This window comes from Lysinibacillus sp. TE18511, from assembly GCF_054062295.1.
Genome location: NZ_JBSSFD010000025.1, coordinates 1 through 52,371, shown reverse-complemented (window position 1 = coordinate 52,371; position 52,371 = coordinate 1). Strand labels below are relative to the sequence as shown.

The 52,371-nt window shown below is 43.1% G+C and carries 77 protein-coding genes and 1 pseudogene (1 of these 78 only partly in view); 14 read left to right on the top strand and 64 right to left on the bottom strand.

Translation table 11 applies throughout. The annotated features are described in order from the left end of the window. From ACVWXS_RS17050 to terL, 7 genes are all read right to left on the bottom strand, one after another. Positions 1–51: the start of a hypothetical protein gene (locus ACVWXS_RS17050; protein WP_456959272.1), read on the bottom strand. Its footprint begins 165 nt before the window's first position; the window shows 51 of its 216 coding nt (coding positions 1–51); its start codon is at positions 49–51; its stop codon lies off the left edge, out of view. Positions 52–110: 59 nt separating this feature from the next. Next, positions 111–1,196: an SU10 major capsid protein gene (locus tag ACVWXS_RS17045; RefSeq protein ID WP_456959271.1), complete on the bottom strand. Its 1,086-nt coding sequence runs from the start codon at positions 1,194–1,196 to the stop codon at positions 111–113. Positions 1,197–1,279: 83 nt separating this feature from the next. Beyond that, complete coding sequence (locus ACVWXS_RS17040; RefSeq protein ID WP_456959269.1) at positions 1,280–2,002, bottom strand: phage scaffolding protein; 723 nt, start codon at positions 2,000–2,002, stop codon at positions 1,280–1,282. A 71-nt stretch (positions 2,003–2,073) separates the two neighbouring features. After that, complete coding sequence (locus ACVWXS_RS17035; protein ID WP_456959267.1) at positions 2,074–2,898, bottom strand: phage minor capsid protein; 825 nt, start codon at positions 2,896–2,898, stop codon at positions 2,074–2,076. After that, positions 2,898–4,493, bottom strand: a complete 1,596-nt coding sequence (locus ACVWXS_RS17030) for a portal protein (RefSeq protein WP_456959265.1) — start codon at positions 4,491–4,493, stop codon at positions 2,898–2,900. The genes ACVWXS_RS17035 and ACVWXS_RS17030 overlap by 1 nt, the downstream gene beginning before the upstream one ends. A 16-nt stretch (positions 4,494–4,509) precedes the next feature. Next, complete coding sequence (locus tag ACVWXS_RS17025; protein WP_456959264.1) at positions 4,510–4,953, bottom strand: phBC6A51 family helix-turn-helix protein; 444 nt, start codon at positions 4,951–4,953, stop codon at positions 4,510–4,512. 20 nt (positions 4,954–4,973) lie between these two features. Continuing rightward, positions 4,974–6,728 (bottom strand): phage terminase large subunit, encoded by a 1,755-nt coding sequence (gene terL, locus ACVWXS_RS17020; protein WP_456959263.1) that lies wholly within the window; start codon positions 6,726–6,728, stop codon positions 4,974–4,976. 124 nt (positions 6,729–6,852) lie between these two features. On the opposite strand from terL, the gene ACVWXS_RS17015 reads away from it, so the two are divergent. Then, complete coding sequence (locus tag ACVWXS_RS17015; protein WP_456959262.1) at positions 6,853–7,377, top strand: tyrosine-type recombinase/integrase; 525 nt, start codon at positions 6,853–6,855, stop codon at positions 7,375–7,377. Between the two features lie 1,211 nt (positions 7,378–8,588). Here the strand turns inward: ACVWXS_RS17015 and ACVWXS_RS17010 are convergent. The 4 genes from ACVWXS_RS17010 to ACVWXS_RS16995 form a co-directional block, all read right to left on the bottom strand. Continuing rightward, positions 8,589–9,476 carry a hypothetical protein gene (locus tag ACVWXS_RS17010; protein WP_456959260.1) on the bottom strand — a complete coding sequence of 296 codons (888 nt, stop codon included), beginning with the start codon at positions 9,474–9,476 and terminating at the stop codon, positions 8,589–8,591. Then, positions 9,473–9,847, bottom strand: a complete 375-nt coding sequence (locus ACVWXS_RS17005) for a hypothetical protein (RefSeq protein WP_456959259.1) — start codon at positions 9,845–9,847, stop codon at positions 9,473–9,475. Before ACVWXS_RS17005 ends, ACVWXS_RS17010 begins: the two co-directional genes overlap by 4 nt. Before the next feature lie 201 nt (positions 9,848–10,048). Further along, complete coding sequence (locus tag ACVWXS_RS17000; RefSeq protein ID WP_456959257.1) at positions 10,049–10,588, bottom strand: hypothetical protein; 540 nt, start codon at positions 10,586–10,588, stop codon at positions 10,049–10,051. Beyond that, a complete protein-coding gene (locus tag ACVWXS_RS16995; protein ID WP_456959255.1) occupies positions 10,579–10,956 on the bottom strand; it encodes a sigma factor-like helix-turn-helix DNA-binding protein in 378 nt (125 codons plus the stop codon). Before ACVWXS_RS16995 ends, ACVWXS_RS17000 begins: the two co-directional genes overlap by 10 nt. A gap of 113 nt (positions 10,957–11,069) precedes the next feature. Between ACVWXS_RS16995 and ACVWXS_RS16990 the strand changes: the two genes are divergently transcribed. Then, positions 11,070–12,011, top strand: coding sequence for a hypothetical protein (locus ACVWXS_RS16990; protein ID WP_456959254.1), 942 nt, complete (start codon positions 11,070–11,072; stop codon positions 12,009–12,011). Between the two features lie 124 nt (positions 12,012–12,135). Here ACVWXS_RS16990 and dcm read toward each other — a convergent pair whose 3' ends face one another. The 24 genes from dcm to ACVWXS_RS16870 form a co-directional block, all read right to left on the bottom strand. Next, entirely contained in the window at positions 12,136–13,440 is a 1,305-nt protein-coding gene (gene dcm, locus ACVWXS_RS16985; protein WP_456959253.1) for a DNA (cytosine-5-)-methyltransferase, read from the bottom strand. Between the two features lie 93 nt (positions 13,441–13,533). Then, positions 13,534–13,983, bottom strand: a complete 450-nt coding sequence (locus ACVWXS_RS16980) for a DUF3310 domain-containing protein (RefSeq protein WP_456959252.1) — start codon at positions 13,981–13,983, stop codon at positions 13,534–13,536. Positions 13,984–14,010: 27 nt separating this feature from the next. Next, the gene (locus ACVWXS_RS16975) at positions 14,011–14,712 is read right to left on the bottom strand and encodes a 3D domain-containing protein (protein ID WP_456959251.1); all 702 of its coding nucleotides are present in this window, start codon (positions 14,710–14,712) and stop codon (positions 14,011–14,013) included. Further along, positions 14,709–15,437 carry an FAD-dependent thymidylate synthase gene (gene thyX, locus ACVWXS_RS16970; protein WP_456959250.1) on the bottom strand — a complete coding sequence of 243 codons (729 nt, stop codon included), beginning with the start codon at positions 15,435–15,437 and terminating at the stop codon, positions 14,709–14,711. Before thyX ends, ACVWXS_RS16975 begins: the two co-directional genes overlap by 4 nt. Further along, the gene (locus ACVWXS_RS16965; RefSeq protein WP_456959248.1) at positions 15,434–15,922 is read right to left on the bottom strand and encodes an HNH endonuclease; all 489 of its coding nucleotides are present in this window, start codon (positions 15,920–15,922) and stop codon (positions 15,434–15,436) included. Before ACVWXS_RS16965 ends, thyX begins: the two co-directional genes overlap by 4 nt. Then, on the bottom strand, positions 15,919–16,464 hold the full coding sequence (locus tag ACVWXS_RS16960) for a dUTP diphosphatase (RefSeq protein WP_456959246.1): 546 nt from the start codon (positions 16,462–16,464) through the stop codon (positions 15,919–15,921). Before ACVWXS_RS16960 ends, ACVWXS_RS16965 begins: the two co-directional genes overlap by 4 nt. After that, a complete protein-coding gene (locus tag ACVWXS_RS16955; protein ID WP_456959245.1) occupies positions 16,461–16,697 on the bottom strand; it encodes a hypothetical protein in 237 nt (78 codons plus the stop codon). The genes ACVWXS_RS16960 and ACVWXS_RS16955 overlap by 4 nt, the downstream gene beginning before the upstream one ends. Positions 16,698–16,794: 97 nt before the next feature. After that, the gene (locus ACVWXS_RS16950; RefSeq protein ID WP_456959243.1) at positions 16,795–17,004 is read right to left on the bottom strand and encodes a hypothetical protein; all 210 of its coding nucleotides are present in this window, start codon (positions 17,002–17,004) and stop codon (positions 16,795–16,797) included. A gap of 13 nt (positions 17,005–17,017) precedes the next feature. Continuing rightward, positions 17,018–17,740 (bottom strand): PhoH family protein, encoded by a 723-nt coding sequence (locus tag ACVWXS_RS16945; protein WP_456959241.1) that lies wholly within the window; start codon positions 17,738–17,740, stop codon positions 17,018–17,020. A gap of 14 nt (positions 17,741–17,754) precedes the next feature. Next, complete coding sequence (locus ACVWXS_RS16940; protein WP_456959240.1) at positions 17,755–18,006, bottom strand: YqaI family protein; 252 nt, start codon at positions 18,004–18,006, stop codon at positions 17,755–17,757. A gap of 261 nt (positions 18,007–18,267) precedes the next feature. Next, complete coding sequence (locus ACVWXS_RS16935) at positions 18,268–18,762, bottom strand: AP2 domain-containing protein (protein WP_456959238.1); 495 nt, start codon at positions 18,760–18,762, stop codon at positions 18,268–18,270. Continuing rightward, positions 18,732–21,038, bottom strand: a complete 2,307-nt coding sequence (gene nrdJ, locus ACVWXS_RS16930; protein ID WP_456959236.1) for a ribonucleoside-triphosphate reductase, adenosylcobalamin-dependent — start codon at positions 21,036–21,038, stop codon at positions 18,732–18,734. The genes ACVWXS_RS16935 and nrdJ overlap by 31 nt, the downstream gene beginning before the upstream one ends. 11 nt (positions 21,039–21,049) lie before the next feature. Continuing rightward, positions 21,050–21,208, bottom strand: coding sequence for a DUF3797 domain-containing protein (locus ACVWXS_RS16925; RefSeq protein ID WP_456959295.1), 159 nt, complete (start codon positions 21,206–21,208; stop codon positions 21,050–21,052). A 57-nt stretch (positions 21,209–21,265) separates the two neighbouring features. Next, positions 21,266–21,568, bottom strand: a complete 303-nt coding sequence (locus tag ACVWXS_RS16920) for a hypothetical protein (protein WP_456959235.1) — start codon at positions 21,566–21,568, stop codon at positions 21,266–21,268. Next, entirely contained in the window at positions 21,565–21,741 is a 177-nt protein-coding gene (locus ACVWXS_RS16915) for a hypothetical protein (RefSeq protein ID WP_456959233.1), read from the bottom strand. Before ACVWXS_RS16915 ends, ACVWXS_RS16920 begins: the two co-directional genes overlap by 4 nt. Beyond that, a complete protein-coding gene (locus ACVWXS_RS16910; RefSeq protein ID WP_456959232.1) occupies positions 21,741–22,271 on the bottom strand; it encodes a crossover junction endodeoxyribonuclease RuvC in 531 nt (176 codons plus the stop codon). The genes ACVWXS_RS16915 and ACVWXS_RS16910 overlap by 1 nt, the downstream gene beginning before the upstream one ends. Continuing rightward, entirely contained in the window at positions 22,271–23,389 is a 1,119-nt protein-coding gene (locus tag ACVWXS_RS16905; protein ID WP_456959230.1) for a hypothetical protein, read from the bottom strand. Before ACVWXS_RS16905 ends, ACVWXS_RS16910 begins: the two co-directional genes overlap by 1 nt. Before the next feature lie 81 nt (positions 23,390–23,470). Then, a complete protein-coding gene (locus ACVWXS_RS16900) occupies positions 23,471–24,547 on the bottom strand; it encodes a hypothetical protein (protein ID WP_456959228.1) in 1,077 nt (358 codons plus the stop codon). Positions 24,548–24,568: 21 nt separating this feature from the next. Then, complete coding sequence (locus tag ACVWXS_RS16895; protein WP_456959226.1) at positions 24,569–24,850, bottom strand: thioredoxin family protein; 282 nt, start codon at positions 24,848–24,850, stop codon at positions 24,569–24,571. 14 nt (positions 24,851–24,864) lie between these two features. After that, the gene (locus ACVWXS_RS16890; protein ID WP_456959225.1) at positions 24,865–25,584 is read right to left on the bottom strand and encodes a hypothetical protein; all 720 of its coding nucleotides are present in this window, start codon (positions 25,582–25,584) and stop codon (positions 24,865–24,867) included. Beyond that, on the bottom strand, positions 25,571–27,748 hold the full coding sequence (locus ACVWXS_RS16885; RefSeq protein WP_456959224.1) for a DNA polymerase: 2,178 nt from the start codon (positions 27,746–27,748) through the stop codon (positions 25,571–25,573). The genes ACVWXS_RS16890 and ACVWXS_RS16885 overlap by 14 nt, the downstream gene beginning before the upstream one ends. 51 nt (positions 27,749–27,799) lie before the next feature. Continuing rightward, entirely contained in the window at positions 27,800–28,204 is a 405-nt protein-coding gene (locus ACVWXS_RS16880; RefSeq protein WP_456959222.1) for a hypothetical protein, read from the bottom strand. A 1-nt stretch (position 28,205) separates the two neighbouring features. Further along, positions 28,206–28,604, bottom strand: a complete 399-nt coding sequence (locus ACVWXS_RS16875) for a group I intron-associated PD-(D/E)XK endonuclease (protein WP_456959221.1) — start codon at positions 28,602–28,604, stop codon at positions 28,206–28,208. Positions 28,605–28,624: 20 nt separating this feature from the next. Next, entirely contained in the window at positions 28,625–29,380 is a 756-nt protein-coding gene (locus tag ACVWXS_RS16870; RefSeq protein WP_456959219.1) for a hypothetical protein, read from the bottom strand. An 809-nt stretch (positions 29,381–30,189) separates the two neighbouring features. Here ACVWXS_RS16870 and ACVWXS_RS16865 point away from each other — a divergent pair. Continuing rightward, complete coding sequence (locus tag ACVWXS_RS16865; RefSeq protein ID WP_456959217.1) at positions 30,190–30,525, top strand: hypothetical protein; 336 nt, start codon at positions 30,190–30,192, stop codon at positions 30,523–30,525. An 18-nt stretch (positions 30,526–30,543) separates the two neighbouring features. Beyond that, on the top strand, positions 30,544–30,882 hold the full coding sequence (locus ACVWXS_RS16860; protein ID WP_456959216.1) for a hypothetical protein: 339 nt from the start codon (positions 30,544–30,546) through the stop codon (positions 30,880–30,882). Here the strand turns inward: ACVWXS_RS16860 and ACVWXS_RS16855 are convergent. The 5 genes from ACVWXS_RS16855 to ACVWXS_RS16835 all read right to left on the bottom strand — a co-directional run bounded on the left by ACVWXS_RS16855 (position 30,879) and on the right by ACVWXS_RS16835 (position 33,472). Then, complete coding sequence (locus ACVWXS_RS16855) at positions 30,879–31,646, bottom strand: hypothetical protein (protein ID WP_456959215.1); 768 nt, start codon at positions 31,644–31,646, stop codon at positions 30,879–30,881. The two genes, ACVWXS_RS16860 and ACVWXS_RS16855, sit on opposite strands and share 4 nt — an antisense overlap. A 63-nt stretch (positions 31,647–31,709) precedes the next feature. Beyond that, positions 31,710–31,904, bottom strand: a complete 195-nt coding sequence (locus ACVWXS_RS16850; protein ID WP_456959214.1) for a hypothetical protein — start codon at positions 31,902–31,904, stop codon at positions 31,710–31,712. Next, positions 31,901–32,464, bottom strand: coding sequence for a hypothetical protein (locus tag ACVWXS_RS16845; protein WP_456959212.1), 564 nt, complete (start codon positions 32,462–32,464; stop codon positions 31,901–31,903). The genes ACVWXS_RS16850 and ACVWXS_RS16845 overlap by 4 nt, the downstream gene beginning before the upstream one ends. A 14-nt stretch (positions 32,465–32,478) precedes the next feature. Next, complete coding sequence (locus ACVWXS_RS16840) at positions 32,479–32,652, bottom strand: hypothetical protein (protein ID WP_456959211.1); 174 nt, start codon at positions 32,650–32,652, stop codon at positions 32,479–32,481. Between the two features lie 256 nt (positions 32,653–32,908). Next, positions 32,909–33,472, bottom strand: coding sequence for a hypothetical protein (locus ACVWXS_RS16835; RefSeq protein ID WP_456959209.1), 564 nt, complete (start codon positions 33,470–33,472; stop codon positions 32,909–32,911). Positions 33,473–33,732: 260 nt separating this feature from the next. Here ACVWXS_RS16835 and ACVWXS_RS16830 point away from each other — a divergent pair, with 260 nt between their 5' ends. After that, positions 33,733–33,957, top strand: coding sequence for a helix-turn-helix domain-containing protein (locus ACVWXS_RS16830; protein ID WP_456959207.1), 225 nt, complete (start codon positions 33,733–33,735; stop codon positions 33,955–33,957). Here ACVWXS_RS16830 and ACVWXS_RS16825 read toward each other — a convergent pair. The 17 genes from ACVWXS_RS16825 to ACVWXS_RS16745 form a co-directional block, all read right to left on the bottom strand. After that, on the bottom strand, positions 33,917–34,915 hold the full coding sequence (locus ACVWXS_RS16825; protein WP_456959206.1) for a toprim domain-containing protein: 999 nt from the start codon (positions 34,913–34,915) through the stop codon (positions 33,917–33,919). The genes ACVWXS_RS16830 and ACVWXS_RS16825 overlap by 41 nt on opposite strands. Before the next feature lie 88 nt (positions 34,916–35,003). Then, on the bottom strand, positions 35,004–36,344 hold the full coding sequence (locus ACVWXS_RS16820; protein ID WP_456959205.1) for a DnaB-like helicase C-terminal domain-containing protein: 1,341 nt from the start codon (positions 36,342–36,344) through the stop codon (positions 35,004–35,006). Then, entirely contained in the window at positions 36,337–36,693 is a 357-nt protein-coding gene (locus ACVWXS_RS16815) for a hypothetical protein (RefSeq protein ID WP_456959203.1), read from the bottom strand. Before ACVWXS_RS16815 ends, ACVWXS_RS16820 begins: the two co-directional genes overlap by 8 nt. Positions 36,694–36,789: 96 nt before the next feature. Continuing rightward, positions 36,790–37,065 (bottom strand): hypothetical protein, encoded by a 276-nt coding sequence (locus ACVWXS_RS16810; RefSeq protein WP_456959202.1) that lies wholly within the window; start codon positions 37,063–37,065, stop codon positions 36,790–36,792. Beyond that, positions 37,062–37,253 carry a hypothetical protein gene (locus ACVWXS_RS16805; protein ID WP_456959200.1) on the bottom strand — a complete coding sequence of 64 codons (192 nt, stop codon included), beginning with the start codon at positions 37,251–37,253 and terminating at the stop codon, positions 37,062–37,064. Before ACVWXS_RS16805 ends, ACVWXS_RS16810 begins: the two co-directional genes overlap by 4 nt. Next, the gene (locus ACVWXS_RS16800; protein ID WP_456959199.1) at positions 37,253–38,017 is read right to left on the bottom strand and encodes a DNA replication protein; all 765 of its coding nucleotides are present in this window, start codon (positions 38,015–38,017) and stop codon (positions 37,253–37,255) included. Before ACVWXS_RS16800 ends, ACVWXS_RS16805 begins: the two co-directional genes overlap by 1 nt. Next, the gene (locus ACVWXS_RS16795) at positions 38,014–38,190 is read right to left on the bottom strand and encodes a hypothetical protein (RefSeq protein WP_456959198.1); all 177 of its coding nucleotides are present in this window, start codon (positions 38,188–38,190) and stop codon (positions 38,014–38,016) included. The genes ACVWXS_RS16800 and ACVWXS_RS16795 overlap by 4 nt, the downstream gene beginning before the upstream one ends. A 7-nt stretch (positions 38,191–38,197) precedes the next feature. After that, positions 38,198–38,347 (bottom strand): hypothetical protein, encoded by a 150-nt coding sequence (locus ACVWXS_RS16790; RefSeq protein ID WP_456959196.1) that lies wholly within the window; start codon positions 38,345–38,347, stop codon positions 38,198–38,200. Further along, positions 38,344–38,871, bottom strand: a complete 528-nt coding sequence (locus ACVWXS_RS16785) for a SprT-like domain-containing protein (RefSeq protein WP_456959294.1) — start codon at positions 38,869–38,871, stop codon at positions 38,344–38,346. The genes ACVWXS_RS16790 and ACVWXS_RS16785 overlap by 4 nt, the downstream gene beginning before the upstream one ends. After that, positions 38,868–39,254, bottom strand: coding sequence for a hypothetical protein (locus ACVWXS_RS16780; protein ID WP_456959195.1), 387 nt, complete (start codon positions 39,252–39,254; stop codon positions 38,868–38,870). Before ACVWXS_RS16780 ends, ACVWXS_RS16785 begins: the two co-directional genes overlap by 4 nt. A gap of 59 nt (positions 39,255–39,313) precedes the next feature. Continuing rightward, positions 39,314–39,649 (bottom strand): hypothetical protein, encoded by a 336-nt coding sequence (locus ACVWXS_RS16775; protein ID WP_456959194.1) that lies wholly within the window; start codon positions 39,647–39,649, stop codon positions 39,314–39,316. Next, positions 39,646–40,026, bottom strand: coding sequence for a hypothetical protein (locus ACVWXS_RS16770; protein ID WP_456959193.1), 381 nt, complete (start codon positions 40,024–40,026; stop codon positions 39,646–39,648). Before ACVWXS_RS16770 ends, ACVWXS_RS16775 begins: the two co-directional genes overlap by 4 nt. Further along, positions 40,023–40,238, bottom strand: coding sequence for a hypothetical protein (locus ACVWXS_RS16765; RefSeq protein ID WP_456959191.1), 216 nt, complete (start codon positions 40,236–40,238; stop codon positions 40,023–40,025). The genes ACVWXS_RS16770 and ACVWXS_RS16765 overlap by 4 nt, the downstream gene beginning before the upstream one ends. Before the next feature lie 182 nt (positions 40,239–40,420). Next, complete coding sequence (locus tag ACVWXS_RS16760; RefSeq protein WP_456959189.1) at positions 40,421–40,723, bottom strand: hypothetical protein; 303 nt, start codon at positions 40,721–40,723, stop codon at positions 40,421–40,423. Further along, on the bottom strand, positions 40,720–41,055 hold the full coding sequence (locus ACVWXS_RS16755; protein WP_456959188.1) for a hypothetical protein: 336 nt from the start codon (positions 41,053–41,055) through the stop codon (positions 40,720–40,722). Before ACVWXS_RS16755 ends, ACVWXS_RS16760 begins: the two co-directional genes overlap by 4 nt. A gap of 111 nt (positions 41,056–41,166) precedes the next feature. After that, on the bottom strand, positions 41,167–41,331 hold the full coding sequence (locus tag ACVWXS_RS16750; RefSeq protein ID WP_456959187.1) for a hypothetical protein: 165 nt from the start codon (positions 41,329–41,331) through the stop codon (positions 41,167–41,169). 222 nt (positions 41,332–41,553) lie between these two features. Beyond that, on the bottom strand, positions 41,554–41,853 hold the full coding sequence (locus tag ACVWXS_RS16745) for a helix-turn-helix domain-containing protein (RefSeq protein WP_456959186.1): 300 nt from the start codon (positions 41,851–41,853) through the stop codon (positions 41,554–41,556). Between the two features lie 235 nt (positions 41,854–42,088). Here ACVWXS_RS16745 and ACVWXS_RS16740 point away from each other — a divergent pair, with 235 nt between their 5' ends. Together ACVWXS_RS16740 and ACVWXS_RS16735 are read left to right on the top strand one after the other, a co-directional pair. Then, positions 42,089–42,331, top strand: coding sequence for a helix-turn-helix domain-containing protein (locus ACVWXS_RS16740; RefSeq protein ID WP_456959185.1), 243 nt, complete (start codon positions 42,089–42,091; stop codon positions 42,329–42,331). A 14-nt stretch (positions 42,332–42,345) separates the two neighbouring features. After that, entirely contained in the window at positions 42,346–43,032 is a 687-nt protein-coding gene (locus ACVWXS_RS16735; RefSeq protein ID WP_456959183.1) for a hypothetical protein, read from the top strand. Between the two features lie 28 nt (positions 43,033–43,060). Here ACVWXS_RS16735 and ACVWXS_RS16730 read toward each other — a convergent pair whose 3' ends face one another. Then, on the bottom strand, positions 43,061–43,765 hold the full coding sequence (locus ACVWXS_RS16730; protein WP_456959181.1) for a hypothetical protein: 705 nt from the start codon (positions 43,763–43,765) through the stop codon (positions 43,061–43,063). 675 nt (positions 43,766–44,440) lie between these two features. Between ACVWXS_RS16730 and ACVWXS_RS16725 the strand changes: the two genes are divergently transcribed. From ACVWXS_RS16725 to ACVWXS_RS16695, 7 genes are all read left to right on the top strand, one after another. Next, the gene (locus tag ACVWXS_RS16725) at positions 44,441–45,652 is read left to right on the top strand and encodes an Alp7A family actin-like protein (RefSeq protein WP_456959180.1); all 1,212 of its coding nucleotides are present in this window, start codon (positions 44,441–44,443) and stop codon (positions 45,650–45,652) included. Between the two features lie 14 nt (positions 45,653–45,666). Next, entirely contained in the window at positions 45,667–46,017 is a 351-nt protein-coding gene (locus tag ACVWXS_RS16720) for a hypothetical protein (protein WP_456959179.1), read from the top strand. 50 nt (positions 46,018–46,067) lie between these two features. Further along, positions 46,068–46,283, top strand: a complete 216-nt coding sequence (locus tag ACVWXS_RS16715; RefSeq protein WP_456959177.1) for a hypothetical protein — start codon at positions 46,068–46,070, stop codon at positions 46,281–46,283. 201 nt (positions 46,284–46,484) lie between these two features. Continuing rightward, positions 46,485–46,754, top strand: a complete 270-nt coding sequence (locus ACVWXS_RS16710) for a hypothetical protein (RefSeq protein WP_456959175.1) — start codon at positions 46,485–46,487, stop codon at positions 46,752–46,754. Between the two features lie 92 nt (positions 46,755–46,846). Beyond that, a complete protein-coding gene (locus ACVWXS_RS16705; RefSeq protein WP_456959174.1) occupies positions 46,847–47,212 on the top strand; it encodes a glycosyltransferase in 366 nt (121 codons plus the stop codon). A gap of 11 nt (positions 47,213–47,223) precedes the next feature. Continuing rightward, positions 47,224–47,439, top strand: a complete 216-nt coding sequence (locus ACVWXS_RS16700) for a hypothetical protein (protein ID WP_456959173.1) — start codon at positions 47,224–47,226, stop codon at positions 47,437–47,439. After that, complete coding sequence (locus tag ACVWXS_RS16695; RefSeq protein ID WP_456959171.1) at positions 47,440–49,896, top strand: ATP-binding protein; 2,457 nt, start codon at positions 47,440–47,442, stop codon at positions 49,894–49,896. 55 nt (positions 49,897–49,951) lie between these two features. Here the strand turns inward: ACVWXS_RS16695 and ACVWXS_RS16690 are convergent, their stop codons facing one another. The 6 genes and pseudogenes from ACVWXS_RS16690 to ACVWXS_RS16665 form a co-directional block, all read right to left on the bottom strand. Further along, a complete protein-coding gene (locus ACVWXS_RS16690; RefSeq protein ID WP_456959169.1) occupies positions 49,952–50,671 on the bottom strand; it encodes an N-acetylmuramoyl-L-alanine amidase in 720 nt (239 codons plus the stop codon). A gap of 13 nt (positions 50,672–50,684) precedes the next feature. Further along, entirely contained in the window at positions 50,685–50,954 is a 270-nt protein-coding gene (locus tag ACVWXS_RS16685; RefSeq protein WP_456959167.1) for a phage holin family protein, read from the bottom strand. A 32-nt stretch (positions 50,955–50,986) separates the two neighbouring features. Then, a complete protein-coding gene (locus ACVWXS_RS16680; protein WP_456959166.1) occupies positions 50,987–51,262 on the bottom strand; it encodes a hypothetical protein in 276 nt (91 codons plus the stop codon). A 19-nt stretch (positions 51,263–51,281) separates the two neighbouring features. Continuing rightward, complete coding sequence (locus ACVWXS_RS16675) at positions 51,282–51,443, bottom strand: hypothetical protein (RefSeq protein ID WP_456959165.1); 162 nt, start codon at positions 51,441–51,443, stop codon at positions 51,282–51,284. Positions 51,444–51,458: 15 nt separating this feature from the next. Further along, complete coding sequence (locus tag ACVWXS_RS16670; RefSeq protein WP_456959163.1) at positions 51,459–51,731, bottom strand: hypothetical protein; 273 nt, start codon at positions 51,729–51,731, stop codon at positions 51,459–51,461. Between the two features lie 4 nt (positions 51,732–51,735). Then, positions 51,736–52,371: pseudogene (locus ACVWXS_RS16665) on the bottom strand (hypothetical protein); the annotation flags it as partial.

Genomic DNA, 52,371 nt, shown 5'->3' with positions numbered 1-52,371 from the left:
GCCTTTGGCGTAAAAACCTAGCGACTTATAACGTGATTCGTATTTCGTCATGATTGCGCTCCTTTCGTTAATAATGCGTTAAAGGCGGTGCGAGACCGCCGATTTCGCTATTATTTTAAACCTTTAATACGAGCGTGCGCTTTCTCTTGCTTGAACTCTAGTAAAAATTCGCCTACGATTTGGCCTTCAACGTAGTCGCCTTTTGCGCCCAGGTACGTATGAGAGAAGTCGCGACCTTTTAACGGCTTGATTTCCGTACGGTTAGCGTCGATAATGAATACCTCGTCTGGGCCAACGTTAGGGTTTAGTAAGATTTCCGCTGAACCGAAGTCAGATAAGAAGTGGTCTACAACTTGACCGCGTCCGTTATCTTGGCGAGTGATATTGATTTTATCAACGTCAGCAGCAGAGATAGCACGTTTCTGTTTAGCGCCTACGATAATTTTGTAGTTACCACCAGTAGCAAATCCGCCTGCTTCGTAAATAGCCTGGAATGCGTCGCCTAACATATTAAGCGTCAATGCTGCGTTATTAGCGTCAGTTACGTTTGTCTTAACAAAGTTACGGATACCGCCAGTTTGGCGCACTTTACCGTCTTGTGATTCGTATTTCACTCCGTTGATTACTGCTTTTTCAAGTTGTAACGCAAGCTCTAATAATTTCTTTTGTTTCTCGTACTCGTATAAATCGTCGATACCGTACTCAGACGTCGCAGCAGCAGTACCAGAGATAGATACCGTTTCATCGAAAATTTGCGTTAAGTTAGATACGCGTTTACGTGATTTGTAGCGTGCTTTACGAGCATCAGCGCCTTCTACGCCTTCAACGAATTGGAATTCAACTTTAGCTCCTTCTGTTACGGCTGCCGCTGTAGTGCCAGCATACCCACGCGTTACTGTTAACACGTTCGCATTAACTGCCGTGATTAATAAAAGCTCCTCACCGATTTTCACAACGTGTTTAGGTTCAAAAATAGAACCGTCTGCCACTGTGATCGATGTCGCATCTACTGTCGCTACTGTTGCAGTCGTTTCATCTGCGTACATTTCATCTTCAAACCATTGATGCTCAACTTGAGTTACAGCGTCACCAAAGCCGACTAAGTTAATCATTGGCGTTTGGTGCGGGTTTAAAAGTAATAACTCATCTGTTACCGATTCTTTTTTACCTACGATTTGATTCTGTAAAATTGTCATTTATACATTCCTCCGAGTTTCGTGTTTTAGTTAATAGCGCTAAATTTGCGCAATATAAAAAGCCGTCAACGTTTAGTTAACGACTATTTACCAAGTTGTTTTTTAAGTTGTGCGTACGCGGCCTTATCTTTTAGCGTGCCAGACTTGTGCGCTTTCTCCCAAGCGTCCGCTAATAGTTGTTCTGCAGTCTTTTCGGATTGTCCGCCAGAACCGCCGTTTGTAGCTGCTCCGATTGGTTGCGTCTGCTTCTTCGCTACCAGGTACGGTTTATTTTCAACAAGCGTCTTAATAACGTCATCGACTCCATTGACTTTGCCATCTTCGCCGATTTCTACCGCGGATAGATCGGACAATGCCATAGCCGCGTCAATGTCGATGATGTTTGCGCTTGATGCTACCTTAATAAATTCGTTCTTAATCGCTTGTTGGCGTGTGTTGGCGCGTTCAGTTTCGAGCTGTGCCGTTAATGTCGCTAATTGATCCTCAAATTGTTTCGCTTGCTCTTGCGCCTTTTGTACATCGGATAATTCAGCTTGACGTTGTTCTTCCGCCTTCGATTCATATTCCGATAACTTCGATTTCAAATCGTCAAAGCCCTCGTATTTCTTCTCGACGCGAGCGATACGTTTTGCGATTAATTCGTCTAATTGCGATTGCGTGAATGTCTTTTCTGCGCTCTCAGGCGCTTCGACCTGCGTTTCTGCGAACGATTGTCCGTCTGGATTCGTCTCAGGCGCTTCATGTTCGCTACCTTCTGCGAAATATTGAAGATTAAGCGTCAATAATGCGTTAAATTGTGTAATCATCGTATTACCTCCGTGTTTTAAGTCCTCGTCGACTATTCCGAAAGTTTAATGCCATTTCGTAAGGCGTGTTTTTATTCGTTATACTTCGATGGATCGCGTAATGGCGTTACTAGGTGCTTGCAATTCGGATGAAATATCTCGTTACGAGGTAAATCTCCGATATACGGATAATCTCCTGGTGCATCAGCGACTAACTTAACGATTTTACCTTCGTATTTACGACAAGCATCCGTGGCTCCATGGTGACTAATACGCCCGTACAGCGATCCTTCCGAAAGCGCCTCGTTAATTGACGCCTCTTTGTGCGCTTCCATCATTTTCGTTCTGGCTAGCATGTCGGAATAATTACCGACTTTCCACCGATTGCCTCGCGCATCGATAATCGCTACATCCGTCGCCTGGACGATACGCTGACGTATTTCCCTTGATATATCTTGTGTTGCGTTAATTCCACGTGTAAGTTTATAGCGCATAGCTTCCGCAGTGGCTTTACGAATAGCTAGTTTCGCTTGCCTCTCGATATTCTGAGTAACTGCGAGCAGATCGGCTTGTGTATCGGCTATTGCTGCGTCGATTAATCGTTTGTTAGCTGTATTAAATTTGACTATTTTAATCGCAGATTCATACGTACTTGCCAAGCCTAACGTATACAGAGTCGAGGCAATACCGTTCGTTGCCGCATCAGTCATCGCGACGGACGCCCATTCATCGCCATATTTTGTCATGTCGGATAATATGTTACGAATTACTTTTTCGACAGCGATAATCTGCGCTCGCTCAAAGTCCGTTAGGAATAACGCATTAAGTTCTCGCTGCACATCTTTCAACGCTTGCTCATAGGCTTTGACTAGACGTTTAACGTCGTAATCGTAATTCGGTTGAGGTACTTCTAACATTAAACGTCAGCCTCCTCCGCCGATACCTCCGTTTTATCATTAAATATCGATGAATTTACAGTACCTACTTCGCGTTCTGTATCACCGTCAATCCGCGTCAGAATTTCGGCAGCTTGAATATCATCTACTCCGTCCATGCGTTTAATTGCTGTAGCAACGTCAATAGTAGGTTTGTTACCTGTACGAATCGCCATGATTTCTGCTTGCTCTTTTTCTGAGCGAGGTAATCCGTCTTGCCAGTGGATCACCGGATATACAGCCTCGAAATCAGCGTCTCCGTGAGCGATATCAAGTAATTGACAGTTATATAGCGCATCGCGCAAAGCTCGGTCGTAATGCGTTCGAATCCTCGCAACTTTCGATAATATCGGAAGGAATCTCGCTCTAATCGCGGCTACGTCTGTGTGTGACGTGCCTGTACCGCCTGCGTTTTGGTCGCCTAGTACAGTTCCGAATAGCCATTGCGGAGTTTCTGCGATTTGGAATGCGAAGCCGATTAGCGTTTCTAGCTCTTTAAATGCGCCGGTAATCTCGCTATCCCAAGTCATGTAACCAGGCGTTGCGTCGTCCTTAGTTATCTCGATGTAAGTGCCTGCTAGGCGAGCGCTACTACCTCCAACTTTCGGTCCATATGCAGTAGGATCAACGTGTTTCCATAAAACGTAATCAATCTGTGCAAGGCGGTCATTAATTGCGATTAAATTAGTCTCAAGCGCTTCTAACGTTCCTTTTCCTTCCCATTGATCGTCGGTCGATTTATATGGAATATGATGAACGAGTAAATACGGAACACCTGTCGGAATAATTTCGCTTTCTCCAACCTTTTCAGCGATGTTAAATACTTGTACAGGGTAGCCGTAGCTAGAGTCGACTCCACCTTCATATTGCGTTAATTTATAGCGCTCGTTGATGATGTAGCCTGGTAAATGGTGCTCAACGTTTAGGTAAGGCGTTTCATCGTTTCGTGAAACTACCCATTCGACACTTGCGATGACTACCGACTTAAATTGTTTTATGTTACCGTCGCTTGTTATTGGAAATACGCAGTCTGCAGCAACGTGTTCGATAATAGGCTCCATCTCCGCATCTTCTGAAATTGGTAAGCCTCGCGACGTTAAAGCGCTGTAGTCTTGACGATAGCCCCAACGTTCTTTAATCCATGAATCGCCTCGGTACCCGTTAGCGAGCGCAGATTCGTGAATCAACTTTACTAAGTCGTTTTCTTCGACGTAAGAGTTTATCGCACTTTGTTGCGGCGTATCATCGGCAACTCCGGAGTCGAACACGGGTGACTCACCAACAAGTAAGTCGCTTGGTTTCGTACAAATTATGTCCGCCAAATTCACTGCGATATATAACTTCTGTAGTTGTGCTGCGTGTGGTGTGTCTTTTAGTAACGCTGTAGCACGTTCGTAAACTTCTGCCTGCTTACCGTCATACAACTTTTTCATACGTCGATATTTCGAAATACGCTCAATTGCGTTTGCTGGCGGAAATTGTTCGCCTGGCTTAAATGCGTCATATGTGTAAGTGACGGATCCTGTTTCGTTTAACTCTGCGTCGGATTTGCGTCCGATTTTACTCAAAATTCCCACTCGTTATCACCTCGTTTCAATCATCGTCCTTTAATAATTCGTCTAGTTCGCCTAATTCTCGCTCTAAATCAGCGTCTGTACGAGCGCCTTCGCCTGAATCTTGCTCAATAACCGTTTTATCTGTTAATAAGCCGTGACGGCGTAGATATAAGTCAATTGCTTTTACACTCGGCTGTGCTCCATCGATTAATTTAAGTAACTGTCCGTAGACTAGTGCGCGTTTATCAGCAAGAAAATCGTCAGCGATCAAGTTTTTATAATCGATAAAGTTGCGATTCTTAGTGCGCCACTCCCAAATCGTCTTATAAGTAACGCCAACTTCTTCCGCAATTTGCTGATATTCGAGTTTAGTTCCGTCTTTATTGTCTTTCAGCTCGTTTTCTACGATTAAGTACGCAGCTTTGCGTTGCTGTGCTGTTATTTTAGCTTCTAGCGCTTTTTGTCGAGTTGATTTCGCCATGATATCGTTCTCCTTTCCGTCTATAAATACGCTGGTTTAGCCACAATACGCGCCATCGGTCGTGATATGTTATCTACAGCCATTTGACAGGCGTCCAACGCGTCGTCATGATCTCCAAACGGGTATTGCGCCATTTGGTCGATTAGTATTACGTGTCTATCGTTTAATACTAGTGTTTTATTGTGTAACATCGGCTCCATCGATTCGATACGCTGCTCTTTCGATGATTTGTGACTCTTAATGTCGTTAATGGAGCAGTAGTTCAAGCCGAGTCGTCGAGCTTTTTCTTGTAGTTGACGATAAAATTCGTGATAAGCGTTGATAGTCTCTACGTTAAATACTTTGATGTACCACTGCGTTATCTTATCGATGACAACTTCTAAAAACTTATGCGCCGGTTCCTTCGTCGAGTATTCATCGAGTACGAAAATGTGACCTGTTTTCTCGTATCTACCAATAACGACTATAGAGTTATAGTCCGAGCGCTTTGTCTTACCCATCGATATGTCCCACGCACCAACGATTAATAGTTCGCGTACGTCTATTTTCATTCCTTCGTAATTAACGTAAGTAAATCCGTTTTCGTATGAATAGTGGTACTTCGCATAATTCTCCGGGAAGAAGAATTGCTCGTCCTCACTGAACGCTAGATTTCGGAACTCAGAGTTGTATGCGCGCGTTCCCATATTAACCTTTTCGTGCATTAACGCTCGATACGTCCAACGCCACGGCCACGCTAACTCTATACCTTCCTCTAACGCTTCTTTATTCGCCTTATAAAACGCATTAGGCTCAACCATATCATCAGAACGTGCGTATATTTCGCAATATTGCTCCCACAACTTCGGATTGACTGGTTCGGATATTACAGCGCCATGAAACGAGGATTTGAAGTCCTTACGTTTCAGTACGTGATTTAAAAGTCCGGTCGCACTAACCATTGTGCCGACTAATACGATGGCCGTCGCTTTACTACCTATCGGAATTACAACGGAGTTCATCCAGTGTATTAGCTTCTCGCGAGCTTCCTTTGTTCCTTCGTTGTTTTGAGATGACGGATCATCGACAATAACCAGGTCAGGACGTACAGCACCGTGTCGCTTACCGCGGAGCTGTTTACCGGAAGAACTCGCCTCAACAAGCGTATTTGACGATGTGATAAACGATTCCTCGTTATCCTTTTCGTTTTGCTGATTACGCACATCGAGTAACGGTCCGAAGTCCTCTCGCAATAATGCGTTAAATTTGAGTTGCTTATTCGACCACCCAACGAGCTTTTTCGATAACGAATCCGTTTCAGAAATGATAAGAACGTATTTGCGTCGCCTAAATACGATTTGATGTAACGGAAACGCATTCGAGAACATACCGGATTTCGAGTGACCACGTGCTGCAGCGATAGCCAAACGAGCATTGCGTTCTACCTCGTTCACGTGGTCGCACAATTCGAAGAACTCACGATGTATTGGCGCAATATCGTCTAGTCCGTCATGAGGCGTGCCATCTTCGGAATGTCGTATGATATTATCTTCATTCTCCGGATTGCCACCGTCGCTAAGATACGCATATGTGAAATAAGCGATGTCTGTTTCCGCTTGGTGAACGCGTTTTAACTTCGTTAATTCTGCTTTATATGACCGTAGTTGTTCGATATGATAATCAGCGCCTTTACCAGCTTTGATTACTGTAGCTAATTTGCGAAGTGTTTCCGTTACTAACTCGATACGCTTTCCGCGTGCTTCTCTATCGAGCCAGGTACCGTTGATATACGCCAATACAATCGTCTCCTTTCGTTAGAATTTTTTATGTATTATTTTTGCGTTGACTTTGCGTTAATTATCGTATAAACTGAATGTAACACAATCGAATGGCGGTACTTTCCGCTAGAGGAGCGATATTATGAACGAAGTACAACCGATTAAAAATAAACGCGATATTGAACGTATGAAACAGTCTTTACACGGTCGCGATCTGCTACTATTTATACTCGGTATTAACACGAACCTTCGCATTAGCGACTTGCTTCGTTTGACTCGCGAGGACATCGTAAATAACACGATTGTTCTCGTTGAGAGTAAGACCGGAAAGACTAAGCGTATACACCTGGGAGATAATACGATAGCGCAGATTACGCCACTACTACCGGACACTGGAACGTTATTCCCTTCGCGTAAAGGCGGTAAGCCGATATCTCGCCAACAAGCATGGAGAACTCTGAACGTAGCAGCCGAGAGAGCCGGACTTAATATCGAGTTTGGTACGCATAGTCTCCGAAAAACATTCGCATACCACGCTTACAAACATGGCGTTGATTTAGCGTTATTGATGCGCATACTAAACCACTCAAGTCAACGTGAGACACTTCGCTATATCGGAATTGAAACGGAAGATATCACAAACGTATATGACAGCGTTCAACTTTAACGGACTTTCCTTCGGGATTGTCCGTTTCTTTTTGCGTTGATTTAGCGTCGTATTAGGCGTTTTAGCGTTTAGCCTAACGAGAATACTTCCGATTGACTAAATCGTCTCACAGGCTGTAAAATGACGATAAAACGATGTGATTACGATTAATACGCCCCAAGTTCGAAAAATTGTGAGCTAATTCCGAAAGCCAGATTCTCGATATACGAGATAGGCGCTTGGGGGATTTGCAAACGAATGAATATCGTTGAATACGAAATGTTACAGAGTCATCTTTTGTAACATTCAAAAACGCTAACAAACGTTGATATGAAAGCGTTTAGTTGTATGTAACGCATCGAACGTTTATACATACTTTTATACATCGTTGATACGACGCTGTTTATTGCTGATCGCAGCGCCTAATCGTTGTATATAATACTGCATAAAATTACGCTAGACCCCGTGAGTTTCAGACGCCTGTCTCCGACAAGACGTTCTGCCCGATGTATCTGCGGTATAACTACGCCACCTATACCACTAACCCTCACTACATAACGCCCTATAACGGACTATACGCGCAATACATACCGTATCTCTTCCTATTATATAGGCGTTTGATACAGCGATAGGTAATGCGCTACATCTTAATACGCTTTATCTTCGTTACTAATACCACCGCTATAACTCCCGCTAATACCTCGGTAATAAGAGCGTATACTACCGTCAATATCAGACCTGTAGCGTATGATGCGATAAGGAGCGCAATGAATATCGCTATGAATCCGATTACTATCGAAACTGTTGTCGTAATATATCCGTCATCAATACGGCTGAGTAGCCGGATAACTCCGTTCCTTGTGTGGTCCATATCGATTCTCCTTTAACGTAATGATATTAAACGTTATATAATTATGTTGAAATGAATATAGGCGGAGGCTTCAGCCGACGCAGGGAACATGTTCTTAGTTCCCGAATATCTTTAAAGAGTAAAAGATAACGGGCCTTGCCCTATGTGCCGGCAAGCCGTCCCATGATTATCAATAATGCTATACCTTATAATCGCTATATACTTTCTGACGTTATTAACGCGGACTCTATAAGATAAAGAGGTCGTAGACGCCTCAAATCGACTTGACGCTTACTCTCCGTAGTGTTTGTCGCCATTTCTAACTATGCAATATTCGTGCCAATATACGCTCTAACTATGCAATATTCGTGCCACTCTGAAATCAGTATGGTAAATCATCGATATCAATTCCCGGCAATTCTCCGTTCTGTTCGTAGTTTCTGCGTAATTGAGCGAAGTCCTCTCGCACACTTTCCGTATACTCATCATACTCGTTCTTCTTGCGGAACATCACGTCTGGATTAATTCGGTATAGCTGATTTCCGTATGATTCAACGGACATAATAAAGCCGTATCTGCGCAACTCTCTCATAGCCTCGTTTATTGTATTACGACTAACGTTAACCATCTCGGCAAACTTGCGGTGTGATAAGTGTTGTATTTTACTTGCGTCAATCTCGTTAGGATTCTCGCTTAAGTAGTAATGAGCGTAATTAAAAAACGGCAGCATCTTATATAAGACGCCAGCCGATTGTATCGTTAGATTCGTAATATCCGTGCGTGTTTTCGTTTGATACAGTTTAGTAAACGCTGCACCTTTCACAACGTTGCCCATCGAATGGTATCGATCATTAACGCCATAAACGAATGAGCGTCCTACTTTTTCGCGGAATAAAATGCCATGAGTGACGAGCGAAGCAAGTATCGTCTGAGTTTGACGTAGCTTTCTTCCGATTGCTTTAGCGACTAATTGCGCTGTCATACGATCAGTTCCATAATATAAATGACCATCCGTGTGCATACGCATATACGGAATTAGCTTCATCATTGTGCCGAGTTCTTCTACGCTAAGAATGTCGTTTAGCTCTGCGATTGGTTCGTGATAACAGTTAACGTAGTATCTATTTGGGCCAACCGATAATTCTCGACGCTTTTTATCTTCTCGCCATTCTTCCAACTGTTCGTGCGTCTGTATCGATACCTCATCGGAATAACCGTAAACAACTTCACGGCCATGCTCGTCAATGTAGCGCTGAATTGCTGTATTCATTTGCGACTACCTCCGATACCTTTAGCACGTACCTCACTTCGTAATCGAGTAATTATGGTATGCATATGGTACGCAAGAAACGCGTAACTAGCGTAAATGCGGTCGTCACTATTTGAATACATGAAAGCCATTTTACGGGCCAACCCTTCTACTTTTTCCGGTTTTAATCGTGAGATAGCTTGTAAATCAACGTTTTTACGAGCGAACTCTCTCATCGGCTCGTAGACGTCCTTACCGTCCCATTTAGTAGTATAAGCGTCGACTAATTTACGTGTTGTGTTGCAGAATAAGCCTACATCGTTAGTACTATCTTTCGTTATGCTAACAACGTGTTCTACCTTGCAATGCGTACAATAAACGATTTTCTCCATACGAAAACCTCCGATTTGAATTTAGATTTAAAACGGCTCGGCGTGCGGCATTCGCGTTAGCTACTCGACCGTCACATGCGTTTACCGAGCGAATAAAAAGACACGCCTTTCACGTCGAAATTGCGTGAGTTTGCGTGCCTAAAAGAGGCTTAAACTTCCCTTCATAATATATAGATAACTAAAGCTATAAAAAGCATTATTTTATTCGATTTTATGGCGAATAATTTCGCCTGTAGCTATTTTTACTGTAAATTGCCCGTCTAATTCTCCGCGTAAGAACTTTCTATAGTGTAGTCGGCGTTCCTTATTTCGAGATATCGCGACTTCGTCGATATAGCGATTCTCTCGATCATCTCGTTTACGACGTTTCGGGTATGAATAATCCTTACCATCTGTCGCTACATTATCTGCACACCATAACGGAACTTCTTTCATACCTCGTCCATCATTCTTGCGGTGTATGCCGTGTTTTCTGCGGGCTAATTGTGTATCCGAATAGAACGGGTATTCAGTATTAGTCATTTTATCCGGGTGACTGTCGGTCATTTCTTCATAAAGCAGCAAGAACGCAATTTCATCTAGTTGAGCGTCGTCGTAATAGCACACGTTTAGTAACGTCTGTACTGCGTCGTTTCGTTCGTCTCTATCAGCCACATCGTACGTATGCCCATCGAATGTAAAAGGCGTATCATGTTTAATCGCGTTTCGTAAAATAGGTAAGTATTCTGAAATTAAGCGCATAAATTTTCCTCCATTTCGTTTTCGTCTGCAAAATCTTTTAACGTCAATTCTCCGTCCATCCACGCCCACATTTCGTATACATCATCGATTGATTCTGTACCTCTTTCGATTAAATCTCCTACATTTTGTCGCGCAATCCCCATAATCTCCGCCACTTTCGCTTGCTTACATCCGTCATAGTAATGCAGAAGAATAGCCTCCGTCTGCCTTTTCGTTAACTTCGCTAAGGCTAGAGCGCGCTCGAAGTCGATTAGCGTGTCACTGGCGTCTAAATCGCCGACATAACGGCGTTCCTTTAGTGTGTGTAAGTTCGATAATATTGCTTTTGCGGTCGATTTGCGTGCTTGCGTACGATTAGTGCTTTTCATTTTTACCCATTCCTTTCATTTCCGTTATTTTTACGTTAAATTAATTGACTTGCGTCGGACTTACGTTATATAATCATGGTAACTATTACTAAAGATACGGAGGGAAAACTCCCATGCGAATATACGATGTTAAAGACATAATGGCGCAAATTGATGCGTTAGTTATGCGTCAAGAAAAATTTATTGTCCGTTTATATATGAAGAAGTACCGTAAAGACGATGATTTACGTATTTATAACGGTGTTTACATCCTTACTAAAGACGGAGCACAAGATTACTTAATCTCTGAGAACGCACAGGCCGGCGTTTCATATGCTCAAGCTCAAGATATATACATTCAACTCCTAATGGTTTACGAAGAAAGCACGTTTGCCACTATCGAAGAAGAAATTGTTAAAGAAGATATCAACTCGCCTATCGAGATAACGAATACAGTTATCAAGACGAAAGTAACTAGATATTTCACATACGACGAAGTTTTACCGCTAATTGACGCTACTGCACAGGCCTATTGCGATAATGACGGTAAACAATTCGTAGTCGGCATCGAAGCTATTACCGGACACTACCCGATGCATACTTTCGCTGATCCAGGCGGAGCTGACGCATATGTTGCGGAACTAGATAAAGCGCTAATCGATAAATTTGGTACGCCTGTTGTTGACGAAGAAGTAACGGACATGCTTGCTGGATTCGATTTCGTAGCGTCTAAAGGCGTTCCAACAATCGTCGTAGGTCGTAGAAATCGACTTTACTTACAGGGCGGCGTAGAAAAATCTATAGGTATCCGCCCTAAATCGCGCATATTAATCGGCTACAATAAGAAGGATGAAGCGTTCGCTATTGCGCTCCCAGAAGCGTTAAGAGGACGTCGAGATGCACAGGCTGCCGGATATTTCGTAAGTGCTAAGAAAGATATTACGTGTGCAAAACTGTTCCAAGCGCAAAGATTTAACGAACACTTCGTTTATGACGATACTGATAAAGACGACCGCACATACTATATGGACAAAACGTCTAGTGATAGCGCTGTAGCGATATTCCGACGTTATTAACGAAGCTATTCCGCCAATTCCATTTAGATAAATACGAAGGAAAGACGTTTTACGCTGATACTGCGTCACTTAGCGGTAATGTCGTTATTTTTAGGCAGTAGGCAATCGCTTGCTGCTTTTTTCGTTATAAGTACGTTAATAAGCGTTCTCCTATCGCTGTAATTACGTTTGTTGTCAGCCCGTTGCCTGCGAACTTGTACAGGCGACTGTCGCTGAATTGCGTTGAAAGAACGTCAATAACGTCCTCTGGAACGGATTGTAGGCGAAGGCATTCGCGAGGTGTGATCTTACGGATTCGATATTTCGGATATTCTCCTACTGCTACGCCATGACGATCTTGTGTCGTAATTGTGTGAGCTTCTGCATCGTTCTCTTTGAATCGTGGACCGTTCTGACGCTTTTCTTCGCGGAATGGCGTCAAGCATGGAAGGACCTCCTCTGCGATTTTAGGTTCTCGATGCCCTCCGCCCATAGTCGTTAATGTCGGGCCTTGCCCTGTCGGGCTATAGACCCTCTTAATAGCATCGTGACCTTTTAAGTCGATGTGTCCGAGCATATTTGGTTCCCGCACATTTCCCGCTGGGTAGTTTTCCTCTAACTGCGCAACTAACTTCGCCGTCTTATCTTCCGCTAAATAATATTTCTCATCTACGCTATCCTCTAAGAAATCGCGCAATCGCGTTCTCACTTCCGTCTGTTCCGGCCAATCGAAATTAAACGTTCGTGCGCCTTCTTCTTGGTAGCGTCGCTTTGCTTTCGGTAACATTGTCGTTCCTTTTGCGTCATTCCACGGAGTAGATTCGATTAAATCATCACGTAGCGCAATTAAGTAAATCCTTTCTCGATTCTGCGCCACATCGAAATATTTCGAATTTAAAACGGTAAAGTCTACCGTATATCCGATTTGGTTTATCAATTGGATAATCGACTTTAGCGTATTTCCAGCGTCATGATTTACGAGGCCTTTCACGTTCTCCATAAACAACGCTTTAGGGCGCTTTGCTTTCGCAATTCGAATCGCTTGATACGTTAATACGCCACGATCATCTTCGGGAACTGCTACGCTACCACACGAAGGGCATTCCGTCATTAAATGCTCGTAAGCTGCAATTTCTGGCACGAATACCGTGTCGCACGACGTACAAATGAAGTTAGCGCCTTTACGTTTGCCGGCCACGGAATAGCTCTGGCACGGCGGGGTAAAGCAGAATACGTCAAAGTCTGGTAGCTCGTCCGTAATAGCCTCGCAGATGTCTCCATGTACGGGAATTTCCGGATGCAACAGTTTGTGAGCGTCCTGTGCGTATTGGCGTCGCTTTTCCGTTGGATCGTATTCCCATGCGATAACGCCTTCGCCGCCTAGCGGTTTAAGTCCGAGTGTCATGCCGCCAATGCCTGCGAACGCTGATGCGTAAGTAAATTTCGTCATATAATCGCTCCTTTTCGTCTAATTAACGTCAAAACTAGCCTATCTCAACGGACAGTTCCGAAGGATAGGCTTTTTGTATTCGATTTAATTGCGTCATTTCTGCGTTATTCTTTCGATGGCATATCGTAAATATCGCTCTGCTTTACGTAAATCCTCTAACGGAGTATCGTGTTTATGAGGCGCTCTAGCGATGTACTTTAGCACGTTTCCGATGTTGTACGCTACAAATCCATCGTCATAGCCTTGCGTAATCTCCTCGATAATCTCAATCGTTTCGAATCGTCCTTGCGTGTAGTGATTCGGATGATTTACGGCGTCTGATTCAGCTCTACACGCCTCGTAAACGGTGTCTAATAAGTTAGGCGCATCCTCCTCGCCAGCTTTGCGGTGGATTTCGAACTCCTCGTCAAATACTAAGAATCCTTCTTCGCCAGTCTCTTCGTCAGTTTCAACGGTATAAACCTCGCCTTCTAACGCTTCTTTGACCTCGAAAATATCACCATTTTTATAACGAATGTCATCCGCATTAGTAATTCGAATCAAATCGCCCTTCTGCGCTTTTGCCATATATCATCGTTCCTTTCCGTTTTTTAATATCGTTACTGTAACCGTTTGTTTTCCTAACCGATAAGCTTCGTTCTCTGACGCTACTAAGATGTCTATTCGATTATTTTTTATAGCGGACCCAACGTCCCCAGCAATAGCCTTAAACGTTGTGCCATCCGCATATTCTACGCGAACTATCGAGCCTAGCGAAATCACTCGTGGATCAACCGCAATAACTCGTAGTCCATTTGCGTAGATAGTGCGTGTCACATCGATGCCAGTCGCAGTAATGCCGGAGCAGCCATCGCAATCAGGACCGTAATAGGTGGCTAACATCGTTAATTGCGTTAAGTTAGCGTCGTTACTATGACTAATCTGCTTCTGCGCTCCCAACCGTTTAGCCTCCACCAGTCTTTTAGCTTCGATTCGTTGTCGCTCAGCTTCCGCCTTTCTACGAGCTTCCTCCGCCACTTTTGCGTCATATAGTCTATGCGCTTCTTCTAACGCTTGCTGACGTTTGGCTTTGCGCTCATCCTCGGCTTGTTGACGTTGCTTATCAATGACTTGCGTGTATATTGCGTCGAATCCGTTATTGTACGGAACTATTTCGTAGTACCTTTCGGTGGGAGACTCCGATAAATATTCGTGGTCTGACGGTTTATATGCGAATATGAATAACGTTATTGCTAGTAGGATTGCGGATAGCGTCCGCTTGATTCGTTTCAAGCCGTTGCCTCCGATACTAATTTCTCAACGCTAATCGGGAATAACGGTTCAATTAGCTCCAATATCGCCTTTGCATACATTTGTATTTCGACTTGTGAATCGTGTGCTAGGCGTTGATTTAAGAAGTGGCAGACGCTTTGTAACGATGCGGTCCAGTAATATTTAACGTACATTCCGTAGGCTGGCAAGAATAGGCGAGCTTGCTCTGCGCAGATTCCATCGGCTAATGCCGCCTCATACATTTTTATACCGTACTCTACGTAATCCATTAAAGCTGTAGTAGCAGCATCGCCTCTGTGATATGGGATAGGTCCGCCACTGCCTTGTTTCGAATTTTCCGGAGCGCTACGCCATTCATGCGGTTGTGGAATATAAAACGACGGCTCCTCTGTTACATATCGTCGACTAGATTCGTTCCAGGCGTCCATATTATCGCCAGTAGCTTCTAGCATTGACGAGCCTACGACATATTTAAAGTGCTGTCGAGCTACCATCAGAGGCGCATTGAATTCAAACTGCGCTATACAGTGGCGAAACGGGCTTGTATGTGATTCTCGTGCTAAGAAGTCTATTAACCTACGATCAGCATCCGATAGTGTGTCTGACTTTTTTGCGTATGAGACCCTTGCGGCATTAGCTACTGTCAAATCAGTACCCATCACATCATGAATCATGACATATCCTTTATCATCTAAAACATCTAACTTGCGTTGAATTTGCGTCATTTAGTTTCCTCCTCAATTACGTTTAGGTTAGCGAATTCTCCGTGAAGCTTGACTGCAGCAGCATTGTAAGCTTTTGCAGCGTCATGTTTATTATCGAAGTATCCGAGAAAGATGTTTCGGTAATCTTTCTTTATTTCTGCACGCCATTTATTACGTCTAGTCTCAAATCTAACTCCCTTATATCCGGATTTATTGTTTTGGCGCAACCCTATGTTCATAGCATTTTGCTGTTTAGTACTTATACGTAAATTACATTTCCTATTATCAGCCTTGTTTCCGTTGATGTGATCGACTTGCTCTCCGTCCGCGGCTCCGGCTATTTCGCGATGCATATAAATCTTCTTGTATTTGCGATTACCTAAATGAATCCCAATAACCGCGTAGCCATTACCGTTTGCAGACCACTTCCGTTCCATCAATCGAACATAATCGTCATCGTCCACTAATACAGTTGTTCCGTCACTTATAACTATTTCTTTACTCATACGCCACTACTCCCGAATCCATTTTCGCCACGTTCACTTTCGCCAATCTCTGTAATCTCAACCGCCACTGTCTGCGGAATTGGTTGAACGACTAGTTGAGCGATTTTGTCTCGATTTCGGATTAAGTACGAACCTGGCGGATAGCTAGTATCATCACAAGTTGTACCGTCAACATACTTAATACATTCGTCATTCACTCCATTTCCGAGCGATATATTATCAATGATAATTCCGATATCCCCACGGTAGGTCTCGTCGATAGTTCCGAGCTGTACGCGTAATTTCGTTTTAGAAGTAATCCCCGATCGTGGTCGTACTTGCGCTTCGTAACCTGGCGGTAATTGTATGGCTAAATTCGTTTTAACGACTGCCGTCTCGCCTGGCGCAATAACAATATACTCTGCTGCGTATAAATCCAGTCCGCTATCAGACGGATTATTTTTCGTAGGCAATACCGCATTTTCGCTAAGTCGTTTAAATCCGATTTCTAACGGCATGTTGTTTGCCACCTTTTCTAAAGCTTGCGCTTGTTGTCCGTTCATTTATGAATCGCCTCCAATAGTTCCTCCGCATATTTTGCTGTTAAGTATACTGAAGATTGCTCTCCGTTAATGCTCACGATTTCAAACGTAGCGCCTATCAAACATTTAGCGTGCAATTTCGAAAAGCTTCGGTGAAGGTTCCCGTAATCAACGCTAAAGCCGATAATTTTAGGCGCAGATACTTCCTCTTTTGGAACGTACTCAATTCCGTCGATAATTACCTTCTTCGCCATCTTACCACCCCTAATTCGCATCAAATGCGTCTGATAGTCCGAATGCTAACAATGTAAAGGCGAGGATTAGTCCGCCTAAGCCTAATATAGTCGCCATTTACTCATCCTCCTCGATTTCCTCGTCTACTTCCGTCATAAATCCGATAGCGTGCGTACTCACTGGCTGCGTCAATAACGGATTAACGCTTACTTGGATTTCCATTTCACTTGCTACGCCTAGCGTGTTGATGAACGCTTGAATGTCCGTAGCTGCTTGCGGAAGTTCTGACGAGTCATTTACGTTTAAGCCGATTACATATCGTTTCATTTGCGTAGCCTCCTTAGTATTTAACGTTCCCTCGCGCCTCTAACTCGGCAAACTCAACAGGCATTTCGTAACTGCGTACAATATCTTCGACAATTTCTACGACAGGATCACGTTGAGTTTGCGTTAGATTAATATGGTCGAAATGTTCGTGTGCCTCGCGCTCATATAATCCGCTAAGTAGCTTATACAACCCGTTTGTCTGCGGACTTCGTAGCGCCTCGTTATCCGTCTGTGCAAAGTTTCCGATAAATACAATTTTCGTATTTTCTGCCGGACGTGTGCCGACAGCTGCGGTCGAGAATAAATCGAGGTTTTGGCTTTCATCTATCATAACGAACGTATGATTAAGCGTGCGTCCTCGAATCGTCTGAATCGTGTCAAAGAAAATACGCTGACGGTCTCCGCCTTCCGATCCATGCATTCGCATGATTTCCGATGGACTTTGCGATAGTACGTCTAGATTATCGATGAAAGGCGCAATAAACGGAAAGTTCTTCTCGTCGAGTGTGCCCGGCAAGAATCCGAGGTCTTTTCCGACTTGCTCCTGTAAGCGCGTATAAATTAATTTACGATGCTTACGTGACTCAATTACGTTATCTAATCCGACTGCCTCGACCACTAGCGTCTTACCGCAGCCAGCCGGTCCAGTTACGAATAAGAACGGCTTATCGTTTGCTGCTGCTTGCAATAATCGCTTTTGCTCCAAGTTGCGAGCGCTTAATCCGAAATATGCCATATTCTCCGCCTCCTTCAGTCTCCCATTACGTAGTTAAACTCGAAGCCTTTCCGTTCCTCCAAATAACGTTGCAGATTGCGGTGCAGTATCTTATAGCCTGTCGGAATCACAACGTAATGATCGTTCTCTAAGTCGATAATGTCTCCGTAATAGTCTTTCGGAGCTGATTCCGTTGGCTTTCCGTTTTGGATATTACGCCAAGTCTCACGGCCATAGCCCGTTTGCATTGCGTGAGTTATATCGGGATGCTCGATGTCATGGCTCATTTGCGTTCGCCTACCGTCACTTTAATCTTAGTGTTTCTCCCTATATTCGAACCGGCTATCAGTAGTAAAACAGCCCATACTCCGCTGACTACGTTATCTGTAGTCGCAAACTCGTGTAATTCGATTATGAACAGTACAAATAGCCCGAACGTGATAATACTCTCGAATACTTTTAATGTTTTCTCCACCGTATCAACCTCCGTTTATAGTAAAATGGCGCCAAGCCCTAAAAGCATATTAAGGCTCGGCAATTGATCAAACTTAATTGACATTAGCGAAATCGCCATGTAACTCTTTCGCAGCACCTACATATGCTCGGTGAGCGTCCTCTGCGGTATCAAACCGACCTAAATAATGACGTACCCCAGTAGCCTTGATTTCTGCTTTCCATTTTTGGCGTACTTTATCGTAGCAAACACCTTTGTACCCGCTCGTATTGTTTCGTTGCTTACTTCTATTACTTGCGTTCTCACTGGCTGTACAGATTCGTAAATTGCTTTTTCTATTGTCTAACTTATTGCCGTTGATGTGGTCGATGTGTAGTTTAGAGTCGACACCACCAAGTATTAAGCGGTGCATACGTGGAGCTGACTGCTTTCGTCCGTCTCTCCAAATATTTGTCCTAGCATAGCCTGAATCATCGACGTGCCAATGTTGATGTGACACTAACGCAAAATCTTCTTCATCTATTAAACATACAAGTCCGCATTTTAACGTCAATTCTACTACTTCAACGGACATGATCCACCAACGCATTCACCGCTGTAATCTGTTGTATCTTCTTCCTCTGCGGTAATCTCACCGCTAATTAATTCCCAAGGCTTTGCTGTTAATTCCGCAACCATAGCGTCATAAGTCGCTTTATCAATCGCTTCATACGGCATTTGCGGATATGTGCCAGTTGCATACGGTAGTAATGACGTAGATTTGATTACGCCTTTATATCTATCAAGCAAGTCAGTAATTTCGTTAATAACGGCTTGCTCCTCGTCTTTGTCGGCTTCAACTGCTGGATTACCGAACTTATCGAGGCGTTGCGTTCCATCCGCCATGATGACTGGCTTTTCTTGCGCTTTATGGAACGATAACGTCGCACTCACGGCATTATCTGACCAATAAGTCGCTAACAACGCTTGTAACGCTGCTTGCTCACGTAAAGGAACATCGCCTGCAGATTGGAAATTAGCGTTACCAGCCGTTGGCGCTTTCGTTGGAAACTCGACTACTAACGTAGAATGATCGTAGTTAGGTGTACCGTCTGCTTGATAGCCAACGATTGCAGATTCGATATTGTAACCGCATTGCTTTAACGTTGGAATTAACGGTGCTGACGAAGCCATACGAATACGGCGAATCATGTACGGCGCCCAATGATAATGCATACCTGGCGACGCTCCCATTAATAACGAAACAGTTCCAGAAGGCTTTACCGTAGTTAACTTGATTGACGGATTAGCGTCTAAATCGATAGCTTGTTGAATGTTTGCGTCTGATACTGCTTTGTATAGCGTATCGAGGAATTGCGTTACTTTAGCGTTATAAATTGCGTTCCCTTCTGCGTCGAATCCTTCGATTGCTTTAGCGTCGTATTTAAGAAGTACCCAATCTGTAATGCCCGTGATACCTACGCCTAGTCGACGATGACGATATACAACTTCACGCGTTGCCTCCCATTCGTAATGACGGAATGTTATGCGATAAGCGTAGCGAGTTGCTAAATACGCAGCTTCTTCGTAAAGTGTTTCCGATTCTGTGCCGGATTGAATTAGCTGCTCGATACGAGGTAAGCAGATTTCGAATAGGTTACATGGTGACGCGTTTGGTAGCGTGATTTCTCCGCATGGATTGAATACCTCGACTTCTCCGTCTATGTCTTTTTGGAATCCGTCAATGATACGTCCATAGTTTCGTGATAGCTCGGTATTTACATAACCAGGCTCGCCGTTGTAATAGATGTTAATCGCCATGTTGCGAAGTGCTTCACGGTCAGTATTGACGCCAATATCAACACTGTTATTCGAAGCCCAGCGCCAGTTAGTCGCTTCTTGATTCTGTGGTAACGCATAGTTTTTCGACTCGACAAACGCACGATCATCATTATCTCCGATTAGAATTAACGCTGTACGACGAACGTTTCCGGCCACTACACACGTTCCAATATTCTGAATAACGTCGCCCCACTCAGTCGGAGTTACGAAGTCATCTACACGACGATTAAGTATTGTGTTAACACGTTGTAGCATCGTAACTAATGGTGATGGACCACTCGCTGTGCCTCCGAAACCTACAATAGCAGCGCCTCGCGGACGTACTTCGCTAATATCGATTACAACACGTTCGATTCCTTCGTAGTGAGCATCGATTACATGCCCTAAAGCTGACGCCCACCCTTCTCGGCTATCTTCGACTACAAACGGCATAACTATCGTTTCTAAACGAGCTTCTACACCTAACGCAGCTAATTCAGATTCATAATCAGCATGAGCGCCGTCACATACGAATGAGACGTCAGTGGCGTTATTAACCTTTGGCACTTGATCGACGTATTTACGTTGAACATTTACGCCGACACCTCCGCCTTTCATCGCTTGGTCGAATGTAAATACTGGCGCAAATGATACTTTCGGTTCTTGTCCGTTAGAGTATGGTTGAGGTCGCATCGATACACCCCAACAGTTATTTTCTGCATCGCCCACTCTCTCAGCGTATTCAGTACCGGACATCCACAACCCTCGTCCTGGCGGAGTCATGACGAGATTGAATACGAGATGATAAAATCGCTCTGCCTCTAATGATAACGCCTCTAATCGTTTTTTCGTTAATTTACCTAACAAAGCTAGGCGATGTAATTCGATTTTGAAGTTCCCTTCGGTAATACGCTCAACAGTTTCGTCCCATCGTTCAAGCGTTCCATCCGGTTTAGTGCGAGCATATGTGCGAAGGTAAACGATATATCCGAGTCCTCCGAAGCCCCATTGCGGTTGTTTATTTCTATATTGTGTTAAAAATGCGTCAGTCAGTAATTTAGTCAATTAATCTCCTCCTATTGGCATTTCTCGAAGTCTAATACGATTTTCCATCCGCACTTACAAGAGCGTTCAAAATGCCCATTTTCTCCGTCATAATTAATGCCGCCTTCCGACGGTTCACCACCTAGTCTATCGTTGCCGCAGTTCTCGCAGTTATTATATTTCTTAGCCAAGACGCTAAATAATCGTAAGCTGTCGAGTTTACGTTTGCCATATTTGAATAGTGCCAATTAATCGTCTCCCTTACGTTTATTCTTCGCTGCTCCAACGTTTCTAAAGAATATGGCAATCAGCGCCAATAATCCGAATACTTTCGGCAAATCATTCGAGCCAACCTTCGTCAGTCCTACGGAATGGAATGCCTGCACCACGTAATCGCCCGTAAACAATTCGAGCACATAGCCGAAGCCCATTCCGATTAGCAAAGCTAATAACGGCAATGCTACGAATGATACTGCGATGAATATTAAGATTACGATAATTGCGATTAGATTCGCTAAGAAGCCCGCAGGCTTGCGTTGTTTTAACGTCATTCAGTCACCGCCTTGTTTAACGGATGATTGCGTAATCGTCGCGGAACTAACTTTTCGTTTTTGAATCCTGCGATATATTCAGCGAATGAAATCGGTGCCTTGCCGTTGTATTGTGGTTTAAATTCAGCTAATCCTCGTCGTAATTTGCGTGATATTTTCGGTTGTTTTTCCATTAATCAATCGCTCCCTCTCGTTTTAAATAAGCTATACCAATAGCCGCTGCGTCCGAGGCGTCCCCACCTTTGTTATTCGGAAATACGTAATCGTCCGGCAAGTCTAGCACCCGCCTTACCCCTTGCTCAACTTCTACTTTCGTCGCCTTGCCCGAAATGCCTACTGCCTTTTTGACGGAGGTCGGCGGGATCTCGTTATTGCTATCGATTACGTAGCCGAAAGCTTTGAGCGCCGTATCAACTGCAGCCCATCCGCCGAATACGAGCTGCGTACCGCGCTTGCTTCCGCCTTTAATGAAATGCTCGCGGACAACAACGTCAAATGGGCCGTGTTGATAGCAGATAAGCGCTGTAGCCGAACGGACAACTTCGAAGCGCTCGGCGTCTGACAGCGAAGTGTCCGTCGGAAATGCGTCAGTGTAAACGAGGCTTGCGGGTTTGCTTCCGCCATATTCGATTACTGCGAAGCCTGGCGATGCTGACGTGTCGATTGCTAGTAAGCGCTTTGGCTTCGGCTTTTTAGCAACCATTAATATTGCGCCTCTGAGTCGTTTAAAATATCGTAGAAATTCTCGATACTATCCGTCATTCGATATTTACCGAAATACTCGCCGTCAGTATGCCGCATATCGTATCGATTTCCTTCGTAAACTCCTTCGATTGTGTAGACGTCCTCATCTTCGGTATGAATAACGACCATTCCTTCAACAACCTCGCTAGGCTGTACCGCCTTCTCAAACTTGCTAACGTCTATCCCAAGCGCACGACCTAGCGCAATTGCCTTGCCGATGTCAGCGTTGAATACGTCGGAGGGATTGCATTTTGCAAACTTTTTATCGTTATGAACTGTATAGTTAACGTTTACTAAATGTGGAATCGCTGTTACTATACGTTTCTCTTTATTAACGAATAATTTAACGGTAGTGCTGCCCGCACCTGTTGTGTAAGGCGTTGTATCAACCTTTACGACTCCACTGTACTTCTCAACAAACGCCTTAGCCTCGTCAATGATCGCTTTGCGCTTTTCGTTAGCTGATTTAGGTAAGATGCCTTTGATAGCTTCCGCCAATCTAGCTGCAATCTTCTCAGTGTCGCATTCTTTCGAAATAGTCAGCGTACCTTCACCTGACAATATCGACTTAGGCTTTTGCGCAGCCTTTAACGCATCGATTTCGGCTTGCATCGCTTCGACTTTTTGCTCAAGCGTTGTGATGCGTTGCTTTTTCGTTGGTTTTTGCGGCGCTAGTTCGAAACAACGTTCTTCTCCAGCCCACGTTATATTATCGTGAAAAGAAGGGATAAGTGCTTGGTATCTGCCTTTACCGTCAACGCTTTTAATAACGCCTTCATCACCTTTTGACACGCCACCCCAACCGTGTGATTCTGCTACTACGCGTACTTTATCGCCTACTTTGAATTTCGTCATCTTAGCGTCACTCTCCTCGACTTTTTCGATGTATTGTAGTTCGCTTTGAAAGAAACAAATCGTATTCTCACCGTTAGTAATTAGCGGATCGCCGTGTGAATCGATTGACTCAACTTCGTAAACTCTGCCAGTTTTGAATCCTTCCTTTACTGCTGTGTAAATATTTTCCGCATCCAAAATTCGAACCTTGTCGCCCACTTTATACGTTGTTTTCGTCGTCATATTCACGTCAACCCCCGATTTATTAGTTTTAATTTCGCTTCCTACATTCTTATATCCATAAAAATTACGTTTGTCGCAGTTTTACGCTAAATAATTTCGTAAATCCGTATGTTCTCGTTTGCCCGTCATGCTCGACGCGGCCATTGCGCTCTCAACCTCTTGCAATTGCGTCAACTCAGCGTCAGTCAATATCGACTTGCAATGCGCTTTGAACGGACAGAAACCGCACTTAGACGTCATATCAACCGTTATCTCTGGAATCTCACCGTTATAAACGAGTTCTGCCTGGCGTGCTAAATCGTCTAGCAAAGCCGTTTTCATTTCCTCGGTAATGTAGAAGTACATCATGCGCATATCTGGCATCGGCTCGCCATTGCGCCATGTCTTGCGCGTTTTAGGAACGTTTTTGCGTTCTTCATCTGAGAACCACGCTGGCTTGTGCATCGATTCATATACGATAAATCCTTCGTTTATGCCATAGACAATCGCCTCTGCTGTTACCTGGCGTAGATGGTCCGCCTGCGCTCCGCTGAAATCGAGCTTGCCGTTCATCTCGACAACACCCGAAGCCTTCGTCTTGTATTCGAAGATAAAGCGTCGATCATCGTCCTTTGCGTAATTCAATATGCCGTCAGGCTTAACGGTGATAGCGAATTTAACTCCATTATGTTCGATTACCTGACGCACTTGCATCGCGTCCTCGAACGCCCACTCATCGTTAGGCAACGTTGCAAAGGTGAATAGCGCTTTATCGCCTAATCGTTTCGGTACGTGGCAAATATCGAGCTGTACGTAATCTATAACGGCTGTACCTACTCGGCGTTGACGGCTGCGATGCGCTAAGTCTGGCGTTTTCTCCGTCCTTACTTTAGCGTTTTTAAAGACGATTTCACGGTCACATTTCGCTGTGCCTGACGCACCGAACGTTACAAGTCCGTCGTTTGGATACGGCTTAAATCCTAGATGTGCGAGTTTTTGCTCGAGGAACTTGCGCTCAATTCGATTATCATAGAACGATGATTGCGGACTTGCGTAATAGGCGTCCATTTGCGCTTGGAATAATTGCGCTAGTTCTGCGCCTTCTTCGTGTATTTCTATTAATCGGCTTTCGTTTTGATCCCCATATAATGCGGTTAGTGCATCGTTATTTTGCGTCAAATTATCGTCTCCCTTAGCGTTTTATATCTTAAATTTCGCATATTCAATCGCAGCTAACACGTCGTCGAAGTTGACATTGCCGTGAACTCGCGTCATTTCTACGCCATTTCGTTTGAATACGAGGACTGGCACGCTAGTAATCTTGTATTCGTCAATTAGCGAAGGATTTTCGCTAATGTTCATCGTTGTTAGCGTTGCGCCTTCCGATTCGAGGCGTGCTGCGTTATCAGCTAGCGTTCTGCCTAGCCATTTGCACGGTGGGCATCCGTCCTTTTCGAGTTTGATGATTTTAATTTGCGTCATTATTGCGTTTCCTCCTAGATCGCCTCTTTCAAGGCTCTTTGAATTTGTTTAGGTGTTGCTATTCCGACGTTTTGGATATATCTATCTGAGTACCCAAGCGACATTAAGTCATTAATAGCCTTTTTAGTCGGTTCTGTCAGGTGTCTTGGCGGTTTTTCCTCATAATCAAGACCACCAAATTTACAGTAAAGTGAAGTCAGCGAATTCTTTAGAAGAAACTCTTTTACCTTTGGACGGAACAGTTTCGTTAAATCACGCGGAAAATATAAGTAGTAAAACTGGCGACCGTCCTTCTTTCGATCGATGTTAATTTTCGGTCGAATACCGTAAAGTTCCTCGATTCTATTGACTAGTAAAGTCGATTGATGTTCGGTTAACATATTTGAATATAGATGCATCGTGTTAGCGCCCTTATGCCAAGAACCGTCGTCTAAGTACCAAAGAATTAAATCTAGTTCATCTATCTGCGTTAATAGTGCGTCGATTGAAATATCTCGAACAATAGTCGCTCTTTCATCAACGAAAGTACGTAAGTTGAATATCGTTTTAGTTCCGCCGTACCCTGACCGTTGCGTTCCCCATTTGATGCCTTTATAACCTTCTGCGATTAACATACGTTCTTTTAATTCCAGTAGCTCTTTGTCCGTTGACATGAACGTAATACTTGCGTTCTTGCCTTTTCCCAACATGCCGTCGCCTAATCGAGCATTAATCGCTATTCTACTCAGCGTCATTAAACCACTCCTCTAAATCGACTTTTTCTTGCCATCGTTCAGGGTAAATTTCAATGTCGCAGTTAACCGGACAATTTAACGTAACTGCCTCCGCCATAACGCGGCTGATATGTTCTAGCGCTACAAGACTGACATCTCGTGGACAATCGTATAGGATTTCGTCATGAGTCTGACTGACGATATTGACGTCATACTGCGGAAGTACATCATCCAAGTCGATTAACGCTTTCTTTAATATTCCGCCTGCACCTGATTGAATCGGAAAGTTTCCAGCCATACGCTCGGCGCTTAACTGTTTCCAACGCTCACGCGACTTAATGTCCTTGTGTAAACGTCTTTTACGTCCTAACAAGTCCTCAACGTAGCCATTCTTACGTACTAATCGATGTTGTCGCTCCATATACGCTGCAATTCCAGGATAGCCAGCGAAATAGTTGTCGATTAACGTTTGCCCTTCTTTTGGCGTTATCTCTAACGTATTCGCTAACGTGCTTGCTCCCATGCCGTAGACGATACCGAAGTTTACGATTTTAGCTTGCTTACGGTATTTTTGCGCTTTATGTCCGTCGGTATCTTTATATTGTTCGATTTCTTCATACGTAAATTCACCTTTACTGATTAACGCTGCAGTTGTCGAGTGAATGTCTTGCCCGTTCTTAAAAGCGTCAATCAATACTTGATCGTTAGCCTCATGTGCTAATACACGTAGTTCAATTTGCGAATAGTCAATCGAGACTAATATACGGTCACTGCCTAACGTTTTAAATAGGTGGCGTACTTCTGGACGTTTAGCTGGAATCTGTTGTGTATTCGGGTCTTTGCATGTAAATCTCCCAGTTGCTGCGCCCCATGTATTGTGCCAAGGATGAATACGTCCGTCCGACTTAACCTCGTTCGGTAGCTTCTGCGTAAATGCTTGGCGTAGCTTTCCTATTTCCTTGTACTCAAGATAAAGAGGTACAATCGGATGTTCATTTTTCGCCTTCTTTAGAAACTTATTAGATGTCGAACCTTTTCCGTAATCCGTTATACCAAGTTCTTCAAAGAATACGACTTTCATTTGTGCCGGAGAATTAAGGTTAACTTCACGCCCTAATATTGCGTAAATCTTACTTAGTAACTCCTTCTCTTCTTCTTCTAGCTTCGCGTCTAGTTCGGCAGCTCTTTCTATGTCAAACGCCATCCCACGTAAGTCAGATTTAATGAATACCCGTTGTACCGGCATTTCAACGTCAAACACTAAGGTTTTCAAACGGGACAGGCGCTCTGTGTTAAAATGCGTCATCATCCATTTAAATAGCTTTAACGTTTTTTCGGTATCTCCTGCCGCATATGCTAGCGCAACGTCTGTTCCAATTTGATTGAATGGAGTTTTAGCGAATAACTCATCAAAATTATCGCTCGGTTCTTTTAACCAACTTGTCAGTAAGTCTTTCAATCGGTGACTAGCATTTTCGTCAAGAGCCATCGCCATAATACGTGTATCTGCGTACAATGCTTTTGCTAAGTCGATTCCCCACTTAACCCACGCCCATTTACAGTCAAACGGCGCATTATGCATGATTAATTTAGCGGAAGTTAACGCTCGTACGATCTCTAGTGCATATTCTAGCGGTAGATTATTTCCGTCAGTATGAGCAATTGGTACGTAATAATGGTGGTCATTGGCGCTAATGCTAAATCCGGCAATGTCGCCTTTCCATGGATCAAGTGCGCCAGTATCCTCGCCGAATGTTTCGCAGTCATACCCAACGTAATCACTCGCTTGTATATCAGCTATCACTTGCGGAACTTGTTCAACGTCGGTAATTAAAACGTAATTGCTCGGCGTAATTGCGACTAACTCCGCCAACTTCGCCTCGCGTTGCTGCTCGAATAGCACCGCATACAACCGAATAGCCTCCGCCTTACTAAAGCGTCCTAACGGTTTCAGATTGCCACGCTTATCCGTTTTAGGCGCTTCCCTTCCGATTAGCCCGGCGTCCATCGCACGCTTAACCTCTCGCAACTTCCGCAAATCTGCGTCACTGTTTTTCTGCGATAAAATACGAACCCAAGCGTCCTCAATCGTTTCAGTAGCGCTTGCTTTCCGTTTGCTTGCCTCTCGCAAGGCTTCGGTTGAGGCGGAAGCCAGTGCGCTTTTCAATCGGATATCAAGTTTCATGACCGCCTCACCTCCTTGTTGTTTATTTTGCGTTGGTTATGCGTCGAGCAACTAGTTTTTGAATAGCGATTCTACTGGCGCTACTAGCTTAATTGCGGTAACATCTGCTCCGTAACGTGCGTGGTCACCTTTGTAAGTGACGCCTTCACCTCCGTTAATAATGCTCACTACCGTTGTAACAGTTCCGACTTTAGAACCGCATTGGTCACGTGTAATCTCGATAACATCGCCCTTCTTAAACTCGTTAACCTTACGACCAATCTTCGCCCATTTCACTTCTTCTGCGGATAGGATTTCGTGTTCGTCCGAAAATACTCCGCCGTGTCGCCAATCGTCATCGTCATCAGTAATCGATAATTCCCCGTACTTCTCATATACTTTGTATAATTTACCCGCTGTAATTCCCATTTGATTGTCATTATATTTAACAAAGTCGCCCGCCTTTAATTTCGCCATATTAATTAATCGCTCCCTTTTCCGTAATTTTTAGGTCAAGCCGTTTCCATTTCTCGCTTGCTTCGTCTACTTTCGCCCAGTACTCCGAAATTTCTCTACATTCCGCCAGATAAACGTGCTCACCTACTACGCCGATAAATGCGTCACAGTCCGATAACGAGTAAACTTCCCGATTATTTTTTAGACCGCGAATGACGTAATAAGGCACGCCGTCTTTTTCGCGTTGCTTGATCGTTTTAACTTGAATCCGCATCTGCTGTCCGTTCTTGCTCGCTAGCAAATCGTGAGCCTCAGGCACGGTCGGCTCTGATACCGACCATCCGTCCGCTAATAACGCAGCCATTGCGAGTAGTTCCGAGTGACGTCCGATTGTGCTTGTGCTCAATTCATTTTGCGTCATAACTGCGTCACCTCCACGGATTAGAAATCGGATGTTGGGTCCGGCTCTTCTTCCGTCGGAGTATCTTCGCCAGTTTCGCTTATGCTATAACCGATTTTCGTAACGTCGAATCCTGCTTTCGTTAGGAACTCGATTTGTTTCGCTTCGTCAGCTAAGAAGTTTAATCCGTTGAATAACGAATGATCGAATGGTTTTCCGTCCCACTTATCGAAATTTGCTTGTTGCTTTTCAGTTAAATCGTCTAAATCGAGTACACTTGCGCTACATACCGTATTCGTGCTTGCTCCAGTCTTTTCGATTTCAAACGCTTTTTTACCGAGTTTGGCTTCGTTCTTCATTAACACTTTATGAATCGCTTGACCTTGCGGTTTAGTAACGTCGATAACGATAGGTAAGCCAGTATCTAAGTCGATAAAGCCCATAATAAACTTCGTAGAACCTCGATACAGCGCCGCTGATTTCTTTAACGCTTCCTTCTTAGTTGCGTCCTTTTCTGCGTTAGCTTGCTTTTGGTAGTACTCGGTCGCCTTATCCCACACTGTCAGATTTGATTCAGGGAATCCGTTTTGATTAAGCGTACTTGGGTTTTCCGCGACGAATGAGTTAATTACTTTGTAAATACCGTAGTTATAGTAAGGTTTTAAATCGCGAATACCTAACGCTCGTACCCGAAATGTTGAACCACTTTTAAATGGCGTAAAGCTATTATCTGAACTATCGTCTCCACCTGAGTAAAGCGCTGCTAATGCGTCCATACCTGTGTTATTCTGTGTCATTAATAAATCGTCCCCTTTTCGTTGTTTTTGTTTTGCGTTGAAAATGCGTTATTACTTCCGATTAGCTACCGCACGAATCAATCGTTGCTGCGCCTTTGTCAGCTTGTGCTGTTCCGTTTCTACCGTTACTTTGCTGATATGATCGATAAATCGCATTCAATCACGCTCCTTTTTGCGTTATTATTGCGTTGCCTATTTTCGGATAGTGAAAAGCATATTTCGACACCGTCCGTAGATGCATTCGAAAGTGAAATCCCGTCGCTACACACGACAACGGAAGCGCTATGGGAGGTTGACGACCAACCGCACACATACTCCGTACATAGTCGCAGACTTTCGTCTAGGCAATCGAATACATTCACCGATGGGCGAGCGTCTCCTCGCCTTTATTACTGGCGGCTTCTACCGCCCTATCGAGCGTCCGATTGGCGCGCTCCTATTCCGTCAAGCCTCCGTATCTTAGCCGATTATCAGTCGCCCTCAACGGTACATGACGTACAAGGCAATCGGAAACCGTTGCGCAAGTCCACCGCCAACTCAAGCGCCAGTGGCATCGTCAGCGAAAGTGGACACGGTATGCGCTCGATAGGACGGACGAAGTTGTTACGGAATATCTTCGTAGCCGTTACGAGATTTTAAAATTGCGTCAGCCTTGCGTTAATACTCGCCTATACGTGTGTATGCGCATGGTAAAATTTACTCCGTAAATTCACGATAAATTATCGCTTGACATTCCGAAAATTGTCTGCGTATAGTTTTAGGCAAGGACAACAGCGCTGTGATTCTGAAACTAAAACGAGGTGTAAATTATGGCAAAACGATACTATTTACCAGATAAAACATTTAGAAAATTTATGAACTACATTGCGAAAGATCGCCTTTACGTGTATACGTGTTTGCAAAAAGATGACATTCCTACGTTAGGGTACGGGTACTTTGACGATGCTTTGATGAAAAACGCCAACAAAAAGTCCCAAGAACTCGAAACACTCTTTGCAGAAGTAGGACTCAGTTTCCGTGAAGCTTACGATTTAGTCGGTCACGATTCTGTGGAGTTTGAAGATTACGACAAAGGGCTACGTAAAATCCTTAAACGTTATTTCCCAGAATCAATGCGTGGAACAATAGAGTATCTAGATAATTAACTTAAGGAGGTTCTCACTGTGACTGAAGATAATTTAAAATATGATTTAGTCGATAATGTCCGTGAGTTCTTAGTGCTGCGATTTTCACTTAACACTATTGCGAAAATTCACTCGACACCGCGTTACGAATACCGCCAAAGTCATCTTTCTGACGAAATGCACGCAAAATTTAACTTTGATGATAGGGATGCTTTCCGTAGCATGGAAGTCCAAATAGACGATCTGTACGATTTTATATTGCTTCACATTGAAGATTTTCAAGACGACGTAGGTTATGTTGTAGCGTTGTTGGAGAATGATGATGTGTCTCCACACGATGTTTTAGCGTTTCTTGAAAAATTCGAAACGAAAAACTAACTCGCTTGTTTCTGCATCGAACTTGCGTCAACCTTTAACAACGGCAACAATTTCTCCGTCAATATTGCGTCGATATTATCGAAATCCCAATACGGTATTCGTATTAGTGGTATTCCGTTGTCGGCGCAGTATTGCGTTTTTATTGCGTCGCGAGATTGTGTTTCTCTAAATACGTCATCTCCTCCGAAGTATTCAACCGCCTCATGATGTTGCTTTCCGTCAAATTCTATTAAAATTGCATTATCAACATAAAAATCGAATCTCAAATGTTTTTTGTATACGCAATCCATAAATACTTTTTGCGATTCAAATGTCACATCAAATTTTTGTAACCAGTGTCGAATTTTTTGTTCCCCTTTAGATTCACGACATACCTTACATACAGCACCGTCTAAAAATTTATCTGGTCTTGTATTGAATGAATCACCACAAACTGTATGGTATAGGACAACATCATCGCGTTGAGTTTCATATTCAGAAATTAATTTAAACTCTCCCTGACGTTCGTTTTGTAAAAAGTCCAAAAATCTATTTTTCGCTTTTTCAATACTTTTCTTTGCAACGATTACTGGTTTGCATTTATTGCATGTTCTACCCCTAACAAGCCCTTCTGGCACGATCGGATACTCATGGCCGCATGCATTATGTCTTACTATGACGTGTTCTTTTGAGCCCTTATACTGACTTAATACTGTGTATTCGTTACCGCGATTTTTCTCAACAATCCTGATAAATTCTGCATGCGTTCTGCGTGGTCTAGCCATACTCGTTTCCCCTCCTAATAATCTAGCGGACTATCACCGCCTTTCTATGTGCGTTTAAATGCGCTATTTTGCTTTCGAACGTTCCTCGCGTTCGTACAACACCCACGCTATTTCCGAATCAATCTCGTACTCATCGCACAGGTCTAATAGGTCGTCGATACGTTCGATTTCTTCTTCGGACATATCCTCAGCCTTGATTACCGACCCAACTACTGCGATCAATTTCGATTTTAATTCTGCGTTAATTAACCCACTCATTCGCCTATCACCTCGCCAACCTCACGCTCAGCATTTTTAATCTGCGTTAATTTTGCGTCAACCTCTTGCGCAATTTCATTAACTTGCGTTATAATAGCGTCAATGCGAGTTTGAATTAACGCTTGCGTATGCGGTGCTCGGCACCTTATCTTGTTTAGCGACAATTCTGCGGCGCTAACGTTGAGCTGCGCCTGCTGTTCCGTCAGCTTGCGAATTTCGCGTCGAAGTTGCGTCGTCATTCGTGAGAGTTCACGCTTGATTGCTGCGGATATGCGGTCGATTGTGATTTTCGATTTAGGCGCTAGCTTTTGTGCTACGTAGTCATCGACGTTACTCAATCGATAAACCGTGATGATCGTTTGTTGCGATGAATCTAAGATTAAGCGAATATCCTTCGCGATATTATCGAAGATGTAACCGTTGCCAGCCGTTCCTTTTGCGACAGCTTTCGGAAACCATTGGCGAAGTGTATGCGCTACATTATCGTTTGTACCTTTTGCGTCAAGACGTTCTCTCGCTCGCTCAATTGCGTGCAAACTTACGTTTAATTTTTGCGTCATTTTTACGTTACCTCCTAACTAACTTTGATTGCGCGGATTCGGACATGACGGATATAGTCGGCGGCATCGTCATCTGACGGTAGGCATCCGTGATAGTCTGCGTGTACTCGTGCAATCGGGCTATATAAGTTAAAATGTGTAATATTTTCCTGTGAAGTATCCTCACATAAGTCGTAGAATTGTACCATTTTTTCATCCCTTTCCCGGGTTTTTAAGCATTTTGTGTTTAAAAATAGCGAAGTCGTGCTATAATTCCTATTAAAGACGGTTGACTACAGTAATATAAATTAATAAAATACATAATTACAACCGTCAATTAATAAGATTATATACAGGGAATACATACGACGTACCCAAAAAGTCGCCTGTATGTACGTTTGGTTAAGCGTATCGACGGTCTAATGACCGCCAATAATTTAACCGTAAAAGTAACATAATAATATGTTAGGAAGTTTTGATTAAGAGGTTTTTTGCGAGACACTCTTTCTCTAAACGTTCCTGACACTTTACTTTGAATCGCCGAACGAATTTACGGTGTGATTCCTTGTTTCCTCCAAAATGACTCGCCAAAGTCGTGGAAACCTGTGTATCATTAAATCCATTCGCCCAAGCATTTAAAGTAGCTAACTCACGATCGTCCGTCGCCAAACGGGCGATCTCTTCATTTAGTGAGATATTTTGTACTGCCGTCTCACCGCCCCGCGCCAACAGGTCCTCCGGCTCAAACTCTAACGATTCGCCAAAATCGTTTGTAACTGACATATTACTGAATATAGTTGCTTGCTGACATCCGTATTCTTTTTTTGCTTTTGCTATTTCTCTATCAACTAGCAACTTACTTCTTCTGATGCTGTGCGTCTTGCGTGCGGAGTAATATTTCATTAGTTGTGAAAATATATTATGTTCAAGTAATGCTGTATTGGTTATGATGCTGCTAACCTCGGATATTTTATCTCTGGTATACTGCAAAATTGCTTTATCTCGATATATAATTGCCAAGTCTTCCAAATTATCTCCTCCTTACACTATATATAGCTCGGTAAAACTTTGTTTTTTGGGACAAGTTTTAAAAAATAATTGAAACTTTTTTCTTTTTCTACCGTAAATTAAGTAGAAAGTATTTCCATGTCCAATTTTAGCAATGCTAGATACATATAGTAATTATAACTAAACGTCCCATAACTGTAAACGTTATTTACTCGGCACAATTTTCGTTCCAACTATATCAATCTCCTATTATAGGCTGTATGATAGGAGGTTTTATACATATGTCTATCTCTTACGCACCTTTACGCTACTTAATGCGCAAACACAACGTATCATACCGCAAGCTACGAGCTGAACTCGATATCCACTCAACGTACACAACTCGCATGAAAAACGATGCTGGCTACGTCTCGCTCGAAACAATCGACTTGCTCTGCGAATATTTTGACGTTTCTGTGAACGAAATTATCGAATACTACGATCCATACGAATATGAGAAAGATTAATAGTCGGTAATTCTAAAGCGTCCTCATACGCCTCTATAAGCGCTCCAACGCCTCGGTTAACCAATATTTCATTTGCATCTTTTAGAATGCTATTACGCCACTGTATGACGGCTAAATCGCGTCCTTTCATCGCTTGTACCACTTGAGCGTTAAATCTAGCACCAGCCCTATCGTTATCACCCGCAACTATCAGTCTATTGAACGGCAGCCTACGAATTATATCGGATTGTTGCTGCGTAAATGAAACGCCTCCGACTGCTATTGCGTTATATCCTGCCGTCCTCCACGATAAAGCGTCTATCTCCGCCTCACAAATGATTAAATCGTCATACGAACGATTGTATAAATCTGCGCCATAAACGAGCTCACGGATAGGCCTCGCATTACGTTCGTAGAAAAACGTTTTTCCTTTTGTAGCACGGTATTTTACGTTAGACAACTGACTGTCTGTCGAGTACCACGGAATGGCAACAAAGCCGTAGTGACGCGACTTTCCAACTTTTGCCTCGTCCTGTACCTCTCGAGATATTCCTCGCTTAGTTAAATATGGAGACGCTTGTCTCTCGATAATATCACTTTGCAGATTTCTTTTAAATGGCGACACCTTTAATCTCGGCAAAATGAGCATTATGTCACTAGTTTCCGACATTTCGACATATTTCGATAATAAGTAGTCTTGCGTCTCCTCATACGTTTCATTTCGTAGGAAGGAGAGCAGCTTTACGATGCCGCCAGACTTCCATTCGTCGTCATATGCGCCCGAGTCGCCCCATGAGCCAGCCGGATATTCTCCATTTGATTCCAGCAATACGAAGAACGAAGGCGATCGATCATACCTAAACGGAGATGCTGCGATTAATTTGTCGTGAAGCCATTTAGGGCGTGTCCATTCGAACTCCTCTAATTCGGCTTGTATATCTATGTGTAAATAGTGACCTCGCATGTTAATCGTTGCCATTTGTTTCACCTGCCTTTATCGTATTTTAAATTGGACATAAATTCAATATCTTGTACACTAGTAAAATGTGGTAATTGTCGAATCCGAACTAAAAGTCGAATTGTGATACTGATTCTTCGCCTTTTGGCATCTCACAAACTATTCCGGCTTGTGGTGCGTAAAGTATTTCAACAACGTCACCTTCGCCTCCATCACGTCCTTTGTTTAGCCCGACTAATCCACGAGCTTGCTTATAGTCAGTATCCACAGCAATCAGTAAATATGCGTCCTGTAGAAGTTGTTTCGTTTTGGAAACGCCCTTACGGTCAGGTAACTCCAACTCGCGTGTACCGTCTTCGTCAATCGTCTCTTTTTCCTCGTCTGCTTGCGTAATAGCGATTGTAACTACTTGCGTACGTCCAGTCATTCGTCTTAGCTTTTTCGAAGTCTCTGCGGCGTCTCCGCCCGCAGTTTTGGACGTATTCTTTTCGTAATCCATATAGTATGTCGGATCAACTACAACGAAATCTGCCTTAGTTTTTAATATATCGGATTCTAGTTGCGCTACTGTGCGGACATTAAAATCATCGTCATCTACGGCTCGCACTGTAATATTGCCCGAAAGTTCGTCGTTAAGCGTTTCTAAAAAGAATCGATAAGCACTTTCGAATTCATGCGCTAACTTCCCTTTACGGACGTCATTTGCGTCGAATCCTCCGTTTAAGTCGATGCCTGCAACGTTTACAGCCGTCAGTCCTCTGCGCCCACTTAACGCAACATAAATACGTGTCATAATTTCGAATTTCGGCATCTCCATCGACCATATGAGTACGTTGGCGCCTTGCGTAGCTGCCTCGATTGCCTCCTCCATTGCTATTACGGATTTACCTCGTCCTGACTTCCCGTATACAACGTACATGTTTCCGCTAGTATAATCGCCGATGTGCGAAAACTTCGATTTCCACGTTTTAAATGATTCGCCTGATTTACGACGATCGTATTCTGCTAAATACGCGTCAGTATCGTTTTTAACGTCTGTTCCGACTTTTTCTCGAACGTCTGTTCGTTGTTTAATATTATCAAACTTTTCCTGTAGCTTGTCAATGAGAACATGGACATCATGTGGGTATTCGTTGAATAGCGTTTGTATATCGTTTTGCACCACGTCGATAAACTCCGAACGTCCAGCGTCATTTAACAAACGACGCGTTAACCATTCGTAACTATCGCTCACTTGCGGCACATAGAAGAACTCCGGCACTTGCTCAACTACTGTCGCATAGCTAGGCGCCTGACCTCGATTCTGTTCAGCATATTGACGAATAAATTCGTATGCCTTGCGGTCGGCTGCGACTTTGAAGTGATCCGCCGTTATGTTATGACGTGCGAGCGCTTGTACATCGTTATGATCGAGAACTTTCGATAGTAGTAGTGTTCCGTTGTTACTCATTCGCAAGCACCTCCGGCTCTACACCATGTAGCTCTTTATGTGCTCTATTTCGCATCGTCGCCTCTACAGTAATTCCGTGGTATACGTTGCTTTCCGTAGTCAGTTCAATATTTGTGAGTGCTTTTCTTAATCGCTCTACCTCCGCAACTAACATCGGTATATCCTCGCGAGCGTGGGCGATGAATTTATAATTATCATTAGAATTGGCAGTACCGTCTAATCGTATAGGTGCCGACAGTCCACACGTGTAAAGTGCTAATTTTCCGTTTACCCACTTAGCGTACCACGGACCTCTTGTCGCCTTTTCCATTCGTTGCTTAATCTCCATCAATTTTGCGTTATCAATCATTTCTTACGCCACCTCCGTTTATCCTTATAATTCATGTATTCACCGCCAAGCAATAACACTATGGCGAACACTACGAATATAATCTCGATCGCACTACTAATCAGCGTCAAAATAGCGTCGAACCTCCTCGTCTGTTGCCAGTCGCCAATGCTGCGCTACAAAATGCGGATAATCTCCGATTGTCTGCCCAAATCTGTCCTTATGTCGATAACAAACGCTAATCCCAAACGATGATTTCGCACATCGCCCGATTATTCCGTCTTTACGATGGACTACGATTGCTCCATGAATTATTGCGTCAATTTCGCGTTGTCTAACTACGCTTTGAATTGCGTTCCTTACGATATTTGCGTTAACTTTTTCGATTTTCATGACAACTCCGCCAATTCTAAATGTATTTCGCCTAAACGTTTCTTGCTGCGTTCAATCTGCGCCTGATCCTCCGATTGCATTGCGTCATTTAACGAAGCTAACTCGTAATCCTGTTCGGCTAATAATGCGCGTCTCATTTCGTTATCGGCGTCAACTTTGCGAATGATCTTTTGAATTCTCGCTTTCATTACCGTTTCCCCCTTTTTGATTTACCTACGAAATTCACCAATTCGCAGTTATCACGGACTCTATCGAGCAATCTTACGTCAAACACGTCGTATAAATCGTATGGCTTCGCTGCCTCAACTCGCTTTTTTGGCTCTTCTGGATGGACCATCGGAATATTACTCGTATAAACCGTAGGCAATCCGTTTGTCACACGGTAGTTAATAATCGTATGCAAGTCGCCTCGAAACGCCTCGCTCGCTGACCTTACGCCAATATCATCAAGGACGGCAAATGGCGCATGTTTAGCGCGTTCCATCATCGAATAATAAGGACGGCTGTATCGCTCGGCTACGTCTTGCGGGATGTTCCTACGATTGAATCCGTTAAATAGCGTCTGCCATTCGTTCACATCGAGGAAATAGGCGGGCTTTTGCGTTGGCTGTTCGCCTCGCTTTAATGCACCGAGATAATCGCGAATGATATATTCGTTAAGAACTGCGGAAGCTGTCGTCGTTTTTCCGGTGCCAGTCGCCTTGCTGAATAGATATAGCGAGCCGTTAAATTCGCTGACATATCGCTCAATAGTTTCATAGGCTTTCGCTTGATCCTCGCATGCGGGCGAATTAGCTATCGTTACATTTCGATATTCTGACGGAACGCCTGCTAATGCGATACGTCCGCCTTTTCCGTTAAGGCCCTGCATAGCGATACGATGCGGACATGTTGGCGCACAGCTTGCACAGCCATTGCGATTGCGTTCGTTTAATATGCAAATTTGCGTCATAACAATAAAGCGACCTCCTCTACGTAAACTCCTACGACTTCTAGCGTAGCTTTAATTCCGCTAATTTTTCCTGAATAAAATTTACGGTTGATACGTGGGAGTGTTTTATCGTTTATAAGATTTTTACAGCGACGATACTCCTCGACAATTTCGTTGATTTGTTCTTGCGTCATATATGTGTCACCAACCTCTCGCTTTTTCTAGCTTCTTCTCCGCCTTCTTAACTTTACGTTCTAGTTCGGCGAGTTTATACGCTTGTTCGCCACGCTTCGCTATCCGATGAAATTCCGGCGTACATACCGTTAATCCTTTTACTGATAGTTGCGTCATATTATCGTCACCCTTCCAGTACCATCATGTATTTTATCGTGTAGATACGTCAATTTAGTACCACAACATCGAGACGAATAACCGAAACATCTAACTTTATGTGCTCGTTTAGTTACAATCGACATCTCTTTATCGCAAGAAGTACACTTATATTCGTGAGTTATCCCGACAAAATAGTTATTATCATAATTACTTCGCACGCCTAATCGTTTTAATTCGTTTTCAAAATCGCTATCTCCGTCTCTAAATCGTTTTCCTTTTGCATGTAGAGCGTAATGAACACATTCATGTTTTAGTACGTCAGTAATTACAGAGTCCGCAGCGTAGTCAATTAACTTGCCGCTCAACTCGATAACATCTGGCTCATATTTTCCAGTATCGTCGTTAATTACTCGAACAAAAGCGCCTAACGTTGAGCGTAGTCGATTATTACGTACCACAGGAATATCTAGTTCTAAGCCGTACTCTTGATGTAGAAATTCGGAAGCGATTTCGGTGAGTTGTTGAAGCGATAAATACGTCATAGCCAATCCGCCACCCCCGTTAAATCTTCGTTTGCCTCCCGTTCAGCCTCCGCCCTTTTGCTCGCCAATTCCGCCTGCTGCAGCAATCGTTTCATATACTCCTGCATAAACCAAAACGATAAGCCTGGATATTGCTGCGTTGGTTTATATTGCGTGAAACATGCGTCAATGAACGCTTTCAACGTCTCTTTTCGATACTGCCCAGGCTTGCGTGCTGTTCCGATATATTTAGCGATTAAATTGCGTTCGGCTACGGTTCCGCTAGCGCTTGCGTATTGGATTACGTAATGCTTGACGTGTTCGTCCGCCAGATACGCTTGAAAGTGTGCTGCGTTCCATTTATCGATTGGTGTTTCGCTATAGTGCGTTGCTTTCTTTGCCAAATGCTAGCGCCTCCTTTCGTCAATTGTTAGCATTTTAAACTTCGAGATAGTTGCGACTATTAATCGTCCTCACCAAAATATTCGCTTATTTCTTGGTAGACTTCCGTTTCATAGCAGTGAACATCGTCTAATACCTCGTGCGCCCAACCGAGTAAGCCTTCGACTTTTTCTAGTTGTTGTCGTAATCGCTCAACCTCCGTAACTAGTGCTGGAACATCTTCACGTGCATGAGCGATAAATGTTGCGTCAGTTCCGCAAGGTACTTTTGCGATTACAATTCCGTTACTTTCGTTCTTAACTTCGTATCCTTTCCATGGGTCGCCTTTTACGTATGCCTTATCAAATGATGTACTTGCTGCGTGCTCTTTGATTGCGTTTAGTTGTTCTGCGTTCATTTAACGTCAACTCCTTCGATTTTTAGTCCGTAGGCTTTTGCAACAAATTCAATTCCTTCCATTGCGCCATAATCTTCGTCATTTCCAAACGTGTCGTACAATCTTCTTCTACTACGGTACTGTTCTGCGACCATTTCTTCGGGTGCTTTCTCGACTTCATAACCGACATATAGCGCTATAGCCATTTCATTTGTAGACAATGTATCGAGTGGTGCGTTCGTTCCACAGAAAAGGTATTCCGTCCAATTTACTCCGACTTCTGTTTTAGTGCGAACATGCGTTTCAAGTAGTTTACCTTTGCTTCCGTCAAATTTCATTAAAGCTCCGTCCAGTGCCTCTGCAACCTCTTTCGATACTTTCACCTTTGCGTTAATCATGCGTCAATTCCTCCGTTCTTACCTCGAATTTGTTCGCGATACTCTACCTCGAGTTCTTCCTCGGACTTTCCTGTTTTCGCTATTACGAATTTTAGAAACGCGTTTGGATCGATATGTGAACCGTCACATATATCGCAGCCATTCGGAGAATCTTCACCGTACCAACTTGCTCTTTCGTGGTCCTCACCTAATTCGCCGTTCTTCTTACGCATTTCATCGTAACAATCCCCGCAAAGAATTGATTCGCAATTTCCGCAGTGACCGAAATGCCCGCAGTCATTGAAAATTTCGTCACATATTTCGCAGTTATAATAATCTACGCCCATAATTCTGTCCCCTTTCATTTCGCTTAATTTTCCCTTCGTTTTAGCCGTTCTAACTCCGCACCTTACAATTAGTCACCTTCGCCCATTGCACGCTTAATCTCCCGTCTAAACAAAGCGATTTCATTGCGCAATTGCTCGAGACTCGTTGCATCTGACTCTAATACGTTCTGCCTCGCGATTATTTCGATGGCTTGCGTTACTTTTCCGCAATACTTCCAGTTGCGCCATTCCTCTCGAGTTTCTGACGAGTGTTTATCTGCGTCATATGCGGGTGATAGCGTTGGATCGACGAGATGCTTACGTTGTACGATGATTTGTGTGGTATCGGATGTGATGCGGTATTTGGCGCTGATTTCGATGTTTAGCGTCATTTATGCGTCACTCCTTCGATGTGTATTCCTAATACGTTTAGTGTGTCGATGATTCCGCCTTTGCGTTCTACCGCACTTGGCGAGTATCCGTAAGATTCATACATATCCTTAATCTGTTCTTCCGGGGATCTTTCGATTTCATACCCGTAAAATATAGCTGATAGCGCCTCTTCTTTCGTTAATTCGTGCATTACTACGCTTACAGTTCCGTGCAATTTCCACTCCCCGTCTAAAGTGCTCGCTAAAGTACCTACGGTCATTAGCGATTTTTTAATCAACTCAATTCCGTTTGCAACTTCCTCCGTTACTTTAACTTTTGCCATTCCGTCCATTCCTCCTTATAATTCCGTTTGATTTAGCGTCGAGACGCTTAATATGATAAATACGTCGACTTGCGATTAAAAACCGTTTATAGCCACGTTTATAAAGGCGAAATGAAGGTGCTATGCTTCGGATGCCTCTGCAATATTGTTATCGCCAGTGAAACGGTGCTCGACGCCACATGATTCGCATTTGAAGATATGGACGCCATCTTGCGATACAAAGCTGAAAACGTGGTCGCAGCGTGTTTGTTTTGTATACAGATGATTACGTTTAATATCGATCATTATGATAATTCCTCCTTGTTATATTGGCGATATTCTTTTAGATTACGATAATATCGTTAATTGAATATCAGATATGGAGCGATAGCGACATAGAGGATTTATGCGCTAGCATAAAGACTCGTTAATATTTTAAAGATAGTAGTTTAGTTAAAAAAGAAAGTAGTATAGTTCGTGTATCCGGTTTGACACCCCTAAGGTGTGTTCCATCTGACACCCCTACCGTCATTTATCGAGTAAATAATAAACGTTAGTTGTCTGTTTTCCTCGTCCAAATGTGCGCTGTTCTCTACGAATATAGCCCGCCAACTCTAGTGCTTTCAACGCTCGGAATATACTATTACGACTAAGCCCCGACATATCTGCGATTGTTTGTGCGCTTGGATACGACTGTTTGCTCGTGTTATCCGTAAATAGACAAAGCGTCATGTAAACGATTTTGTCTCGATGTGTTAGCGATTTGTCACGCGCTAATGACTGTGGAATCATAACGAATTTAGTTGTACGATAGTCGATTACTTGCATTTCACAACCTCCCTACACTAGTTAGCTCTTTTAACAGCCTCGTTTTGGGACAACTTCACATAATTATTTTAAAATAAGCATAAATACCTACGAACTATATCGTAAAATATACGTATATAAGGTAATTAAATGTAACGGAGGAAAATCAATGCATATACACATTTTGAATTGGTGATATTTAGAGTAGTAATTGCAAGATTAAATTTAAGTGATTACTAAATAGGAGTTGATTGACTTGGGGATAAAATTCACACTTGCTAAAACGCTACATAGTTATGATATACAACAGATTCAGCTTGCCGAAGAATCAGACACAAGACCAACAACAATCAGTCAGTTGTGTCGGGGGGATATAAAACGCGTCAATATAGAGATGATAGAACGTGTAATACCAGCTCTCGAACGACTTACGGGCGCTAAGCACTCACTAGAAGATATACTGATTTACGTTGAGAACGAAGAAAATAACGATGAATAAACGGAGGTAATCACATGAACGCAAAGAAACCGTGGTATACAAAAAAGAAGGTTTGGAAATGGATCGGAATAGTTTTTCTAGCATTGTTTATTATAGGTAAAGTTTCTGAGATTACAGGATATAGCGATAAGCTAGAGGCTCAAAAGGCAGAGGAAAAGGCGGCAGCAGAGGCTGAAAAAGATGCTAAACAAAAGAAAATAGAGGCTGAATTAGCCAAAGAAAAAGAGGAAGAACAGGCTAAACAAAAGGCGGCAGCAGAGAAAAAATCAGATGAAGAAAAAGCTGAAAAAGAACGTCTTGCTAATCGAACAATCGACGAAAAAATAAAAGACACAATTATTTCTGTAGCAGGCAAAAAAGGCTATCGTAGTCACAAATTTGACAGTAATGCTTTGAAAATACAGATAAATTCACAAGGTAATTTCACAAAAAATATGGTACTTAAAGGTACGTACATGGACATGTTAGATATTGTGGAAAAAATACAAAAAGAATCATTATTTAACGGCGCAGATGAAGTTAAAATAGCGTTTTACACAGAATTTACTGACATGTATGGAAAGATGTCCGAAGAAGTCCTTGTTGAAATCGGGATGAATAAAGACACCATAAGTAAGATTGAATTCGAGAATGTTCTTCATACAAATGTTCCAACTCTTGCAGACTACTACTGGGAGAATCCGCTGTTCGCTAACAATTGATGAAATGGACGCCAGCTAAGGCGTCTTTTTATTTGTCACCAGTAATCCAATTCCGAATAGCTCTACCCGACGCATGACTACGCTCTTTCAACCAGTTGTAAAACGGCACAGATTTCGTTCCAGGCGGCTTTTCCACAGACTCCGGCTTATAACTTGGACGTTCCTTTGCGTTGTTGTACGCGCTTGTAAACGCTCCTACGACGTTATCGAACGATGTGCCTTCGACTGTTGCTACGGACATGTTTAAGAGAACCGTTTTAGCACGGATAAAGTCCGTAATAGTTGCGTTTGATCCTACTCTTAGCGCTATTATGTGAGCTTGCGCTTTGATTACGCTTGCCATCGGCATAGCTTCGATTAGGCGGAATGTTGCGATTTGATATTCGCTAGTTGCGTACTTATCGATGTACTGGCGTTGTTCTTCCGTACTTAATGATTCATTTTCAGATTCGCTTACAGGCGTCTTTATATTATCTTTTACTTGTTTTTCTAACGGAAGTTCAGAAAGATCAAGAGATATTGCGTTGCCAATTTTCGCGTCATCAGCTACGTCAATTGTATCCGTTTTAGAAACAATTTCGACAACTTCATCAGCACGATTAAAAACGTAAACATTGTGCGTTTGATACTTGTTGCTGCGTTCCTGACGAATAACTTTAAGCAGATTATGCGACGCTGCCTTACGTAACATCCGATTGAAAGTCGAGCGACTAACGCCGATCAATGCGTCCATGTGCGTAGCTGATACGGCTTTCTGCGCTTTGCACCAAGCAACGCCAGCTATTGCGCTGCCTGCGAATTTGCGTAACTTATTAAGAGCGATGTATTCCGATTTAGTAAATACGGACTTTAACGTCAGCATCGCTTGTTCGAATTGGTTGTTGAAATCTCGGATACTATCAAACTTCGATAGCATGTCATATCCGCGTTCTTCTGCGTAAGTATTAGTGGTCATGGTCGTGATCCTCCGTTAGGGAAAACGAAAAAGCGCCTATATCGCAATTTACTTACGACACAGACGCTTTAAATTGCTTTTCATCGTTTACATAATCATAAACATGTAGTATAATGTCTATATTATATATGTAACATCAGAAAAGCTGGTAAAGTGTTGGTCGCGAGTCTCGTTCGCGGTTAACGGTGAATGAGTGCTACCAACACTCTCTCACACGCCAGCTTTTTTCTATTTCCGTTCATTTGTTTTGTTATCCACAACTTTACACCGCAAAAAACGGAAATGCAAGCATAAAATTCATCTGCTAACTTGTTAGAAAGATTCCTCGCGTATTTATGTGTACTATATGTGTACTTAATTGAAATTACTGCTTGATTATCTTGTTTTGTAAGTATATAATGAAATTACAAGTACACAATGTTGCGTACTAAATGCAGAGGAGTGATTTTATATATGAAAATTGAAAGATTTAATGCAGACTTCGGAAACTCAACAAGTAACTTCTTAGTGGACAGTTATTACTTTGAAATACCTACATGCGTTGTTAGAATTTCAGAGGAACATGCAGAAGGATTATTTACAAATCCAGTAGAAAATACAGACGACCTACTAAATCGTTTATTAATTTCAACAGTCATAAACGATGAAGAGCACTTCTTTATGGTCGGAAAATTAGCCGAAACAAGTCCTTTTGCAAACAGTCATGTTGGAAAGATGCATGATAAAATAAACAGCAATATTCCTTATGCAACTTTTTTAGCTGCTATGACTTATATTTATAAAATTAACCAAGAAAACGACTCTGAATCAGCAGTTGAAGTGGATAATATGAAAATGATGTTACCAGTATGGCTATTGAAAAAAGAAGATAAATTTTCAATCGCTCAAAATAAGATGGTCAATCGTTTCTTTGGGGAACATACAGTTAAACTACTTACGCCTGGTATGGAAACAGAGTTAACTATTGATATTAAAAATGCTAAATGCCATATCGAAAGCGAAGTTGGTCGTTGGGCATTAAAATACAAGATAGCCAAGCATACAGAAAAAGATACGACTGTTATTGAAAAAAGAACAGAAGCTAAAAAATTCGATGATTATAGCACCGTTTTAGTTGATATCGGTGGAGGATCTACAGATGCTGTTCTTTTGGAAAAAGGTTTAAACACGCCAGTTTCTAAAGACAGTTTTCAAGTCGTACAAGTTGATCCGTATTTAGGGAGATTGGCGAAGTTATTTAAAGAAAAACTAATTGAGTATTTTTCGGATTTACGTGGCTTGGAGCAATTTATAGTTGGTAATTATGTGACGCAACAATACATTTTTAAAAATCCAAATACAGGAGTTAGTGTAAATATTACTGATCCTATTGTGCAGATGTTACAAGAGTATTCTAATATATTGGTTTATCAAGTGATGGAATCATTTAAAGAAAATACAAAAGAAGCCTTGAAATTCATTTACTTTGGCGGAGAAGCGCCTATCTTAGAGCCATATATTAAGCAGTCTATTTCACGAAATACAAACGAAGGCATAATGGAAAACAATCATTATTTCTTAAGTGATTTATTAGAAGATACTGAGGATGAAGTATTTCACCCAACAGCTAGAACGATTAATTTAACTGCGCTGGAAATCCTGTGTTTGAATGAGAAAACTAAATAAAGTAGGGATTATGTATGGAGGAAAAAAAGAGATTAACGCTAACAGGAAATAAAATGCCTGACGATGTTTATGCAAAACTCGAACAACTAGGAAATGAAAGAAAGCTGACACCGTACATTTGCAACTTAGTTGAGAAAGAAGAAATGATGGATAGGCTAATCAACGGCTTCTCTATTCTAATTAATAAGTTAGAAAATGTGGAGAATGCGGTAGCAGATTTAAATCATAAACTTGAAAACACATCAGTTCAAGCAAGCTATATGGCAGTTCCGAAAATAGTAGATACAGTTTCAGAAGGAAGGTTAGAAATATCGCGAAATATTGAAGGCGGAATCGATGAAGAGATAGTTGAGTTTGATTTTTAACAATATTTGAAATGAAGATGCTATTTGATGACTCGAAAGGATGACGCATAATGCTTATCGAAAAAGGCGAACTATATACGGAAAAGTACAGCGTCGGACCATTCCAAGTATACCTGGCGCTAGAAGATGCGGAAAGTATCGATGACATCGTTAAAATCGTTGATCTTACGCGAGATGCTTACGTTTATCTTACGAGTGGGACGGTTATTCCGTTTGGAGGCGAATTGGACGAGGAATTGCGAGAAGTGGCGGATAAATATACGTAAAAATAAAACCGAGCGGACAATAACGTCTACTCGGTATTTTTATCTTTATCGGGACATGCACACAAGTCGAACCTTCCGCATAAGCTAATAGCGTACACACCGCTGATAGCTTTTCCACTCGATGTCGGGCGAATATCCGACATTTTTCGTGCATAAAACGGTAATATCGGTAATACCATATTATTACGGAGGTGATTCGATTTGAAAGAACGCCACAAATTTCCGAAGCCTGTCGCATTTAACACGCACAACGCAATTGATCGCGCTATGTTAGAGTTCGTCAAGAAGCGAAATTTCAGCGGATATGTTAAAAAGCTGATAATTGCGGATATGAAAACGAAAGGAATCGAAATTCCTAACGGAAAACAAGCGACTAAAACTCATGACAACGAAACAAGGTTAGAACGCTTAAGGCGTGAATTAGCCGACAAACGCGTTAACAATGATTCCGGCAGTAACTCCGATACCTAGTCCGATTACAAAAAACATAATAGCACGTCCTTTCCGACTGTTTTACGGTTATTGTTGCCTTGTGATAACGATTATATACGAGAGGTGATTCGATGAATTATGCGTTAAATTTGAAAGAGAATTATTCGACATTTCGACGCACAAAAACGGATAATGATCCGAAAGATTACGCAGTGAATAAAACGAAATACACGTCTATGTTAGCGAAAACTACTGCGTTAGTCGTGCCGTTCACTCTTACTCCAATTCTAGTGTCTGCGGATACTTTCGGAGATATTCACAACACGGTCATGTCGATATTTGATGGCGGCGTTGTACTCGTAATCATATTTGCTGGCGCATCTTGGGCGTTGGGACATCGTTCGAAAGCGATTGAGTTGTTAATAGGCGTGTGTTGCGGATACTTGCTCGCTCGACATGCGATAGATATTCGCGATTACCTAAAATCAATCGGATAGGAGGTTCATAGATGCTAAAAGAATTTTTTATCGATTTTCTAAACGAAGGCAAGCGTATATTTTTAGAGGATATCATAAGTATAATTCCGGACGTAGTCGGCTATACAGCGATTATTGCTGGTGCATTAATCATCCTATCTCCGATGGCAAATCGTAGCATCGTACGGCCAGTTGGACTGTTCGGAATTATTTTTGTTGTCGGTGCCAGCGTATTGGGGGCGAGATAATTGGTCATCCACGAAAAGTTAACGGAGAACTATTCGAAAACTACTCGCAAATTTTTCAATTACGAACGGAATGAAACGAAAGTTTACCGCATTGTGCCTCACGCTGACGTATCTAGTAATAACAAGCGACTTTGGCGCGCTATTTACAAAATGTACGAAATGTATGAACGGCCATTTAGTCGGATAGAACGGAATGGACTTCGCTTCACTCTGCGTGAAAAGGATTTATTTTGGTTCGATGTGATTTTTCGTCAGAAAAACGGTAAGAAATCCGTTGAGTTTTACGTTGCTACTAGCGAGTACCATGCCGATAAACTAAAGCGTAAAATCGAAAATAAAATGAGCGTTACGTTCCAGGAATCGTCCATCGACAATTTAGCAATGCCGAACGAAAATACGATAGTCCAAGAATTGCGCTATTTAAAACACGACATATTCACGTTAAACACTAATAGTAGCGACGTGAAAACGCCAATCTCAAACATACTTAACGTTGTAGACGAATTGCAATTTGACGGTGACTTGGCTAGGCTATCGATATGCAACGAATCTGAGAATCGTAATAAATGGGTAAAGTCGGCGCAATGGGCATACGAAAAGGCGCATAACGGTAAGGTGCCGCAGCGAGCAACGGTTAATGGTCGCATGATAACGAATTACTTGAAAGTAATGGCCGCCTACGTTATTAACGAATTTAACAGTTTGCTTGTGGACGTATTCCAGGCGTTTAACAACGTATTCTTTAAAAGTGAAAAGAAATACGAAAAGGACGACGTAATTAAAAAGGCATACAGTATCGCAGATGAAACCGGCACAGCTCGATTGAATCGCGAGAAAGGCAATTTGCCGGTATTTCGCTCGCATATACGAATCGCATCACATTCGCAAGATAGGTTAACTCGCGACACAATGGCAGAGGCCTTATCGTTATCTACGCAAGACCTAACGGAAACAAACGAATTGCACAGCGTTAAAATTACGTCAAAAATAAAACGGGATAAGGTATTGAACGAGATAAATTCGCTATCACTGAACGCGACTACTCGGAATGATCCGAACGTCAATCTCGTAAGCACCGACGAAATGTCGAAGCTAGCGTTAATGATGCCGAATCGAGAGCTGCAGCTAAAGTATGCTGACGCGCTTAACGTTAAGAAGCGTACAGAGGTAACTATTCCGAATGCTATGCGAGATTCAGACGGAATTTATCTCGGAGCTGCCGAAGTCAAGGACGACAAGATTGACATCTATATGCCTGTTGATAATCCGGATAATTTATATCGAGGCTATACGTTTATAGGCGGTCAAGGCGCCGGCAAGGATACAGCGATCAAGAATTGGGTCGTCGAAGGAAACCGTAAGCACAGCATTAGTTTCGTAGTCATTGACGCAATCGTCGAAGAGGGTTCGCGAGGCATGGCGGACGGGATTCGTGATGCTATTCATCCGGAGAATATTATCGACTTAAATATGAACGATAACGAATATATTCCGCCAATGGATTTGACGGAAGTCGTAACGGCTCTGGGACGCAATGGCGCGAGCAGATTTGCGGATGAGATGATCGATTTCATGCAAATTAGCGGATTGAGTCGTTCAGAGAAATACTTAACGGATGCTGCGAAAGCGAGTGGCGGAAGTCTGTTTAATATCAAACGGATAATTGAGGACGAGAATTTCCGCGCTGACCGAATCGAACAGTTAATGAACGAAGGTAATTTACGAGTAGCTAACGAGCTATTAGCTTGGGGCGATAATGATACGCTGTCCAATAAGTGTGATGCGATCCTCAATCGGTTAAATCGTTTCTTTGGTAACGATAGATTGTACGATATTTTCGCACAGGCACCACTTCCCGACCTCGATTTCCGCAAATGGATGGCGGAAGGTAAGGTAGTAATTATACGGGTTCCTAACGGACGTGGGCTTGGAGAAAACGCAGTTAAGACGCTTGTACATTGGATTACGCTTAAGACGTTTATGACACGGATGCTAATGTCGAAAGACGAGCAGAAGAACGGTTGCTTTATCGTCTTTAATGAGCCTGAACAGTACGAATCTGACGGGCTGTCGAAGCTAATGGGACGGATTGGTACAGAGGGACGCAAAGAGCGTTTAGGAGCGTTGTATGCGTTCCATCATTGGAATAAACTATCACCATCGTTACAGGAAAACTTACAAGGCGGAGGCGTGCAGCAATTCTTGTTCATGAACGATCATACAAAAACGTTCGACTTATCGAAGCATCGTTTCGAGGAGACTATTCCATTAGAGGATGCGTATAAATTGCCAGCCTATCACTCGATTATAAGCGTGCGAGCGAATAACGAGATGCAGCCGGCGTTTATATGTAGAATGGCGCCGCCAACCGAAAGCGAATACGATAATTCGTTTTTAACAAAACGGCACGCACGCATGTATGGCCGCGCATGGACGGATTTGCAGAAAGCGCTATAAATAAAAAATCGACCGCAAGGCAGCGATGCCCTACGGTCTTTTCTTCGTCATTGAGTTATTGCGCCGTCCCGCGAATAGTAGCGTAGCTAATCGCGCCAGCCTCTATCGCCTTCTGCGCAGCTCTTTCCGCATCTGCATACGTCATATATCCACCGGATTGCACACGGAATACTTTCGCATCTTTGTCAATTACGGATTCGATTCGTTTTGATTGCGAAGGCTTATCAGGCTGATTCGTTTGAAGCGTAATGCCCGCCTCTTTTGCGATGGATACCGCAATAGCTACGCAGATAGCGTCAAAGTTGCGTCGATATAAATCTGCATCTGCTCGGCTATCGACGAAGCACCCTTCGATTAATAGCGCCTTCTCTCGCGTGCCGGCTAAGAACGCAAGCTCTCGACGCTCTTTTGCGCCGCGATCCTTAAATCCGCCAGCAACAGCAATCGCCTTGCTAACGTTAGCCGCCGATTGCTTTGCATCATAATAAAGGACTTCGCAGCCGCGCGGAGCGTCAGTCGTTGAAGCTGCATTAAAATGCACGCTGACGTCGAGCGAGCGCTGTTTGCTGTTATGGAATGCTACAATTGCGTTTAGGTTATCGCGCTGAGTACGGCTAGTGTTATCGTGATATACGTGAACAGTTGCGCCATGCTCGCGTAGATATTTCGCTACTGTGTCAACAACTCGTCGAGCTTCGTCTACTTCGTCGAGATAGCCTTTTGCGCCGCGGATATATTGCCCATGACCCGAGCTGATTACGATTGCTTTTGACATATTAGCGACCACCTCACGGCTTATGATACGACATAGCGCGTTGACTATCGCTAATTCCCTTCGTAGTCGGATCAATCAACGCGCTATATAGGCTTGCGCCCATTAACGTTATTACATACGGATTGGATAGCGCGTCAGTGCCGAGCTTCCACAGGCTTGCCCATGTCGTTAATTCTGCGCCTGAAATTCCGTAGTAAGCGAACAGTGGCGTGCCTAGCGATAATGCTACCGTAATCCAAAATTGCGGATTCTTTGCGCGTACTTTTAAGTTTAATTGCGTCATAATTGCGTCATCTCCTTTAATTTTTAATGTGCTTATCGGCTTAATAGCGCTATGATAGCGATAATAACGGATGCCATCGATAAAATGCTACCAGCGATTGTTCCGATTAGCCATCGACGATTAGCGTTAGTTTCCGTTCGCATCTCGTCGATTGCCGTTTCATTACGCTTTCCGAGTGATAGCGCTTGGTCAGCGGTTGCGTTCGCTTGATTGGCGGTTTCGCGTACCGCCCTGAAATCGTCTATCTTCGCCTCGATTCCGCCTAGACGCTGATAAACGTCGAGTAATACTGATTGATCTTCGTTCATATCGTACCTCCTTACGTCATTATGGCGTTGTTTGTTGCGCGTCCATAGTCGTTAGTAATTGCGTGTATTCTTCGTCAGATAACTGATTGTTAGCGTAAAATACGTTTACCTTGTTTTTCATAGCGTCGTAAGTGTAGCGTTTGCGTTCGATTAAAAATAAGCATAATGCTAATACCGTCATAGTCCGTTTTCCTCCTTATATTCCTATTTCTGTGCGTGATACGAGGTATTCTGTGTTTAAAAGCGCTTGAGCTTGCATTTCTTCTAGCGTTGGTTGCGGATTGGTCGGTGGCAGTGATTCGAGAGATGGCGCTGTGAATTCGCCTGTGTTGGCGTTGTAATCCCACCCCTCTTGAATTTCGTTTCGTTCTGTAATATCAATTAGAACAATATTTGGTGCAAAATCAGGTTTTTCATAAGCATCGAAAATCCAGTGTGCTTTACTATATAAAATCTGTGCAAATTTCATCCAATCACTCCCACCATTTTACTATCAACATTCCGCGACCTCCATACCCTGAGCTATATCCACTAGAGCCTGGACTGCCAGGTATTCCTCCATTTCCAATAGTTATAGGAACACTAGAACCCGGCGTAACAGTTAAAGGAAAGTCAATAATGAAATCCCCGGCACCTCCACCTCCACCTCCACCTCCAGCCCCAGCACCTCCGCTGCAGTAAGAACCGTAGGCACCACTACCTAAAGAACCAAGTCCGCCAGAAAAATAGCCGCCAGCACCGCCACTACCGCCAGCCCCACTAGCGGTTGCGGCTGTTCCGTTACTGCCTCCAAATCCGCCAGCATTACCGCCAGCACTAAGTTCACCGCCGGCACCACCACTCAAGGACTTCAAAGCGCCAAAGCTTGTAACTCCGCCGGCACCACCTTTTGTCGCGTTAGAACCACCTCCGCCAGCTCCACCTCCACCTCCACCTCCGCCTGTGATGTAGACCTCCGTAGTACCTTCTGGAACAATAAAAGTGCCATTTGCAGTAAATACTTTTGACTTTAATACTTTACCGATCCCAGCAGTTAATTTTGCGTCAATACCATCTACAGCCGTTTTAGTTGCGTCAGTGGTAGTTTTAATCGTCTCAGTATTTTGTTT

What these genes read in the sequence shown, in the direction of transcription:
- ACVWXS_RS17045 (WP_456959271.1), bottom strand. Translation starts at nt 1,196, where the DNA reads ATGACAATTTTACAGAATCAAATCGTAGGTAAAAAAGAATCGGTAACA.
- ACVWXS_RS17040 (WP_456959269.1), bottom strand. Translation starts at nt 2,002, where the DNA reads ATGATTACACAATTTAACGCATTATTGACGCTTAATCTTCAATATTTC.
- ACVWXS_RS17035 (WP_456959267.1), bottom strand. Translation starts at nt 2,898, where the DNA reads ATGTTAGAAGTACCTCAACCGAATTACGATTACGACGTTAAACGTCTA.
- ACVWXS_RS17025 (WP_456959264.1), bottom strand. Translation starts at nt 4,953, where the DNA reads ATGGCGAAATCAACTCGACAAAAAGCGCTAGAAGCTAAAATAACAGCA.
- ACVWXS_RS17015 (WP_456959262.1), top strand. Translation starts at nt 6,853, where the DNA reads ATGAACGAAGTACAACCGATTAAAAATAAACGCGATATTGAACGTATG.
- ACVWXS_RS17010 (WP_456959260.1), bottom strand. Translation starts at nt 9,476, where the DNA reads ATGAATACAGCAATTCAGCGCTACATTGACGAGCATGGCCGTGAAGTT.
- ACVWXS_RS17005 (WP_456959259.1), bottom strand. Translation starts at nt 9,847, where the DNA reads ATGGAGAAAATCGTTTATTGTACGCATTGCAAGGTAGAACACGTTGTT.
- ACVWXS_RS17000 (WP_456959257.1), bottom strand. Translation starts at nt 10,588, where the DNA reads ATGCGCTTAATTTCAGAATACTTACCTATTTTACGAAACGCGATTAAA.
- ACVWXS_RS16995 (WP_456959255.1), bottom strand. Translation starts at nt 10,956, where the DNA reads ATGAAAAGCACTAATCGTACGCAAGCACGCAAATCGACCGCAAAAGCA.
- ACVWXS_RS16990 (WP_456959254.1), top strand. Translation starts at nt 11,070, where the DNA reads ATGCGAATATACGATGTTAAAGACATAATGGCGCAAATTGATGCGTTA.
- dcm (WP_456959253.1), bottom strand. Translation starts at nt 13,440, where the DNA reads ATGACGAAATTTACTTACGCATCAGCGTTCGCAGGCATTGGCGGCATG.
- thyX (WP_456959250.1), bottom strand. Translation starts at nt 15,437, where the DNA reads ATGACGCAAATTCAACGCAAGTTAGATGTTTTAGATGATAAAGGATAT.
- ACVWXS_RS16965 (WP_456959248.1), bottom strand. Translation starts at nt 15,922, where the DNA reads ATGAGTAAAGAAATAGTTATAAGTGACGGAACAACTGTATTAGTGGAC.
- ACVWXS_RS16960 (WP_456959246.1), bottom strand. Translation starts at nt 16,464, where the DNA reads ATGAACGGACAACAAGCGCAAGCTTTAGAAAAGGTGGCAAACAACATG.
- ACVWXS_RS16955 (WP_456959245.1), bottom strand. Translation starts at nt 16,697, where the DNA reads ATGGCGAAGAAGGTAATTATCGACGGAATTGAGTACGTTCCAAAAGAG.
- ACVWXS_RS16950 (WP_456959243.1), bottom strand. Translation starts at nt 17,004, where the DNA reads ATGAAACGATATGTAATCGGCTTAAACGTAAATGACTCGTCAGAACTT.
- ACVWXS_RS16945 (WP_456959241.1), bottom strand. Translation starts at nt 17,740, where the DNA reads ATGGCATATTTCGGATTAAGCGCTCGCAACTTGGAGCAAAAGCGATTA.
- ACVWXS_RS16940 (WP_456959240.1), bottom strand. Translation starts at nt 18,006, where the DNA reads ATGAGCCATGACATCGAGCATCCCGATATAACTCACGCAATGCAAACG.
- ACVWXS_RS16935 (WP_456959238.1), bottom strand. Translation starts at nt 18,762, where the DNA reads ATGCGTTGGTGGATCATGTCCGTTGAAGTAGTAGAATTGACGTTAAAA.
- ACVWXS_RS16920 (WP_456959235.1), bottom strand. Translation starts at nt 21,568, where the DNA reads ATGACGTTAAAACAACGCAAGCCTGCGGGCTTCTTAGCGAATCTAATC.
- ACVWXS_RS16915 (WP_456959233.1), bottom strand. Translation starts at nt 21,741, where the DNA reads ATGGAAAAACAACCGAAAATATCACGCAAATTACGACGAGGATTAGCT.
- ACVWXS_RS16910 (WP_456959232.1), bottom strand. Translation starts at nt 22,271, where the DNA reads ATGGTTGCTAAAAAGCCGAAGCCAAAGCGCTTACTAGCAATCGACACG.
- ACVWXS_RS16905 (WP_456959230.1), bottom strand. Translation starts at nt 23,389, where the DNA reads ATGACGACGAAAACAACGTATAAAGTGGGCGACAAGGTTCGAATTTTG.
- ACVWXS_RS16895 (WP_456959226.1), bottom strand. Translation starts at nt 24,850, where the DNA reads ATGACGCAAATTAAAATCATCAAACTCGAAAAGGACGGATGCCCACCG.
- ACVWXS_RS16890 (WP_456959225.1), bottom strand. Translation starts at nt 25,584, where the DNA reads ATGACGCTGAGTAGAATAGCGATTAATGCTCGATTAGGCGACGGCATG.
- ACVWXS_RS16885 (WP_456959224.1), bottom strand. Translation starts at nt 27,748, where the DNA reads ATGAAACTTGATATCCGATTGAAAAGCGCACTGGCTTCCGCCTCAACC.
- ACVWXS_RS16880 (WP_456959222.1), bottom strand. Translation starts at nt 28,204, where the DNA reads ATGGCGAAATTAAAGGCGGGCGACTTTGTTAAATATAATGACAATCAA.
- ACVWXS_RS16875 (WP_456959221.1), bottom strand. Translation starts at nt 28,604, where the DNA reads ATGACGCAAAATGAATTGAGCACAAGCACAATCGGACGTCACTCGGAA.
- ACVWXS_RS16870 (WP_456959219.1), bottom strand. Translation starts at nt 29,380, where the DNA reads ATGACACAGAATAACACAGGTATGGACGCATTAGCAGCGCTTTACTCA.
- ACVWXS_RS16865 (WP_456959217.1), top strand. Translation starts at nt 30,190, where the DNA reads ATGGCAAAACGATACTATTTACCAGATAAAACATTTAGAAAATTTATG.
- ACVWXS_RS16855 (WP_456959215.1), bottom strand. Translation starts at nt 31,646, where the DNA reads ATGGCTAGACCACGCAGAACGCATGCAGAATTTATCAGGATTGTTGAG.
- ACVWXS_RS16850 (WP_456959214.1), bottom strand. Translation starts at nt 31,904, where the DNA reads ATGAGTGGGTTAATTAACGCAGAATTAAAATCGAAATTGATCGCAGTA.
- ACVWXS_RS16845 (WP_456959212.1), bottom strand. Translation starts at nt 32,464, where the DNA reads ATGACGCAAAAATTAAACGTAAGTTTGCACGCAATTGAGCGAGCGAGA.
- ACVWXS_RS16840 (WP_456959211.1), bottom strand. Translation starts at nt 32,652, where the DNA reads ATGGTACAATTCTACGACTTATGTGAGGATACTTCACAGGAAAATATT.
- ACVWXS_RS16830 (WP_456959207.1), top strand. Translation starts at nt 33,733, where the DNA reads ATGTCTATCTCTTACGCACCTTTACGCTACTTAATGCGCAAACACAAC.
- ACVWXS_RS16825 (WP_456959206.1), bottom strand. Translation starts at nt 34,915, where the DNA reads ATGGCAACGATTAACATGCGAGGTCACTATTTACACATAGATATACAA.
- ACVWXS_RS16820 (WP_456959205.1), bottom strand. Translation starts at nt 36,344, where the DNA reads ATGAGTAACAACGGAACACTACTACTATCGAAAGTTCTCGATCATAAC.
- ACVWXS_RS16815 (WP_456959203.1), bottom strand. Translation starts at nt 36,693, where the DNA reads ATGATTGATAACGCAAAATTGATGGAGATTAAGCAACGAATGGAAAAG.
- ACVWXS_RS16810 (WP_456959202.1), bottom strand. Translation starts at nt 37,065, where the DNA reads ATGAAAATCGAAAAAGTTAACGCAAATATCGTAAGGAACGCAATTCAA.
- ACVWXS_RS16805 (WP_456959200.1), bottom strand. Translation starts at nt 37,253, where the DNA reads ATGAAAGCGAGAATTCAAAAGATCATTCGCAAAGTTGACGCCGATAAC.
- ACVWXS_RS16800 (WP_456959199.1), bottom strand. Translation starts at nt 38,017, where the DNA reads ATGACGCAAATTTGCATATTAAACGAACGCAATCGCAATGGCTGTGCA.
- ACVWXS_RS16795 (WP_456959198.1), bottom strand. Translation starts at nt 38,190, where the DNA reads ATGACGCAAGAACAAATCAACGAAATTGTCGAGGAGTATCGTCGCTGT.
- ACVWXS_RS16790 (WP_456959196.1), bottom strand. Translation starts at nt 38,347, where the DNA reads ATGACGCAACTATCAGTAAAAGGATTAACGGTATGTACGCCGGAATTT.
- ACVWXS_RS16785 (WP_456959294.1), bottom strand. Translation starts at nt 38,871, where the DNA reads ATGACGTATTTATCGCTTCAACAACTCACCGAAATCGCTTCCGAATTT.
- ACVWXS_RS16775 (WP_456959194.1), bottom strand. Translation starts at nt 39,649, where the DNA reads ATGAACGCAGAACAACTAAACGCAATCAAAGAGCACGCAGCAAGTACA.
- ACVWXS_RS16770 (WP_456959193.1), bottom strand. Translation starts at nt 40,026, where the DNA reads ATGATTAACGCAAAGGTGAAAGTATCGAAAGAGGTTGCAGAGGCACTG.
- ACVWXS_RS16765 (WP_456959191.1), bottom strand. Translation starts at nt 40,238, where the DNA reads ATGCGTAAGAAGAACGGCGAATTAGGTGAGGACCACGAAAGAGCAAGT.
- ACVWXS_RS16760 (WP_456959189.1), bottom strand. Translation starts at nt 40,723, where the DNA reads ATGACGCTAAACATCGAAATCAGCGCCAAATACCGCATCACATCCGAT.
- ACVWXS_RS16755 (WP_456959188.1), bottom strand. Translation starts at nt 41,055, where the DNA reads ATGGACGGAATGGCAAAAGTTAAAGTAACGGAGGAAGTTGCAAACGGA.
- ACVWXS_RS16750 (WP_456959187.1), bottom strand. Translation starts at nt 41,331, where the DNA reads ATGATCGATATTAAACGTAATCATCTGTATACAAAACAAACACGCTGC.
- ACVWXS_RS16745 (WP_456959186.1), bottom strand. Translation starts at nt 41,853, where the DNA reads ATGCAAGTAATCGACTATCGTACAACTAAATTCGTTATGATTCCACAG.
- ACVWXS_RS16735 (WP_456959183.1), top strand. Translation starts at nt 42,346, where the DNA reads ATGAACGCAAAGAAACCGTGGTATACAAAAAAGAAGGTTTGGAAATGG.
- ACVWXS_RS16730 (WP_456959181.1), bottom strand. Translation starts at nt 43,765, where the DNA reads ATGGACGCATTGATCGGCGTTAGTCGCTCGACTTTCAATCGGATGTTA.
- ACVWXS_RS16725 (WP_456959180.1), top strand. Translation starts at nt 44,441, where the DNA reads ATGAAAATTGAAAGATTTAATGCAGACTTCGGAAACTCAACAAGTAAC.
- ACVWXS_RS16720 (WP_456959179.1), top strand. Translation starts at nt 45,667, where the DNA reads ATGGAGGAAAAAAAGAGATTAACGCTAACAGGAAATAAAATGCCTGAC.
- ACVWXS_RS16715 (WP_456959177.1), top strand. Translation starts at nt 46,068, where the DNA reads ATGCTTATCGAAAAAGGCGAACTATATACGGAAAAGTACAGCGTCGGA.
- ACVWXS_RS16705 (WP_456959174.1), top strand. Translation starts at nt 46,847, where the DNA reads ATGAATTATGCGTTAAATTTGAAAGAGAATTATTCGACATTTCGACGC.
- ACVWXS_RS16700 (WP_456959173.1), top strand. Translation starts at nt 47,224, where the DNA reads ATGCTAAAAGAATTTTTTATCGATTTTCTAAACGAAGGCAAGCGTATA.
- ACVWXS_RS16690 (WP_456959169.1), bottom strand. Translation starts at nt 50,671, where the DNA reads ATGTCAAAAGCAATCGTAATCAGCTCGGGTCATGGGCAATATATCCGC.
- ACVWXS_RS16685 (WP_456959167.1), bottom strand. Translation starts at nt 50,954, where the DNA reads ATGACGCAATTAAACTTAAAAGTACGCGCAAAGAATCCGCAATTTTGG.
- ACVWXS_RS16680 (WP_456959166.1), bottom strand. Translation starts at nt 51,262, where the DNA reads ATGAACGAAGATCAATCAGTATTACTCGACGTTTATCAGCGTCTAGGC.
- ACVWXS_RS16675 (WP_456959165.1), bottom strand. Translation starts at nt 51,443, where the DNA reads ATGACGGTATTAGCATTATGCTTATTTTTAATCGAACGCAAACGCTAC.
- ACVWXS_RS16670 (WP_456959163.1), bottom strand. Translation starts at nt 51,731, where the DNA reads ATGAAATTTGCACAGATTTTATATAGTAAAGCACACTGGATTTTCGAT.